Source organism: Clostridium lapidicellarium (genome assembly GCF_041224415.1).
Classification (GTDB): Bacteria; Bacillota; Clostridia; order Clostridiales; family Clostridiaceae; genus Clostridium_B; species Clostridium_B lapidicellarium.
In genome coordinates this window covers 346,029-387,294 of the sequence record NZ_JBGFFE010000001.1, presented here as the reverse complement: position 1 = coordinate 387,294, position 41,266 = coordinate 346,029, and the positions used below count along the sequence as shown (strand labels likewise).

The following is a 41,266-nucleotide window of genomic DNA, read 5'->3' as shown; positions in this document are numbered from 1 at the left end:
AGATAAAAGATGAAAATATTTTGGGATCTGTTTTTGAGGATGCCGCCAGGAGCAGCTCCATTGGAGAGTTCAAAGAAAAACTGGAGCAGAGAAAATTGAATTGATATACAGGGTTGATTTCCGGACGAAATCCGGAAATCTTCATTTTTTATTTTTCGGACTGCCAGGTGGACATGCAGCCGTTGGGATTTTGCCAGGATTTTGCCGGGATTTGACATGCAACCCCCGGGGGTCATGAATAAACTGTGAACAAATCTCCCAAACATTCATCTGCTTTTCGAGCCAAGCCATAGACTCATATGACCTTGGTATCACAGCAGTTATCGGGGATCAATCTGGACTGAAAATAGCCAGACTGCCACAAATATTGTGAATAAAGTGTAAATGATTGGACAAGCAATCAGCCCCAGGAACACAAGCAGGACAAGCAACCAGTCCCGGCAAGTTCAGTGAGCTCAGCAAGTAGACAAGCGACTGTTTCTAAACCAGCTGTTTCAACCGAGATAATTGCTTACGTAGCTGTTTTCACATCTCTTACAATTTTTTCAGACGGATAAATATTTGCAGAGTGGGCAAAAATGATAAATTTTTGGGGATTGATGTTCAGATTGCTTGATTTTCAGCTGAAATTGAAAATTATCTTCTTTCTTTGAACTTTTCTACAGTGATATGTTATAATGAAAAAAGTGAGGCTTTTAGCGTGGTGAAGAAGTTTGAACTTGATAAAAAGCTTAAAGAAAAAGGCAGGGAAAAAGGTATAGAGTAAGTTTATATTAAAACAGTATGCAAAGGGTCTTTCAGTAGAGTATATAACAGATATAAATGATATTGACGTTGAAGATATAAAAAAATTATATTCAAATAATTTTAACGCAGGCATATAATGTTAATTTGGTGAGTTAAATGATGTTATAGGGAACGTATCTGGATTTGTGTAAATCAAATCCAGGTACGTTGTTTTTATATATGTATAACTATCAATAGTGGTAATAGAGTGGAAGAACATCTTAAGACAATGTCAGATTTTTGGACTCATGTGTGTTAATCTGACACTTTGTTTTTATTTCGCTGAAAGCAGCAGCAGCAATGTGTTTAAAAAGATAATTGGAGTATGTTAGAAAAATATTGTGTGGATTTGGACAAATTTTTAACAAGTAAGAGTTTTTTCTATATATATAAAATATATTGAAAAAATGAAAGATTGTTGATTTTGCAATGGATTACATATGGGAATATTTTTTTAAATGGGTTTTTATGTGGTTTGGCACATAAGTTGCTGTTAACATAGCAATGTAAAGGGCGAGTATAAGATGTTACTAAAACAAAAAATAGTGTAATGCTAGTGTAAAAAATAAAAAAAACAGAGAAATGTATGATAATTTATACAATTATCTGTTTTTTCAGAAAGCAGGTGGATAGTTGTGGATTTTGTTTTTCTACTCAAACAGCATGTTGGAGCTCCATCCGAGGCGTTGGTTCAGGAAAATGATTTTGTAAAAAGAGGTCAGATTATAGCAGAAAAGCCGCAAGGGGCATTGGGAGCCAATATTTTTTCTAGTGTAGATGGAAAAGTGAAAACTGTTGATACAGATCGGATTGTAGTTGAAGAATCACAGACAGATTTTACAAAATACATACCTTTGCAAGGTGCAACACCAAAAGAGCTGATTGAAGAATCCGGAATCGTAGGATTAGGGGGTGCTGGATTTCCGACTTCTGTAAAACTGAATCTCCATTTTGAAGGAAAAGGAACTGTCATCATCAATGCAGCTGAATGTGAACCAATTCTGTCGCATAATATAGCACGAATCGAGAAAGAACCGGAAAAACTTTTGGATGGACTGGCTATTATCATGAAGCTTGTCAATGCCCAAAAAGGGATTGTGGCTGTGAAAGGAATCCATAAAGAAGTGATTGAAAAACTGGAGAAGGCAAATACAGACAGCCGGGTTTCCATTCATGAACTGGATAATATTTATCCCATGGGTGAGGAACGTGCAATTGTAAGGGAGACACTTGGAATCCTTCTGGAGCCAGAGCAGCTTCCGATGGCAGCAGATGCAGTGGTTGTTAATTCAGAAACCACATTTCGTATCCGGGAAGCGGTAGAAGACAAAAAGCCACTTATCGACAAGGATATGACAGTAGCTGGGAAGCTAAAGGAAAATGCATCTATTCATGTATTACTGGATGTTCCCCTTGGGATGAGTGTTGCAAAGGTATTGGAAAAGGCAGGAGGACTTGGCGGCGAATACGGTGAGCTTATTATGGGAGGACCGTTTACCGGTAAGAGGACTTCTTTGGAGGCACCTATTATCAAGACAACTGGAGGAATTATTGCAGCTGAGAATTTTATGCCGGGACCGACAAAGATCGGACTTTTGGTCTGTGCCTGCGGGGCAAACAGAGAACGTCTGGAAGAACAGGCATCGAGTATGGGCTCCAAGGTAGTGGGAGTTGAGTATTGTAAACAGGCAAAGCAGGTTAAAAATACCCGTAAATGTGAGAATCCGGGAAAATGTCCTGGACAGGTGCAAAAGGTGATGGCATTGAAAAAAACAGGAGCGCAGGCTCTGCTGATCAGTAACTGTACAGACTGCACCAATACCGTAATGTCCTGTGCACCACAGCTGAAATTGCCGGTTTATCATTGTACTGACGGTGCGCTGCGTGCTGTCAATTATAAGCTGATAAGAAGATTCAGGAGAGAAGGAGAATAAGGATAAGGAGGAATAGAAAATGCCCATAGTTGAGATCATTGACTTATCATTGTACTGACGTGTAATTTATGCTGTTGATTACAAAATGATAAGAAGATTTAGAAAAGAAGAGCAGGGAGGAATCAAAAAATGTCTATTACAAAAGAAACATTGCAGAAGCACTTAAAAGATCCCGCAATTTTTTGCTGCAGAAGAGAAAAGGGATTGGTTATAAGTGCAGCAGATCTGGAAGATCCGGAATTATTTGAAGACATGCAGGATGCGGGTCTCTTGAAATTGAGTCCGGATGGTCTGCGTATTGAACAGGTAATCGGGAGTAAGCTGACAAAAGATGTTGAGGCCCTTACGCCGATTACAAAAAACGTAGTTGATAAGGTCAACGAAGTGAAAGAAGAAGTAGATGAATCTGAAACACCACAGGAAATCAAAGAGGCTTCAAAAGTCCAGTCGGTAGGAGGTAACGGAATGATTCACATTGAAATTGGAAAAGCAGAAAAATTTGAAGGCCTAAAGCTGGATGTACCAGTGCTTGCCGGGGCAGCACCTTCAGTACCTGCTGGAGCAGCAGAGAAAAGTGGAGAGAAAAAGGTCATTCATAAACTTGTGAAAAAGCACATTAAAATTTCAGATGCAAAGATTGGTAATAAAACTTCCATTGAAAATGGCGTTATCACCATTGATAAAAACATTGTTAAGACTGCAGTAAAACAGGATGCGCTGTGTAAGAGCCTTAAGTTAGATGTTATTCATCCAAATGAAAGACATATCTATACAGATACAATTATGGATGTTTGCCCAATTGCTACAAAAGTTGAAGGCGAGCTTGGCGAAGGTATCACGAAAGTTGCTGATGGTGTTGTATTCATGCTTACCGGTGTAGATGAAGATGGCGTGCAAATTCATGAATTTGGTTCTTCCGAAGGATATCTGGATAAGAAGATGTATTTCGGACATCCGGGTTGTGCAGATGAAAATGATATTATTATACGCTGCCATGCAGTTGTTCAAAGACTGTCAGGTATGACAAGACCAGGCCCATTTGCTGCACATAAATGCCAGGACTACATTATTCAGGCAGTTCGTGACAAACTGAAAAAATATGAAGGCGAAGTTGTTGATGAAGAAATCTGTGAAGATGTGCGTAGAGAAGGAAATCCCCGTGTAGTATTGGTAAAGGAAATTATGGGACAGGGAGCTATGCATGACAATATTATATGCCCGAGAGAGCCCTGCGGAGTTCTTGGCGGACAGAAGAATGTAGACTGCTGCAATGTTCCAATTATATTGACACCAAATCAGGTAAGAGACGGATCAATACATGCATTGACTTGCATTGGACCTGCAACAAAAGAAATGACGCGCCATTACATCAGAGAGCCTCTTGTAGAAGGTCTGGCAAAAGATGATGAGCTGGATCTGGTAGGTGTTATCTTTGTTGGCTCACCACAGGTTAACGATGAAAAACTCTGGGTATCTGAAAGACTTGGTTCTATGCTTGAAGCACTGAATCTTGATGGTGTCATCGTTACAACGGAAGGTTTTGGAAATAATCATATTGACTTCATTCAGCACATTGGTCAGGCTGGAAAGAGAGGTATTCCAGTAGTTGGTGTATCCTTCTGTGCATATCAGGGTCAATTGGTAGTTGGTAATAAATATGCTACAGCAATGGTTGAAAACAACATGGACAAGGGCGGATTTGAAAATGACATTGCAGGCTGCTCGGGTATAACTCCAGAAGTAGCTGTACGTGCAATCCAGATGCTGAAGAATAAAATGGAAGGCGTGGAGATCAAACCTGCTGAAAGAAAATGGAACAACGATGTTATTAATGCAAACAACAAGATTTTAGGGCTCCCTGAGACAAAGCTTGTTGAAAGCGGGACATTGCATTAATGGATTGTGATTATATAATTAATCCCGTGAAAATGGGAGGACTCGTGAAAGATGTGTCTGAGGACCAGGTGAAAGTTCATCTTTATGGCCGTTTGGGAGTTATTACGGTTCCAAAATGTCTGATTATGAGCGATGAGACTCTGGATATCGGCCATGAGCTGGAATTTTATTTCAGTTATATTCAGGTTGTAGAACAGCCATATGATTATGACTGCTCGGATATGAAAACGGATCATGAGATAGTTCCATGCTTGCTGGGAGGAAAGATAACACAAGTAAATGATACTGCCATAGAGGTAGCAATAATGAATAATTTGGGAACCATAGGAGTGCCGCGGCGTTGGGTATTTACACCAGTTACAATGGAAAAAGGACAGAATGTGGAGTTTTATTTCAGCTGCTTAAAAGTAATTGGCAAACGGGATATCCCGGCAAAATCAATTTAAGGAGGAAAAACAATGAGTTTAACAACAAAAAAAGGACTGCAGTCCGAAATCTTTGTACCGGTTACACCAAAACCGGTATTCACAGAATTAAAAAAGCCGCTTAACAAGTGCAAGGTTGCTTTTATTACAGCAGGTGGAATTCATAAGAAAGACCAGACACCTTATAATACATCCGGTGATTTCTCTTATCGTGTAATTCCATTTGATACACCATCTGATAGGCTGATGGTAACACACGGAGGATTTGATAATTCAGATATTAATAAAGATGTTAATTGTATGTTTCCCATCGACCGTATGCATGAACTGGTAGATGCAGGATTTATTGGCTCTCTGCCTAAAGAGACTTACACGTTCATGGGCGGCGGTGGAAATGTTGAGAAATTCAGGAATGTGACAGGTCCGGAAATTGCCCGCAGATTAAAGGAGCAGGGTGTAGATGTAGTTCTTTGCACAGGTGGATGCGGAACCTGCCATCGTTCAGCAACAATTGTCACCAGATGTTGTGAAGCAGCAGGAATGAGCTGCTGTGTAATTGCTGCACTGCCTCCCATTGCAAGACAGCAGGGAGCACCTAGAATTACAGCTCCTCATGTTCCAATCGGATCAAATGCCGGAGAACCAAACAATGTGGAAATGCAGACGGCGATCGTAAAAGAATCCTTAGAATGGGTTCGTGATTGTCCAAGTTTTAATCAAACAAAGGTATTACCTTACGAATACCGTCATAACGTATAAATCTGTTTCAGTAAGAGACTACAAGGGGGGCTTGTCATATTATGGCGGCCTCCTTGTGTAATTTTCATTACAGATAGAAGATAAGAGATCATGTAGAATGGAGGTATATTATATGGGACTGGGGCCAAGTATTAAAATGACAACGCTGCATCATTTTAGGTGTCCGGTAACAGAGGCACTTTCAAAGGAAAAAGATATTGAATTTACAGGTATTATTGTAGATGGCGTATCCGAGGTCTGCGATGATAAAATTTATACGGCAAAACGTGTCGGCGATATAGCGCAGATTATGCGTGCAGATGCGGCAATTGTTGCAATTGATGGATGGGGGAACCATCATGTGGATTTTGTCAATGTAATTGAGCAGCTTGGTATTCGGAGAATTCCCAGTGTTGGACTCAGCTATATCGCCCAGCAGGGACGGCTTGTCTGCACCAACAGTTACGTGGACTGTGTGATAGATTTTAATAAAAGTGAAGCCGGATATGAATCCTGTGTTGTAGGAGAGAACAATCTGACGGATTATGACGCAATGAAGGCTGTCGCACTGGTGAAAAATAAACTCCGCAAAGCTGGGAAACCGGTAGATACGGGATCGGATGAACCAGCACAGAATCTACACAGGCTGACCCGAAAAGTATTTCATATCAATGAAGTCCATCTGGGTGAGAAAACAGAAATTGACCGCGGTGTGCTGACTATACGAAATGGAATTGAAAAGTGCATTGTTCAATCGGAGCCCAGGATCAAGAATATCAAGATCAGCATCATTGAGCCGGGAAATTATGATATGTTTGTCAATTCCAATTTGGACTACTCCCCCATTGCCTGTAAGGTGCGGGGAGAACTGGGTGAAGGTGTTACACATATGCTTTCCGGAATAACCGTCATGATAACTGGCGTCGAAGATAAGAGCGGATTTCAGCCCTGTAATATTGGTTCCTCAGAAGGGATTTTGAAAAATCAGGTTGTATTGGACCGTGCCGGCACGCCAAAGTCAACTGATTATATACTTCATGTTGATGTGCTGTTTGAAGAGGGTGAAGGAAGAACGGCAGAAGGTATTATGGCCGGACATCGGGCGGCGGACCGGATCGTCCAGGAAATCCGGAATGTGCTTGTGAATCTGGATAATATGCCATATACAAGAGAAGAATTTAATGATGTTATGCGTCCGGGAAAGCGTAAAGTTATCCTTGTAAAGATTGTATCCGGCCTGGGAAATATGTATGATACTGCCATGTTCCCGTGCGAGCCGGGGGGATTCCTTGGGTCTCACAATATGAGGGATTCCAAAAACCTGCCCTATGTGATTACACCAAATCAATGCAGAGATGGAGTTATTCATTCACTGGTGTGACAGGCAACCCCCGGGGGTCATGAATAAATTGCGAACAAATCTTCCAAGCATTCATCTGTTTTTCAAGCCAAACCATGATCCCATATACCCTTGATATCACAGTAGTTATCAGGGATCAATCTGAATTGAAAAAAGTCAGGCTGCCACAAATATTGTGAATAAAGTGTAAATAAAAATAGTTCTGGACAAGCATCTTCTTCAAGCCCAGTAGTGCTGGACAAGCAATTTTCAAGTCGATTTCCAGCCGGACAGGCAGCTTTCATTTCCAATTTCCAGCTGAACAATCATCGCCTTCAGAACCGAAGAGAATATTGAAGATATCATGATATGTATAATTATGAGGTACCTAAAATTGGGTGCCTTCTTTTTTGATACGGATGAAATATCACTTAATCGACAATATTGATAAATAAAATTGGAGAATTGTGAGAATATACAAAAAAATATATACAAATGTTGTTCTATTAGATACAGACAAAGTAGATTATTTTTAATATACTTTAAAGTGTCAAATAACAAACAGGGGGAAAATATATGAGTATATTGAAAAAGGAAGAAGTTATAATTACAGGTAGATACCAGAAGAAAATTTTAACTTCAACTATTGCTGGGCTGGGTATAGAGAGTCTGGATATTATGTTGCTCGGATATGTTATGAGTTCGTTGATTAAACAATTTCATATAAGTTCCGCAGTAGCTGGTTCTATATCTACGATCACCAATTTGGGTATGCTGCTTGGCGGTATCACTTTTGGTATTTTAGCAGATAGGCATGGGAAAATACGTATGTTTACTTATACAGTGATTGTATTTGCCATGTCTACATTACTTACAGGATTTGCTCAAAATACTGCTGTCATATGTATATTACGTTTTATAGCAGGAATTGGTGCAGGTGGAGAATATGGCATTGTCATGGCTTTAGTTGCAGATGTTTTTCCAAAAGAAAAACTAGGCAGAATAAATTCATATACTACGATAGGTGGACAAGTAGGTACTGTTATAGCTGCTTTGAGTGCTGCTATAATATTGCCAATGTTCGGTTGGCGTACATTGTTTATTGTAGCAGGTGTCATGGCTTTGCCATTAGCTTTTTTCTTGAGGAGTGTAGAGGAATCACCCAGATGGCTGGCAAGTAAAAGAGAGACTGAAGTGAAAGAAAAAATATCATTGCTAGAGCTGTTTAACGAACCTAAAAAGGCAATTGTAACAATTTCTCTGATGCTTATGTGTACAATTCAAATTTCCGGTTATTTTGGATTAATGAATTGGCTTCCGTCAATTTTGCAAAAACGTCTTGGATTAAGTATTTCAGGTTCTTCACTTTGGACTGTTGCTACAATTATAGGTATGTGTCTCGGTATGCTGGTGTTTGGCAGAATCATGGATAAATTTGGTGCAAAGGTATCGTATGCCATTTTCTTAATAGCTTCAGCCTGTTCGGTTTTTATTTATGTATATGTTACAAGCGCAATTGCACTTTTGATAGGCGGATCTATTGTAGGATTTTTTGTAAACGGTATGATGGCTGGATATGGAGCACTTATCAGCAGCTTTTATCCAGATAGAATAAGGACCACTGCACTTAATACAGTTTTTAATGCCGGGCGTGCATTTGGTGGATTTTCTACAATCGTAATAGGTTTGCTTTTGGAAAAGTTCAGTATAACCTATGCTATGGCATATTTATCCATATTATATTTGATTTCATTGACTATTATTTTGAATCTGAAAAAGCCTGCAGTAGATTGAAGATTATGCATAAGATAACAATATAAATCGATAGGGAAACCTAAGAAGGGGAATATTTAATATGCTAACTATTAGGGAAGCTATGGAAATAGAGGCATTTAAAAAGGTTAAATTAATAGCGGGAAAGGAAGGCATTGATAGAGTAATTGAGAGTGTCACAGTAATGGAAGTTACTGATACGGTTCAGTGGCTTGAAGGTGGAGAATTTATAATTACAAGTTTCTATTCGGTGAGGGATAAAATTGATGAACAATGTGATATTGTATATAGACTTGGCAAATTAAATGCAGCGGGAATAGCAATAAAGATAAATAAATATGTACCTAGGATACCAGATAAATTAATTAAAATTGCCAATGAGTTGAAGCTTTCGATGTTCGAAATTCCCAGTGATGTGACTTATTTAAGTATAATGACGCCATTAAATCAAAAAATATTTAGATTAAAAGAACATTTTATGATAGTAGAGGAATATGTGAAAGGAATAATATTTCATACGTACAAGACTATAGATTCTGTAATTGAAAGAGGTAAGGCATTGGGATATGACATAAAAGAAGGATATATTTGTGCAGTAACTGTAGATATTGACGGATATGATAATCCTGATCTGATGTCAATAAGAGATAGGCTCTATAAATATATAGATTCTATAACAAGAGCTCTTAAGAGAAAAAAGCAAATTATTAACTATATAATAGTAAGAAATGCTGAATATGTAACCTTATTTTTACAGTCGGATAATAAAATAAATGCTGAAAGATATGAAAAAGAAGTTCTAAATTTGATATTAAAATATAGGGATATTTATTATAAAAATACAGGAATGACTATAGGGATTGGGAATATAGGATATGGCATTAGTGGAATAGAAGATGGCTATGATCAGGCAAAATATGCAATAAAACTTGGAAGGGTCATAGGGAAAAAACAGGATTATTATTTCTATAAGGATATAGAAATATATAGTTTGGTTTATAAAAATTCTTCTGATGTTCTTCATTCTGTTGTAAGGTCGACTTTGGGCAAGATACTGGATGAAGCTGAACTTATGGAGACTATTTCGACATATTTTGAATGTAATGAAAGTATTAAACTTACAAGCGAGATGCTTTTTATACATAAAAATACACTGAAATATAGATTGGAGCGGATTAGGATGATTACTGGACTGGATGTCAAGAATATAGACGACAAAGTGAGACTTTATTTGGCAATCATTGCTAATAGTATATTGACAAAAAAATAGACAAAATATTTGTATAATTTACCGAAGAAAATAGAGCCAATAAAGCATAGAATATTTATCGTTGGGAGGTATTGGACATGAAGATAGTTCAAAAAGTAGAGAAAATTTATAATGATTATAAAATACTGGGGGAATGGTTTAACAAGTTTAGCACGGTAGGCAGACAGAAAACAGGTGGGGTTACTAGACTTGCCTATAGTTCTGAAGAGGATGAAATGCATAGAATATTTAAGGATATATCTGAAGACTTGGGGTTTGCTGTTGAGACGGATGGTGTTGGAAATACTTTTGTAGGTCTGCAGAAAAATAAAAATAAAAGATGTTATTTAATAGGTTCCCATCTTGATTCTGTACCTAATGGAGGTATTTATGATGGAGTATTAGGTGTTATTGGCGGACTTTTGATTTTAAAATGGATTAAAGACAACAATATCGATATACCTGTTAAAGTTGTTGCATTCAGATGTGAGGAATCCAGTGCTTTTGGAAAGGCAACTATTGGGAGCGGCCTTGTAACAGGAAAAGTTAAAGAAGAAGAGCTCTGTAATTTTAAGAATAAGAAAGGGGAAAGTTTAAAGGATATTTTAAAATCAAAGGGATTTCTAACAAAAAGTTATAAATTAGGAGAACTGGAAGGATACATTGAAATTCATATAGAACAGGGAAGAGTGCTTTGGGATAAGAATATAGAATTAGGTATAGTAACGTCAATAGCAGCTCCTAAAAGATTTAAACTTAGCATTTATGGAAGACAGGATCATTCGGGGGCAACTCCTATGATGATGAGAAAGGATGCTTTAAGTACAGCTTCTGAGGTAATACTTGAAATAGAGAAACTTGGAAGGGTAGAATCAATTTATTCAACTGTTGCAACAGTTGGGGAAATATATGAAACTCCTAATGCGCTAAATGTTGTTCCTGGTTTTGTAGAGTTAGGTATTGATATAAGAGGGATTGAAAGTAAAAGTATAAATCGTGTAGTTTCTGAATTGAAAAACAGTATAAAAAGAATAACTGATAAAAGGGGCTTGAATTACAAACTTACTATGACATCATCTTCTGAACCGGTTAAGTTAGATGATACTATTGTCAAAGGGCTTAAAAGATCATCAGAAAAATTAAAATTAAGTTGTATAGAAATGCCAAGCGGTGCAGGACATGATGCAATGGAATTTGCTGATATTACTAAAACCGGCATGGTATTTATACCTTGCAGGGAAGGTATAAGTCACAATCCCAAAGAAAATGCAAGTCTTAAACAATTGTACAATGCCTGTAAAATAGTTTGTGAATATTTAAAGGAGGTTTCTTTATGATACTTATAAAAAGTGGACATGTTATTGACCCTTTAAGCAGGACAGATGAAAAACTTGATATTTTAATAGATGGCGAAAATGTAATAAGAATAGATAAAAATATTTGTGAAAACGGCAATATGAAAGTAATTGATGCATCAGGGTGTATAGTAGCACCAGGGCTTATTGATATACACAGTCATTTTAGAGATCCGGGATTTACTTATAAAGAGGATATACTGACAGGCTCGAAAGCAGCTGCAAATGGAGGCTATACAACGGTGATATGCATGGCTAATACAAAGCCAGTTGTTGATAATATTGATACTTTAAAATATATACTTGATAAGGCCGGGAAAGCAAAAGTTGAAATTCTTCAGCTGGCGAGTATAACAAAGGGAATGAAAGGAACAGAGCTTACAGATATGAATAAGCTCAAAGAAGCTGGAGCATCAGGCTTTTCCGATGATGGAAAACCAATTATGAATTCAAAAATTGTTTTTGATTCCATGAAAATGGCAAAAGAACTTAACGTGCCATTGAGCTTCCACGAGGAAGACCCTAGCCTAATTAAAGAAAATGGTATAAATATGGGGCAAGTTGCCAAGAGCTTAAATTTGACCGGTTCTCCCCATGAAGCTGAAAATGTACTTGCGGCACGAGATGCAGTCCTTGCAATATCGACTGGAGCAAAGGTTAATATACAGCATATTAGCTCATCACTGTCTGTTGAAATAATAAGATGGGCTAAAAAAATGGGAGCTAATATAACAGGAGAAGCTACTCCTCATCACTTTAGTATGACAGAAAAGGCAATTTTAGAGAAAGGTCCAAATGCCAAAATGAATCCACCTTTAAGAACAGAGAGGGATAGAAAACTGATAATTGAAGGCCTTAGAGATAATACACTTGAAATAATAGCAACAGATCATGCTCCGCATTCAAAAGAAGAGAAAAATAATAATATACTTTCTAAAGCTCCAAGCGGCATAATAGGCCTTGAAACAGCACTTGCCCTTTCAATAACTAATCTTGTTAAACAGGGATATTTGACCTATATGGAGGTTATTGAAAAACTCACTGTTAATCCTGCAAAATTATACAATTTAGATAGAGGTTATATAAGGGAAAACCATAGAGCAGACATTGTAATATTTAATCCAAATGAAGATTATGTAGTTAAAAATTTTGCTTCTAAATCATGCAATTCACCATTTATAGGTGAAAGGCTATCGGGAAGAATCAAGGAAACAATATGCAGGGGAGAAATAGTATATGAGTGTAGAAATTAGTGAAAAAATGAAGGTTATAGAAAGTACAATTCTTTATAACTGTGAAATTAGACCTAATTATTTCCGTATGGGATTTGAATGCAGTTATGTAAGTAAGGCAAAGCCGGGACAATTTTTGTCAATATCAATAAATGGTGTAGAAAAGAATATGCCAATTAGAAGACCGTTTACAATATATAAAATTATGGGGGATAAAGTAGAGATAATATATAAGGTCAAGGGAAAGGGAACAAAGCTTTTTACAAAACTTAAAAAAGGAGATAAAATAAATATTTTGGGACCTTTGGGAAATACTTTTGAAATAGTGAAAAATTCAAATTCACTTGTAATAGGCAGGGGTGCAGGTCTCGCAACACTGGCCAACCTCGGGAGTTCACTTAAAGATGCGGGCTGTAAAGTTACGACAATAGCGAGCTTTAGAGATGAAAGTGTAAATTTCATAGATGATTTTATAAAAGGGTTCTCAGACAAGCTTATTGTAGTTACGGATGAAGATTCTTCAAGTGATTTGAAAAATGTTAGAAAAATTATAGATGAAGTAAAGCCTGATGTTATTTATTGCAGCGGATCAAAGAGAATTGCCAGGTTACTTCAAAAATTGGATTATAAGTCATATGTAAGCCTTGAGGAAAGGATGGGATGCGGTCTTGGAGCATGTGTTACATGTTCAGTAATGACCCGTACCGGATATAAGAGAGTTTGTAAAGACGGACCGGCATTTGACGTTAAGGAGGTAATTCTGTAATGAATACTTCAGTAAATATTGGATCGTTAAAACTTAGGAACCCCATTATGAATGCATCTGGAACTTTTGGCCTGGATGAATATGACAAGTATATAGATTTCAGTAAAATAGGAGCACTTGTGGCCAAAAGCGTTACTCGGAATCCTAAGCAAGGTAACAGACCTCCGAGGATAGTTGAAGTTGACAGCGGAGTATTAAATTGTGTCGGACTTCAGAATACCGGCGTTCTTGACTTTGTTGAAAATAAAATTCCAAAATTGAGAAAGATTGATACAAATATTATTGTAAGCATATCCAATCATTCAGTTGAAGACTTTAAGGCTTCAGCGCAAATGCTTGATAAAGTTGACGGGGCTGCAGGTTATGAAATTAATGTGTCCTGTCCTAATGTTGAGGAAGGTGGAAAAACATTTGGGCAGTCTTCTGAACAGACATATAATGTTGTCAGAACTGTGAGGGATATTATAAAAGCACCGATAATTGTTAAACTGACTCCAAATGTTACAGATATAGTACCGATTGCAAAAGCAGCAGTTGAGGCTGGAGCGGATGGATTAACAGTAGCAAATACTTATATAGGTATGGCTGTGGATTTAGATACGAAGAAGCCTGTGCTTGGAAATATAATAGGTGGTTTGTCTGGAGCTGCAGTAAAACCGTTGACATTAAGGCTCGTATATAATATACATAAGGCTCTTGATATTCCCATTGTTGCATCAGGGGGGGTGTATACTGCCGGAGATGCACTTGAATATTTGCTTGTTGGTGCAACTGCGGTTCAGGTTGGAACAGCTAATTTTATAAAGCCAGATATAATGACAGATATAGTTGAAGGTATTAAAAAATTCATGATAGAAAAGAATATTGAAGATATTAATGATTTCATAGGTAGTTTAATTAAATAGGATTTATATAAAGCATATGGATATATTAAAAAATTCTGGAGGTAATTAGAATGGATTTCAGGTTGGAAAGTGATTCGATTGGATCAAAACGGATACCTGTAGATGCTTATTATGGAGTACAATCTTTAAGAGGTGCCGAGAATTTTAGAATCACAGGTCTTAAAATGCATGAAGAATTTATAAATAGTCTTGTACAAATAAAAAAGGCGGCGGCTATAACTAATAATGAAGTTGGGCTTTTGGATAAAAAGAAAGAAGGAGCTATTATAAAAGCCTGCGATGAGATAATAGACGGTAAATTACATGATCAATTTATAGTGGATCCTATCCAGGGTTCAGCAGGTACATCCATGAACATGAACGCCAATGAAGTAATTGCAAACAGAGCTATAGAAATTTTAGGCAAGAAAAAAGGTGATTACGGCATGGTTCATCCAAATGACAATGTAAATTATGGACAATCTACAAATGATGTTGTACCTACGGCAGGAAAAATGACTGTGCTAAAACTTCTCCCGAAGGTTATAAGAGAACTAACTGGACTTTATGGAGCTTTTCAAAAAAAGTCAAGGGAGTTTGATGATGTTGTAAAGATGGGAAGAACCCAGCTGCAGGATGCAGTTCCGATTAGATTGGGACAAGAATTCAAAGCTTATAGTTCAGTGGTAAAGAGAGATATTTCAAGACTTGAAAAAGTGCAGGAAGAAATGAGAGTTGTAAATATGGGTGGCACTGCAGTGGGAACGGGCATAAATGCCGATACAAAATATTTCCATAATATAGTACCTAATATTGTTAAAGTATCAGGTATAGAATTAAAGCAGGCGGTCAATTTAATCGACGAGACGCAAAATTTGGATGGCTATGTGGCGGTATCGGGAGTTCTTAAAACATGTGCTGTCAATTTATCAAAGATATCAAATGATTTAAGACTTATGTCATCAGGTCCAAGGACAGGTTTGGGAGAAATTAAACTTCCGGCAAAGCAGAATGGCTCCTCAATAATGCCGGGAAAAGTTAATCCTGTGATACCAGAAGTGGTAAACCAAATAGCTTTCAATATTATAGGAAATGACATAACGATAACTATGGCTGCAGAGGCTGGACAATTAGAACTAAATGCGTTTGAACCAATTATATTTTATAATTTGTTTGAGTCTATAGATACATTGACGAATGGAGTAGATACTTTAGTAAATAACTGTGTTCTGGGAATAACTGCAAACAAGGAAAGATGTAAACAGCTGGTAGACAATAGTGTAGGAATTATTACAGCACTTTGTCCACATGTAGGGTATAAAAAATCTGCTGAGATTGCAAAGACAGCCTTGAAGACAGGACGGCCAATAAGAAAATTGATATTGGAAGAAGGCCTTTTAAGTGAAGATGAACTTAATCAAGTGCTGGATGTAGTATCTATGACAGAGCCGGGTATATCGGCGGAACAGCTGCTTATGGTTTAAATAGATAAATTAATAGGAGGAATAAAAATATATGGTTGGACTAAGGGAAAGAGCATTAAAATTTCATAGAGATAATGAAGGAAAAATTTCAATCAATTGCAAAGTACCTTTGCAAACTAAGGACGATCTAACATTAGCATATACTCCAGGTGTTGCAGAACCATGCATGGAAATCAATAAAAATTATGAAACAATTTATGACTATACTTCAAAGGGAAATATGGTGGCTGTTGTAACAAATGGCACAGCGGTACTGGGGCTTGGAGACATAGGTGCAGGGGCAGGGCTTCCAGTAATGGAAGGTAAAGCAGTATTATTTAAAACTTTTGGCGGAGTGGATGCTTTTCCGGTTTGTTTAGATACAAAGGATGTGGATAAAATAGTTGAAACTGTAAAACTTATGGAGCCTGTTTTTGCCGGAATAAACTTAGAAGACATAAAAGCACCGCAGTGTTTTGAAATAGAATCTAAATTGAAAGAAATATGCAATGTCCCAGTATTCCATGATGATCAGCATGGTACGGCCGTTGTGTCAGCTGCATGTATAATAAATGCCTTAAAAATAGTTGACAAAAAGTTTGAAGATTTAAAGGTTGTTGTAAATGGGGCAGGAGCGGCAGGAATTGCTATAACGAAACTAATAATGTCGATGGGGACAAAGAATATAATACTTTGCGATACTAAAGGAGCTATATATAAGGGAAGGACAATTGGAATGAATAGATACAAGAATAAAATGGCTGAAATAACAAATCCTGACCTTGAACAAAGAAGCCTTACCGATGTTTTAAAAGGAGCAGATTTATTTATAGGGGTGTCAGCAGCTAATTGTGTAACGCAGGAAATGGTAAAATCCATGAATAAAGATGCAGTAATTATGGCTATGGCAAATCCAAATCCAGAAATACTCCCTGAGTTAGCTGTAGAAGCTGGAGCTAAAGTAGTATGTACGGGAAGATCAGATTTTCCCAATCAAGTTAATAATGTATTGGCGTTTCCGGGGATATTCAGAGGAGCTCTTGATGTTAGAGCCACTGAAATAAATGATGAGATGAAAATGGCCGCAGCATATGCCATAGCAGATTGTGTAAGTGAAAAACAATTAAAACCGGAATACGTAATACCCGATGCTTTTGATCCTCAGGTAGCACAAAAAGTAGCTTATTATGTAGCAAAGTCAGCGATAGATACCGGGGTTGCTAAAAGGGAGGATGTCACTCCTGAAATGGTTGAGGAGCATATGAAATCTTTATTGAAATAGTATGACGGCTGCTGAAGGGAGGCAATTAGTAAAATTTCAATATCAAGGTTTTACTAATAAATTGTATGAGAGAAATAAATGTTTCAGAGATTACGGCTGTGGTTAAAACTATGAGTATTAATGCTAATTATTATCTTGGAAGTGATATAAAAAATCAGATAGTGAGAAGCTATTGTAGAGAGCCGTGGCCTATAGCAAAAGATATATTGAGTAAGATTTTAAATAATATAGATATATCTCAGAATGAAAATAGGCCTATATGTCAAGATACAGGTATGACTTGTGTATTTATAGAAGTGGGACAGGATGTACATATTGTAGGTGGAAATATTGAAGATGCAATCAATGAGGGTGTAAGACAGGGATATCTGGAGGGATATCTAAGGAAATCCGTAGTAAGGGATCCTCTAGACAGGGTCAATACGAGAGATAATACTCCAGCTGTAATAAACTATACCATAGTTCCGGGAGATAAACTGAAAATAACTGTGGCGCCAAAGGGGTTTGGATCGGAAAATATGAGTCAGATTAAGATGTTAAAACCTGCAGATGGCATTGATGGGGTAAAAAAGTTTGTAATAAAGGTAGTTGAGGAAGCTGGACCGAATCCATGTCCTCCAATAGTTGTGGGAGTCGGAATTGGAGGAACCTTTGATAGAGCTGCATTAATTGCAAAAAAGGCGTTGATAAGGCCGCTGACACAAAGAAATGAGAATAAACTTTATAGGAATTTGGAGCAGGAGTTATTGGAAAAAATCAATACGTTAGGTATAGGGCCGCAGGGATTTGGAGGCAGGGCAACAGCTCTTGCAGTAAATATTGAAACTTATCCAACACATATAGCTGGTTTACCGGTAGCTGTAAATATTAGCTGCCATGTTACAAGACATGAAGAGGTAGAACTTTGATCAGGCAATTCTTAAAATGTTTATTTTGTTAAAATTGGAGGTATAGGATATGTACAAGAGGATAACAACTCCTTTGATTGAAGAGAAAGTTAAAAGTCTAAATGTTGGTGACAGTGTGTTGATATCAGGAATTATATACACAGCGAGAGATGCTGCTCATAAGAGGCTTGTAGAATTACTAAATAAAGGCAGGGATCTTCCCATAGATGTCAGAAATGCAATTATATATTATGTTGGACCGACTCCTGCAAAACCAGGTCAGCCTATAGGATCGGCAGGACCAACAACAAGTTACAGAATGGATCCATATGCTCCAAGCCTTCTAGATATAGGTTTAAAAGGTATGATAGGCAAAGGCAGCAGATCTCAAAAAGTAATCGAATCTATCAAAAAGAATAGAGCAGTATATTTTGGAGCAATAGGCGGTGCAGCAGCATTAATGGGAAAGTGTATAAAAAAAGCTGAAATAATAGCATATAAAGATTTGGGATCTGAAGCTATTAGAAAATTAAAAGTTGAAGAGCTTCCTGCTTTGGTGGTCATTGATTCAAAAGGTAACAACTTATATGAAATTGGACAAAATGAATACTTGAAGAGAAACTGAGAGACTGTAAAAGCCAGTGACAAATATCAAATCATAATATTCATTAATTTATCTAATTATGAGGTACCTAAAGTTAGGTATCCTCTTTTTTTGATAATGAATATATCTAAAGCGTTTCAGAAATATTTCGATAATGCTAACAAAAGATTAAGAGAGGAATCCATTATGAATCTTTTAAGTAAGATTTTATTTGGAATATTGATTATGGCGGCTGTTTTTTTTGCATCTATGTTTGGAATGTATAAGTACAGCCAATTTGAAAATTTTAAAAACTTGGTGGGACAGGGAAGACAGTGTATGCTGCAGAAAGATTACAATAAATCCATTAAACTTTTTGAAAAAGCTTTAACTTATAAAAATGATTCTTCTGTTCAAAAAGAGCTTTTACTTGCCCAGGATATGAAAAATCAAAGTGGTAAACAGGCACATCCGAATGAAAAGTTGTCAGATTATATAAAACTTGCAAATACTGCAGTAAAAAATCACGATTATGAAAGTGCAAACAAATACTTAGACAAGGCACTTGAACTTAGCCCCGATGACCAGGAACTTCAGAGCATGAAGAACATGGTCGAGAGTGCCATTTACAGTAAAAACAATAAAACTGAAAATAAAATTGTAGTTGATTATAAGAATGTCGGCAATTATCAAAATAACAGTGTCAGGGAAAATACGGATAATAAAGATAAAGAAATAACCTATGACAAAGCTCTAAAAATTGTGTCTGATAAATTTCCCGGGGCTTCCTTTAAACCTGCGCAGGAAGTTCTTTCTCTCAGCATTTTGAGGAAGTTTTTAACCGACGGACAAATTGAAAAATATTACATATTTTATGGAAGCGAAGTGGAAACTGATTTCCAAGATCTCGTTCTTGTTGATAAGTAAACCGGTCGTATGTCATTTTTAGGCCCCGATGGTATCATGCATTGAGGAAAGGAAATTGTCCGTTTTGACACAAACTATAAATTAAAAATTGATGCCGGGACTAATAGGAATCTGCTATAATAAAATAAGTAGATAACCGAGTGTTCAGACTTTAAGGAAAAAGCCGGTTCATCATAAATTTAAAAATATTGGGGGAAGTAAAATGATACTTAAAGAAATTTCAAAAAAAATTACGGGGTTGGATGCAGAAGCGGCTGAGCATGCACGCAATCTGCAGGATGATCTTGTAAAACCGGCAGGTAGTTTAGGTGTGCTTGAAAGCATTAGCATTCAGATGGCAGGTATTACAGGCAGGGTAAAAAGCAGTGTGGAGAAAAGAGTACATTTTGTATTTGGAGCGGATAATGGCATCTGTGCGGAAGGTGTTACTGCTGCTCCACAATATTTTACAAACTTTTTAATGCGTGGTTATGCTTCAGGGAAAAAATGCGGTATAAATGTTCTTTGCGAGTACAACAATGTGGACCTCCGGCTTGTTGACATGGGCATTATCGGTGGAATTGAAGATCCTCATATTTACGACAGGAGGCTTATGCCAAATGGAACTAACAATTTTTACAAAGAGAAGGCTATGAGCCGTGAAATCGCTTTAAAAGCAATAGAAGTGGGTTTTGAATTTGCAAAATCTGCATCCAGTGAAGGCTGCGATATCATCGGAGCTGGCGAGGTCGGAATGGGCAACACCTCCACTGCAGCAGCCTGTATAATGGCGGCACTTGGAATAAACAATACCGAAAAAGCCGTGGGAAGAGGCGGCGGCCTGAGCGACAAAGCTTTTGAAAATAAAAAGCGAGTGATTACCGGAGCACTTGCTATGCATAAACCCGATGCGGATGACATTGTCGACATCCTTTCCAAGGTGGGAGGCCTTGATATTGCGGCAATGACGGGATTATACATAGGAGCGGCCTATTACCGAAAACCGGTGATTATCGATGGCGTGATTTCAATCGCTGCAGCACTGCTGGCATATAAATTCAATCCCCTTACAAGGGAATTTATGATTCCATCCCATATTTCGGAAGAACCTGCGTACAAGCTTGCGGCAGAGGCGATGAAATTAAAACCGATGCTGAATCTCGGCATGCGCCTTGGAGAGGGCACTGGCTGCCCAATTGCCATGGGAATCGTTGGCAATGCCATGGCCATCATCAATAACATGAGCACCTTTGAAGAAGTGAATATGGACAATAAATACCGCAAAGGCAAAGGTATCAAGGCGTAATTGATCATCATAAGCAATATTTACTTGTATAATGGAGCTAAAAGTATCTAAGGCGTACAAATGGGGTGATTCTTTGAAACTTGAAGATAAATTGGGGATAAAATTAGATATGGGAAATATATCAAAAAGAGATATGAAGGTATAGAAGGTGCCGCAAGTCCAAGAAACACTATAAGATTGGCATTTAAACAGGGCCTTATTGCAGATGGGGATGAATAGATATCCATGATGATTGACAGAAATAGAACTTTCCATGTGCATGATGAAAAACTTGCCCTGGAAATATTCAATAATATAAAAACACATCATATAAAATTGTTTGATATGCTTGTCGTAAAATTTGAAGCAAAAAATTTGCAGAGCATATACTTGAATTTTATAATGCATAATATGAATTTAATGAAAAACTGAATTTTACAAGAGCTTAGCAAAAAGCCCACATCTTTGTTTACACTACTTAAAATGAATAATAAATTATGTTGAAGAAGTTATTATATAAAAATTAGAGATAATGTATTGAAACTAGAGGACGATAATAAAGTAAATTGTTAAAAGGGGAAAGCTTAAGATGATTAATATTATTTCAAGGGTTATAAACAGAAATAAGATGATGAATACCCGTATAAAGAATAAAAATGCACTGTGCAATTTAAATGAGAAAATGAGAGAGCAAAAACCTTTTGAGGCTGATGATTTCAAAGTGGATCAGCTAAAAACTCAGCTTAGAAAAGGGCAGCTGGCTGAAAATCATATACAAGACGGGATGTCACTTCTTCAACAGAAAAGGAAGGCTGTAGATGAGCTGAAAAGCATGTCCCAAGATTTGAAAAAGTTGTCCGAAAAATATAATGACGTCAATTGTACGGAAGATGAAAAGGGGAAAATAGAAAAGAGTGCAAAAGAGATTATAAATAACATGGATAATATAATGAATGACACCTTTGGTTATAAAAGTGCATTTGCAGGTAGACAGGTCAGCATGGAGACCAGCCATGGCTCAAATATTGTAGTAAAGGGAAACCTGGATATAAGTATGGATTTTTATGGAAATAACAGTCATAAAAGTGAAAATGACAATAGCATACATATAGAAGCAGATTTAAGTATTGCATCAATACTTGAAAACACGGCTGAAATAGAAAAGAAGCTTATAAAACCTCTGAATGATGCTTTTGATGAAATAAAAAGTCAGATGGTTTCCGTAGTAAATAATGCCATGTACCAGGATATGATGGTGGAAATGGCGGCCAAGGGTCTGGCAGATTTGAAAAAAATTGATGTATATACTGAAAATGAAATTATAAACAGTTCTAAAAATATTCTTAAAAATGCATCAGAATCTCTTTACTGCCAAAGTTCCAACTTGGATGAAAAAAGGACTTCAGCACTTTTGGCATAGATTGGATAAATTGGACGTGTCATGTCTGCAATTTTGCTGTGATTTTTGCCCGGCTTACTCGGGTGGACATGCAACCCCCGGGGGTCATGAACAAATTGTGAATAAATCCTCCAAACGTTCAGCTGCTTTTTAAGCCAAACCATAAGTCCTGATATCCCTGGTGCCAAGGCAATTGCCTAGAATCCACCTGAACTGAAAGAGACAAGCTGCTCTTAGACATTGTGAATAAAGTGTAAACAAGAACAGCGTGGGACAAGCATCTTCTTCAATCCCGGCAGTTCTAAACAAGAACAGCGTCGGACAAGCATCTTCTTCAGCCTCAGCAGTGCTGGACAAGCAATTTTCAAGTCAATTTCCGTCTGAACAGCCCCTTCTTTGAGCTCAGCGGCATTAACAAGCAATCTTCCTTAAATTCAGCGACAGTGGACAGGCAGTTTTCATTTCTCATTTTCAGCTGGACAAGCATGTCATTTAAAATCAACGGTATTGGACAAGCGGCCCTCCTTGAGTTCAGCAATATTTGAGAATCATCCTTTCAAGCCCAGCAGCATTGGATAAATATTTTTCATCTCTTATTTCCGATTGGACAAGCAACCTGCTAATTTTCACATCATTTTCTTCATTTTCAAACAGTTTTTTAAATTCAAATGAGCAGACTTCAGGTAATTTTTCCTTCAAGAAGTTTCCAGACAATCGCAGTTGAGGCTATGGATTTTCTTCCAGATTTGATAATGTTTTTAGGATTTATAAAAAGATTTTACCAGTTGCCGGAAAAACATTTACATATTTGAAAAATATACTTATTTTTTGACATGGATAAATTATGCTATTTGTGCTGAAAATAGCTGTCAATTAAACTGAAAATCTATATTTTTTAGACTTTGACTTTCTTTGACCTTTATTGTATTATAATACTGTACTAAGGATAACCGATAGAAAGCAGTCGGTGGAAAATCATGTATAGTGTAAAAGGAGGTATGTACCATGTTTGATATGGTTCCATTTGAAAGAGATAATTTCTTAAGTCCAGGTGATGCGTTCAGGAATTTTGTAGATTCATTTTTCAACAACGATTTCTTTACACCAACGGTAGATAGATTCGGCAAGGGTTTTAAGGTTGACCTTAAAGATAATGATGATTCCTATGTAGTTGAAGCAGATCTTCCAGGAGTGAAAAAAGATGCTATAGATTTGAGCTTTGATGACAATTACCTTACAATATCTGCAAAAAAAGAGGACAACAGGGAAGACAAAGGCAAAGGGTATGTAAGGCGTGAGAGAAATTATGGAGAACTCAGGAGAAGTTTCTATATAGACAATGTAAAAGACAGTGATATAACAGCTTCCTTCAAAGATGGAGTTTTGAAGATTGTACTTCCAAAAGTCGGAAAAGGTCAGAATAGGACAGAAAAGATTGAAATTCAGTAATTGACAGATCATTTCTAATTGTTATATTTTGGAGCCCGGACAACTGCCGCAAGTGTCCAGGCAACTTCAGCATATGAATTAACTTCTGATTAAACAAGAATATATACAAATAAAAAGGACAGTCCTTTATAGAGATATGGAAGAATCGCCAAGATTTTGGCGATTCTTTTTTGCTCGGGTGTGCTCGGGTGGATATGCAACCCCTGCGATTTTTGCCCGGCTTACTCGAGTGGACATGCAACCCCCGGGGGTCATGAATAAATTGTGAATAAACCTTCCAAACGTTCAGCTGCTTTTTAAGCCAAACCATAAGTCCTGATATCCCTGGTGCCAAGGCAATTGCCTAGAATCCACCTGAACTGAAAGAGACAAGCTGCTCTTAGACATTGTGAATAAAGTGTAAACAAGAACAGCGTGGGACAAGCATCTTCTTCAATCCCGGCAGTTCTAAACAAGAACAGCGTCGGACAAGCATCTTCTTCAGCCTCAGCAGTTCTGGACAAGCAACCATGCTATCCCTTTGGCATGCAGCTGTGTGGAGATTTATATCCGCCTATTTTACGGTCAGTCGTTTTTGTTTAACCAGTTGGTCAGTATTTTTATATATTTTTTGTTTTCTTCTACAAAAGCCATGTGGCGGCTGAATTCAAATAACTCCCATTCTGAATTGGGAATTTTGTCATACATTGTTTTTGCAATAAGCGGTGAGCAGAGATCAGTAAGGCCGCTGGTTATTAAACACGGTTCCTGGATATTTTGAATTTCTTCCAGAAAATCAAAATCTTTTAATGTACCTGTCGGAGTAAACTCATTTTGACCCCATGCGGTTAAATAGGATTCTGATCCGGCAGTTTTCGGACGTCTTAAACATTCGGGGGAATCTGGACTCACCGGGCTTGCACAGTAGCGGAGCATGAATTCCGATTCGGCTTCTCTGTATTTTTCTGAAGAATAGTCCCCGGTTTTTTCTGCTTCTGCGATGGCATTCTGCATTTTTTGTGGAAGGTATTTGATTCTCCGGCGCTGTTCTTTTTTCCATAGTGTGGAGGAAGGCAGAGTGCTGGCCAGTATATAGCTCTTTATTCCCTTTGGTTTGTATTGGCAGGCATATTGAATTGCCATCATTCCGCCCCAGGACTGACCAAGCAGGTGAACTTCATCCAGGTTGAGATATTTGCGAAGCTGGATTAATTCCTCAATCCATGTTTCTGCGTTCCATAGATTGGGGCGGGAAGGTATTGAAGACAATCCGCATCCCAATTGATCGTACATTATAAGTGCACGTCCATCTTCTGCAGCTTTGTCGAGCACTTCAAAATAATTGTGTGTGGAGCCGGGACCGCCGTGCAATAGCAGAAGTGGTTTTTTGTTTCCTGTGCATTTTCCCACTATGCGGTAATAAGTTTTGTATTTCAGATATGGCATGTAGCCTTCAGTGATTTTCATGAATAAATCCTCCTTTGGCGATAAAAATTTATCCGAACGCTGCCATTGCTAATACCCCCAGCTTCTCAAAGTGGGAGATAAGCACTGCTGTGCGTCTGGATAAGGTGATTCTTAGGTTCGGCAGGCGAACCCACCTGGACCTGAGAATCACTTGATAGTATATTTCCATTATATATTAAATTCAGATTTTTTAATACGGGTTTGCAGCAAATTTGTGGATGGAGAGCAAAAAGTGAAAGTAGCGGCACTTTTTGGTATAATTGGGTTGATTCTAGATTTTGTGAGAAATGGAGGGATATCGGGTGATACTGAGTGTAAGCAGAAGAACAGACATACCGGCTTTTTACAGCAAATGGTTTTTCAACAGAATAAAAGAGGGATTTGTACTGGTAAGGAATCCATTTAATACAAAACAGGTCGGCAAAATAAATTTAAATCCGGAAATTGTGGATTGTATAGCATTTTGGACCAAAGATCCCGGGAAGATGCTTGACAGGCTTGATGAAATCAGAGAGTACAACTATTATTTTCAATTTACTTTGAACCCCTATGACAGAACGTTGGAGAAAAATGTACCCGGAAAAGAATATCTCATAGACACTTTCATTAAACTATCCTTGAAAATCGGCAGGGACAGGGTGATATGGAGATATGATCCAATAGTGCTGACTGATAGATTTACTAAAGAGTACCACTGTAAATGTTTTGAATATCTTGCTGAAAAATTGGGTCCCTATACTGATAAATGTGTTATTAGCTTTTTGGATTTATATAGGAAGACCGAGCGTAATTTACGCAGTATAAATGTTTTACCCATAGGGAAAAATGACATGTTTCAGCTGGCTGAAAAGTTTTCGAAAATAGCATTTAGGTATGATCTGACCGTTGAAACTTGCTCGGAGGATATAGATTTGTCCAGGTTTAATATTTCCCATGGCAGATGCATAGATGATAAGCTGATTTCCCATATTGTGGGACAAAAGCTGTCTGTAGAAAAGGATCCCAATCAGAGAAAGGCATGCGGGTGTGTGAAAAGCATCGATATAGGAGCTTACAACAGCTGTGGTCATAACTGTCTGTACTGTTATGCAAATTCCAGCGGTGATATTGTTGAGAGAAGTTTATCGATGCATGACGAAAACTCTCCACTGCTGGTGGGAAGATTGTGTGGGGATGAAAAGATTATAGACAGAGATGTAAAATCTTATAAAACCGGCTTTTATTTTTGAAGTATTTGCATAATTTATCTAAAACAATCTAAAACTAACATGGGTGATATTTATGGATGATTTCAACATGAATGACAATATACAAAAGATTGTTGACGGACTCGGAAACACGGATACTGTTATAAAAAGATATTTTGAGATAGGAAGTAAGCTGCCAGTACAGGCCGTGCTCCTCTACGTGGATTCTCTTGCCGACAGGGAATCTATAAATTTAAATATATTGAAACCTCTTATGCTGCAGGTGAAGGGTGATTTGTGCCTGTCGGCGGATATATGCGATATAATATGCAAGAAGTATATAACTTCAAGCAGCACATCCGTAGAAAATGACGCTAACAAGGCCATATTTGCGATGAAGCGCGGAAACACCGTGCTTATTATAGAGCAGGTAGACGAGTTTATAGTAATAGATACAAAAGATGGAAAATACAGGCAGATATCGGAACCTTTAAATGAGTATTCAGTCAGAGGTTCAAGAGAGGGTTTTGTGGAAAACCTGGAGACAAATGTGAGCATGATCAGAAGGATGGTAAAACACCAGGATCTGACCATTGAAAATTTTACTTTGGGGAAATACACGCAGACGGATATAAAACTGATGTATGTAGACAGCATTGCAGACGAGAGCGTTATGGAGAAGATACGTGACAGATTGTCTTCTATAGATGTGGATTCAATAACGGGGGCAGGTATAATAGAACAGTATATAGAAGGCCACCCATATAGTTTGTTTCCGCAGTGTTTTGCAACGGAGAGACCTGATATAGTCATAAATGATTTATTGGAAGGAAGGGCCGCAATATTATGTCAGGGTACACCGTATGCCCTTGTGGTACCGGCATTGTTCATAGAATTTTTTCAGGCAGTGGAAGATTATTACGAGAGAAGCATACTGTCCTCCATGATCAGAATACTGAGACTTCTCGCTGTTATTTTGGTCATAACTCTCCCTGCCGCCTACCTGTCATTTATAAAGTTTAATTCGGAACTTATACCGGTGAAATTTCTCCTCCCGCTGGTATCCACGAGACAGGGACTTTTGCTGACTCCATTGATTGAAATATTGTGTATGGAAATGATAGTGGAATTTCTGAGGGAAGGAGGGCTGAGGCTGCCCGGAAAAATAGGTCAGACTCTCAGCCTTGTCGGTGGGTTTATAATCGGAGATGCTGCATTGAGGGCAAAGCTTGTGAGTCCTGCCACCCTCGTGGTCGTGGGGACTGCCGTAATTGGAACATTTGTCATTCCAAACTATGACATGTCACTTTCCATACGTATAGCGAGGTTTCCAATGATAATACTTGCAGACATATTTGGAATTGTGGGTATAGCTGCAGGCTGGTATTTGATCTTGCTGCATTTGTTTTCAATGGATACTTTTGGAGTACAGTACCTCTCCTTAAAAAAGAACGATTTGAAGGACATATTCATCAGGGGCCAATTGTGGAATATGGACAAAAGACCTGAATCCATGCCGAATAAGAACAAGATCAGGATGGGAAATTCCATGAAAAAATTTAGGGGGAGACATTAAATGCAAAACAGTTCTGAAAGTAAGATAACTTCATATCAGCTGCTTTGTATTTTGACAGGTACTGCAATAGGTATAGGATTGATGGATCTGCCAAACCAAGTAACTGAAATTGCAAAGCAAAATGGCTGGGTTTCGGTTATTATAGGAGGTATTTATCCTCTGTACATAGTGTATATTGCAGATATACTGCAGAACAAATTTCCGGATGAAAACATATTGCAATTGAGCAGAAAATTTTTGGGAAAGGTTTTTGGAAATTTACTCAATTTGCTTTTTATGTTTAATTTTATACTCTATACTACAACCGTTGCATCGGGTTTGACCATCCTTTTGAGTACTTTTATAATGTATTTTATGTCTCCTATAAAATTGCTCGTATTCATAGTTTCTCTGGGGGCAATATCCAGTTACAGCGGTTTAAGACCCCTGGCAAATATAAACGAGTTGATCTTTGTGTTTACCATAGTTGTCGCCCTTATTCCTCTTGTTGCACTGGGCAGAGGAAAACTTTTAAATGTGCTCCCGCTGTTTGACAGCAGTGTTGAATCCCTATTTAAGGCGAGCGTTGAGTCATGTTTTTCCTACGGTGGTATAGAAATAATATTTTTGTTTTATCCTCTGGTTAGTGATAGGGAAAAATTTAAAAGTTATATGTTAAAAGGGGTGCTGTTTCTGATAATTTTGTATTCGTCCCTGACTTTCCTGACCATATACTACTGCGGAATAGATTTGATAAAAAAGTCATTTTGGTCGATACTCATAGCTACTAAATCAATTGAAATACCTATAATAAACAATTTTAGATTTATATTCATGTTTTTATGGAGCATAGTAAACTTTAAAACCATCTCCAACAGTTATTTTGCATCCGTATTCATATTGAAGGATATGTTTAAAAAACTTTCAATAAAGAAGCTGTCCGTAATTTTATTTCCCTTTATAGTGTTGATGTCTTCTAATTATATAAACGAAGAAGCCCGTAGAACTTTTCTGAAATTTATAGTTCCAAAATACACTTTATTCAACATAGTGTTTTTGACTGTGATCTGTCTTATAGGACTTTTGAAAAAGGATGGTTTAAATGAAGAAAAATAAATTTCTGATCATAATACCCCTTTTAGTTATAATATTTTCATTTTTCATAACGGGTATAAAAAATTCGGATATAGTTGAAAATATGGAAATAGTGGCTGGGCTCGGTTCGGATGTCGAATACAAGACTCCTGGGTCGGTATCGTACAGCATACCGTTGTCCACGTATATATTTAGGGGCATTAGCGGCGATGACGAGAATGTCAAGGTAAGCAGCACAGTGAGAAAGGGAGTTGGAAAAACTTTAGGTCAAACCAGGGAAAACAGACAGTCGAAAGCGGATAAGAAAACAATATTGGGTTTTGAAAAGGTGTATATAGTAAGTGAAAGCAGTGCTGCCTACGGACTTGAACCCATAGTTGACATATTGTTTAAAAACCCCCAGCTTAATGATACGGGTTATTTTGCAATATGCAGGGGAAAGGCTGAAGATATGCTTTCCCATAAGGTTGAAGGCTATCCAAGTTCCTCCGATTTTATAGAAGGCCTTTTGAAAAACGAGTTTAATTATTCCTTTTTTCCTAAGAATATAAAAATAACAGATCTGTATACTTCACTTTATGTCGAGGGTACTAATCCCGTGGTGCCCTATATTGAAACAAATGGAGACAATATAGAGGTATCGGGAATGGCCCTGTTTAAAAATGGAAAGATGGTCGCAAAATCGAATTTTGATGACAGTAAATGGCTTAATTTGATGAGAGATAACAAAGTATGTGGAATTGTGAGCTTGCAAAAAGATTCCAGGAATTATGCGGATCTTTATGCGAATTCATTTAGAAAAGTCAATGTGGATAAAATTCATGGGAAGCTTCATTTTACGATAAATTTGAAATTAAAGGGTAGTGTGATTACAAATACTTATTTTAAGGATATTTCAAAGAACGAGAGTGCCAAAAGAGCTTTTGAAGAGAAAATCGGAGAAAAGGTACATAGAAATTGCTGCTCGGTTATAAATAAAATGAAGACGGAATATAAAACTGACTGCCTGGGTCTTGGTAAATATGCTGCAGCCAAATATGGAAGGTGGAGCAATGTGGACTGGGACAAAGAAGTGCTTGATTCCAGTATAGATGTAAATGTAAAAGTGTCTATAGAGAACTGGGGACGAGGTTCCTTTGAAAAAAATTCCCGGGAGCAATAGGGCAAATTTTATGTTATTATATAAGTGATATAAAATAGATTCAAAAGAGGGTGGGACAGCTGGTAAGAAATTATATGGAAGATGTAGTTGACGAGCTTTTGCCAAGAGTTTTGGAAAATTACGATAATATATGTAAATGTCCTCGGTGTATTGATGATATAAAGGCCATAGTTTTAAACAATCTCAAGCCTAAATACATATCTACGGAAAAAGGTCTCTTGTATACTAAAACCAATGAACTTTCTAGAGAATTTACTACTAACGTGATAAAGGAAATAGCACTTGCTATAAACATAGTGTCCAAAAACCCACACGATCATTGAAATATAAACCAGCACCCCTGCATTTTAGGTGCTGGTTTTTGTAATATCTTTAAAATTTATTTCGCAAGTTCATATATTGCATGGGCGTATATCTTGGCATTCATTATTAGATCTTCAATTTCAATATATTCGTTGGCTTGGTGGTCAAGGTCCGGCTTCCCGGGGAATATTGGCCCGAATCCAATTATATTTGAAAGTTCCTTGGCATAAGTTCCGCCACCTATCCCATAGGCTTTTCCCTCTTTTCCCGTTTGTTCTTTGTAGACTTCGAGAAGGATTTTGACCAATTTACTGTCTTCAGGGAAATAAAGGGGTTTATCGGCTTTTACGTCTTCTATTTTTGCACCGCATTTTGCAAATTCCATGGAAACAGTGTCCATTATTTTTTCACCGTCTGCAGTAACAGGATATCTCATGTCTATCCACAGATCTGCCTTTTTATCGTTGATTTCGGCAACTCCGACATTCCATGACAATTTTCCTGATGGTTTGTCTTCACATGCTATTTTAAGTGAAGTGCCTTCTGTCTCAAATCCAACATATTTGTTAAAGAAGTTTATATATTCTGCAAGAGGAGAAGGTCCTCCAATGATAGTCCCTAAAAATTCAAAAGTCTGCATTACGGCATTCTTGCCCATTTCGGGCATACTTCCATGGGCTCCTACCCCGAAAGTGTGGAGGACTACGTCTCCGTCTGCGGTTTCAGTTTTCATATTGTAACCTTTTTTGCCGGCAAAGTCCTTTACTGCTTTTACAATACCGTCTGGATCTTTTGTACCTATCACGGTACTACACTTGTCGGGGACCATATTTGGTCTTATTCCACCTTTTAACGATTTGATTTTAATTTTACCTTCTGAAGGGTTTAGATCTTTGACGATGTGAAATCTTCTTATTCCTTTTTCGGCATTTATAAGTGGATACATTGCATCTGGTGTGAATCCGGATACTGGAACTTTTTCCTTCTTATTATATACCTTCATTTCGGAGCTTCCCGTTTCTTCATTTGTCCCGAAAATAACTCTTACTTTTTTTGAAAGCGGTATTTTAAGTTCTTTTATAGCTTTTAACCCGAAAAGGGCAGCCATTGTAGGTCCCTTGTCATCCAGTGAACCCCTGCCATAAATTTTACCTTCATGGATTTCTGCTGCATAAGGCGGGTGAATCCAATTGTCTCCTTCTGGTACTACATCCATATGCCCCAGAACAGCTACATAATCGTCTCCCTTGCCATATTCCGCATATCCATAATATCCCTCTTCTTCTTTATATGTGTTGAATCCAAGGTCCGCTGCAATTTCAAGAGCTTTATCAAGTGTTTTTCCTACGCCTTCGCCAAAAGGCATGCCTGGTTTTTCTCCATCGAGAGTGCTTTTGATTTTGATTACTTCCTGGGCTGATTTGATCAGTTCTTCTTTCATTTCATCAATTTTTTTATTAAGTTCCATGCGTAATCCTCCTCCTATTGACATACTTGATATGTAAATGTTTATAATGCCGATTTTACACAGTTTATCTGACACAATTATTGTATACCCTTTTTTATATTTTTTCAATATACTTGAATTTTTTATTGAATTATACTATTTTTTGTACTTGATTTTATTCAATTTTCAAATAAAATAGGCAGTATATGCAATTTTAACAAATTTAAAATGTAAAATTCTCGAAAATTTAGACATATGGATTAATTGGAAGTTTAAGGTTAAAAGTCAGCTTTAAATTGAGAAATTCAGTAAATATGGTTTCATATACATATTTGTATTTGGAAAAGAATTATCATATAATATAAATTAGCGTATGTGATGATTCAAAATATTTTTAAAATAACGGGAGGTAGATCATCATGCCAAATTTTGCAAATCCTTTTCAGGGAAATGTAGACAGGAAAATGACCAAGGAAGAACTGATTCAGGCTGTAAGACTTGATATTGCAGGAGAACTTGAAGCTATATATTTATATGAATCCCATGTACTGGCGACGGATGATGCTGCAGCTAAAAAGGTGATAGCAGATATAAGAGACGAGGAGAAAGCACATGTAGGGGAACTTATGTCACTGCTCAAAATACTTGACCCCGATGAAGCGGTACATTTTGCATCTGGCGAAACGGAAGTTGCGGAAATGATGGAAGAATTGAATATTCAAATTCCTGAAGTAAAGAAGACAGCGGTTAAAGATGAATCCACCCAAAAAACTGTTGGAAGTTTAATAAAGGACTAAGGAGGGAATTGTCATGGATTATTTATCAAGGGAAAGTGCACCTTTTTCGGCCGATTTGTGGAAAAAAATAGATGATACAGTTGTGGACACTGCAAGCAGGGTACTAGTTGGAAGGCGCTTTTTGAATATATTCGGACCTCTTGGCGTAGGCATGCAGAGCATAAATTTGGACAGCACCGATATTGGAAAATCAGTGCAAGAAGAAACCGCAGGCGGAATATCGAGGATCGGGAGAAGGAAGTACGAAGAAATCCCTCTGTTGTATAATGACTTTACTCTTCTCTGGAGAGACATTGAAAATAGTGAAAAATTTGATTATCCTCTGGATCTGTCTCCGGTTATAGCTGCTGCCGAAACATGTGCACGAAAAGAGGACAAGCTAATTTTTCTGGGAGATGAAAGTTTCGGATATGAGGGAATCTTTAATGCCGTGGGTATCAACAAAATGGAGAAAAGTGACTGGAAGTCTGGAGAAAACCCATTTTCAGATGTCGCTTCAGCAGTGAAGATTTTAACTGAGCAGGGTATTTACGGAAAATATGTACTTGTTGTAAGTCCTGATTTATACCTTCAAATGCAGCGTATACAACCGGGAACAGGAGTGCTTGAAGTTGACAGGATTTCTAAACTGCTGGACGGAAACATATTTACAAGTCCGGTTCTCGGCACAGATAAAGGAGCTCTTTTATGCAGTGAACCAAATTATATGGACATTGCAATAGGTCAGGACATGGCAACGGCATATCTTGAACTTAAGGATTTGAACCATGTTTTGAGGGTGCTGGAAACAGCGCTTTTAAGAATAAAGAATAAAAAGTCCATAGTTGTTTTTGAATAGTCAGATCAAACAGCGGGAGAAGTGAATTTATTGAAGAATTCACTTCTTTTTTATATTTTGAAAAATTATAGAAGAAATACCTATAAAAAAAACCTGAAAGTAGACGATAAACTGGGAAACATATATGACAAAAGTAATATAGGGGGTAATTGATATGGAAATTAAAAAGAAGATGCCGTTGTTTGTATTGTTTATAGTAGCTGTACCAATAATTGTTATAAGTTTAACAGTTTATTTTGTAAACTCGAGGGCAATGCTAAAAAGCAGTAAAAATAATATGAGTCTGAGTACCAGCTTAGTTTCAAACCATGTAAACGATATTGTGGAAAATGAAAAAAATGAAGCATACATGCTTTCACAGCAGAAGGAGATTGTAGATGCAGCTAAGACAAGGCAGCAGGAAGGCAGGGACGAATTTTTCAAGAACTATGGTACTGGTGAAAGTCCGGCCGATCTGGTACTGAAGAAAAAATTCCAAAGACTTAAAGATCATCAACATCTCTCTCTGGTAGATTCCAGTGCCATGATAATCTGTGATAGTGATCCGGATAATGTAAAAGTTGATTTGAGCAGCAGGAAATATTTCAAGGAGGCAATTTCAGGAAGAGAATGCGTAGGCGATGTTATGAAGTCAAAGATAAAGGGAAAATCGGTGATTGTCTTCGCGGCACCGGTAAAAGATGAAAACGGGAAGGTTATAGGTGTTATTGCCAATACCGTATATACTGATTTTTTCACTAAAAGCCTATCCAAAATAAAATTTGGCTCTACGGGTTATGCATATATGGTAGACAGCCGCGGCATGATGTTGTCCCATCCCGACAAGGATAAGATATTGAAACCTGTGCAAAATAATGTAATAAAAAGTGTTGCCGACAGGGTTAAAGACGGGCAGAATGTTGAAAGCAGTGTGGGAACCTATAAGTATAATGGAAGTAAAAAATTATCTGGATATATTGTGATACCCGGCGTCAAGTGGATTTTGGCAGCATCCCAGAATATGAGCGAAGTAAATAAAGATACAAGAAATATACTTTTTATAAACTCTGCGATTGGTTTGGTTATAGCACTTCTTGCAATCTTTATAGGACTTAAGTTTTCTTCTAATATCACTGCCCCTCTTGGAAAATTACTGGTTTCTATGGATACTGCGGCTGAGGGCGATGTTACTGTGAGGTCTGACATATCCGGAGATGATGAGATAGGAAAATTGAGTTCCGGGTTTAACAAGATGATTGAAAATCTATCCGGTATTATTGACAATGTTAAAAGCAATTCCGGCAGTGTAGAGGAACAATCCGTTAACCTGTCCTCGGTTTCAAATGAAATTGCATCTTCGTCGCAGAACGTGGCGGATACCATACAGGAAGTTGCCAAAGGCTCGGAGTCACAGGCGGAAGATCTGGATAAAATCAACTCCATAGTAAATAATTTTGCACTGGAAATTGAAAACATTGTAAAGTCTATACAGGAGATGTATAAGAGTATCGGGAATATAAATGAAATGTCAATGGACAGCAATGACAAGATGAAAATTTTAAAGGATTCCATAAATGGTGTAAGTACTTCTTTCAAGGATTTTATGAATAAAATCAACAATTTGAATGAAGGCATAAAACAGATAGATAGTATTGTAGATGTTATAGACAATATAACTGACCAGACTAATCTCCTTGCCTTGAATGCCTCTATAGAAGCCGCCAGAGTTGGAGAAAAAGGTAAGGGCTTCGTAGTAGTTGCGAGTGAAATAGGAGAACTGGCGGAAAAATCCAAGGAATCTGCCGGCAATATAGCTCATTTGATAGAAAAAATATATGATGACACGAAATTGATGGTAAAGTCTGCAGGAGATGTCAATATTGAATTGAAACAGCAGATAGATGCGGTCGGGGATTCTATTGAAGCTTTTATGGGCATCTCAAAGGCTGTGGGTACTGTGGATTCAGAAGCCAGGCTGATAAGCAGTTCGGCTTCAAAAATAGATGATAAAAAAAATCAGATAGTCGGAAGGATTGAAAGCGCATCTTCTACGGCACAGCAGGTATCTGCCTCGGCAGAAGAGGTGTCGGCTACTTCTGAAGAGGTAAGTGCATCTACGGAAGAAATATCGTCTTCTGTGGATAAGCTGAGCAGTACCGCCAAAGTTATGACAGATTCCGTTAAAAAATTCACCGTAAAGTGATTTTTAGGTTCAGGTGCGCAGCAGTACTTATCTCCCACTTTGAGAAGCTGGGAGTATGGCAATGGCAGCGTTAGGATAAAAAATGTAAATGCCGGGTCCTGCTAGAAACACAGCTTTATTATCAAAGGTATGGTTATTATGGAGAGCAGTGAGGAAAAAGAAACTATGAAAGCTGAATATTCCTTGTCCTTATTGAAATTTTCTGCAAAAATTGTGGTAAAGGCACCGGCAGGCATGGCCTGCATCAGAATGAGGGTTTTTATGACGGTGGAATTGTCGCCGGACAGAATTGAAATAAAATAGAGTACTTCAGGTAAAAGTATAAGTTTTATAAATGATCCGTAATACAGACTCCTGTCCTTTATGATTTTTTTGAGCTCGCTCCTTGACAGAAGACTCCCTATTATGAGCATGGATATCGGCGTGGTGAGTCCTCCCACCATATCTATAGTATTCATGAATACTGCAGGTATCTTTATTGAAAATATCATTATTATAAGTCCTATGAAGGAAGAAATTATTCCAGGATTTTTTAGGCATTTTTTAAGTCCCCCGAGACTCTTGGTATTGGTAAAGAGCATTACACCGTAAGTCCACACGAAAATGCTGAAGAGCATGTTGAAAACGGCAGCGTATATCACGCCTTCCTTTCCAAAAACACTTTGTGCCACGGGAAATCCCATAAAGCCGCAGTTTGAAAACATCATTGCAAACTCGAGGGTGTTTCTCTTTCCCTTATCAATTACGAGAAGGAGGGGCTTTACTAAAAGAGGGGTCAGTGCGAATATTATAAAACTATATATGAAGGATTTTATTACGTTGTTTTTCATATTGGGACCATAGGAAAAACTAAAGGAAGAGATAACTAGAAAAGGAGTTGTTATTTCTACCAACAGCTTGGACAATCCATTTGAAAAGTTTTCGTCTATTATGTTCTTTTTTCCCCCATAGAATCCTACAAGGGCAACTAAAAATAACGATATTATCTGTGTTATTACCGTATTGACTCCCATATTGAACCTTCCTGAAAATTGTATTTCTGTTGATTAGCATAGCAAGTATTGCTGTAAAAGTCAAACAATCAATGGAATCTGTGGAAAATTAATTTAGGAAGTTACAGCTTTTTCTGATATAATGGGAATGTGTTTTAAATTGAAACAGGAGGAAAAGATATGAAGGTTTTTGCAATTGCTCCCTATAATGGATTAAAAGAATTAATTCTTCAGCTGGCTGAAAATGAAAAAGATATTGATCTGCAGGCAGAAGTTGGTGATCTGGATTTGGGGGTGGAAATAGCAAAAAAAGCACAGAGAATGAGTGCCGATATTATTATAAGCAGGGGTGGAACTGCAGAACTCATACAAAGGGAGGTAGATATTCCTGTAGTGGATATAGAAGTCTCCGGCTATGACATACTGCGGGTGGTAACTCTTGCAAGCGGCCTGAAGGGAAGGGCAATTATCGTTGGGTTTCCAAAGATATCCGAGGAAGCAGCTACCATCTGTTCATTACTTAATGTGGATATTCCCAATTATGTTATTCATAGTGAAGATGAAGTAGTGCCTAAGCTGCAGGAAATCAGCAAGAGGGATTACCAGGTAATCATCGGGGATGTGGTTACTACCCGGAAAGCAAAAAAACTGGGATTTAATACGGTATTGTTTACGTCCGGCAGGGAAAGTGTTTTGAAATCCTTCAATGATGCCAGAAAAATTTATAAAGTTTTAAAAAAAGCTAGAATGGAGCAGATGATACCGGCAGCTGTCGTTGAACAGGCAGAGAGAGGAATTGTGGTTTTTGATGGGGCTTTCAAGTGTGTCTACTCCAATGCCTATTTTAACAGTATATTCGGGGGCGGCCTGGATTTTATAAAAAAAGAGTGGATGGATTCAATACTAAACGGGGATAAATTTAATACTGTAATTGAACTTGATAACTTTGCGTGGAAGGTTTATGGAAACCAGATAAAAAAAGAAAATAAAGTCTATATTGTATTTCTTCTGGATAGGATATCAGGTTATTCAAGGGATAAGATCCCCGGAGTTGCTATAAAGAACAGCAGTACAGGTGAAACTTTGTCTTTACTTCTGGAAAGCGGATATATGAAAAATATATTGGAAAAAGTGGATAGGTGCAAGGGCACAAACGTACCAATATGGATTTTAGGTGAAAGGGGAACTGAAAAAGACGACTTGGCGGAATTTTTACATTTTGGATATGAAGCTGAATCCGGAAGCTTTGTCACCCTGGATTGTAATTTGATTTCAGAAGGGGACTTAGGTAGAATTATTTCCAACAGTGATATTTTAAATATAGATACAGGCACTGTTTATTTTAAGGATATACAGGAATTGTCCCCAAGTAGCCAGAATCTGCTGAATGAATTCCTGGATTGCAATGGGAATATTGCTTCTAAATTTATAATATCATCCCTGGATAATTTAGATGATATAGTGGAAAAAGATAAATTCAGCTTGAGTTTGTATTATAAGATCTCGCCCGTTACTTTAAAAATTCCTCCTCTTAGGGATAGAATTGATGAAATGGGCAGTTTAGCCAGGTTGTTTATAAATGAATATAATACTTTTTACGGGAAACAAATTGTGGGGATCAGAAATGATGCGCTTTTAGAATTAAAAAAACATAAATGGAAGGGAAATATGCTTCAATTTAGAAAGACAATAAAGCAAATAGTTATGTTTTGTAAAAATGATTATATAGAATTGAATGATGTAAGGGAGGCACTTGACAATATGCCATGCGGCTCTGACATGGAGAATGATAGCGTGGAGCTTAATGGAACCCTCGAGGAAATTGAAAAAAATATTATTCAGAAAATATTGAAGAAAAATCAAATGAATCAATCCAAAGCGGCAAAGAAACTTGGCATAAGTCGTTCCACTTTATGGCGCAAATTGCAATAGCGCCTTTTTTTTATACAAAAAAATATAAATAACTATTGCAATTTAAAACATATACATATATAATAAAAGCTGTAATCGATTTTATTATGTTTTAATTTAAAACATAATAGCTAAATAGATAAGAAACATGTTTCATAGAAAAGGAGGAAATTTAAGTGGAATTAAAAGGAATTATAGCTATAATGATTAAATTTTATAAAAAGCGAATATAAATATCATTGAAAGCGAGGGAGTATTGTATGCAGAAAATATATGGATTTAAGACGGCGGATAATATTGTTGCAGGTGAAAATTCCATTGAAACCCTGAAAGAAAATATAGGCGTTGTAGGAAATAAAGTCAAAAGAGCACTGATTGTTACTCAAAAACCCATGCAAAACTTAGGTTTTGTAGATATCATAACTAAGCAGCTGGATGAAATTGGAATCAAGGCTGATGTCAATACGGATATTATTCCGGAGCCCACTGTAAAAAGCATAGAGGATATATCAGGCAATATCAGAAAAAAACATTACGACCTGTTAATTGGTGTAGGAGGTGGAAGTGTCCTGGATACTACAAAAATCCTGGCAGTACTTGAGACAAATAATAATTCCATAAAAGAAATTTTAGGTACGGATTTGGTCAAATATCCGGGAATTCCTACAGTTCTAATTCCTACCACTGCAGGGACAGGCTCTGAAGTGACACCAAATGCCATTGTCACTCTTCCGGAAGAACAGCTGAAAATAGGTATGGTAAGCAGATATTTACTTCCCAAACTTGTGATAGTAGATCCCAGCTTGACAATTGGGCTTCCTAAATCTGTTACTGCCTCTACTGGCATGGATGCTTTTATTCATTCTCTTGAATCCTATATTTCAAATAAGGCCAATCCGATAAGCGATATGTTTGCACTCAGGTCAATAAAATTGATATCATCCAGTATAGTGGAGGCCTATCAGAACGGCGGATCTATTAGAGCAAGAGAAAATATGATTTTGGGATCACTTTACGGCGGCATGGCGTTAACGGCTGCGGGGACAGCTGCAGTTCACGCACTTGCATATCCCCTTGGAGGAAAATTCAAAATAGCACACGGTGTAGCAAATTCAATGCTTTTGCCCCATGTAATGGAATTTAATATGGACTGTATTGCTGATAGGCTCTGTGACGTGGCTAGATCTATGGGAATAAAAGAGAATCTTCCTGCGGATAAAACTGCGGAAAAGGTAATAGAGCGCCTGAGAGAATGGATTGAGATTTTGAATATTCCACAGGATTTAAGTGTATATGGAGTTAAAAAAGAAGATATTCATGGACTAGCTATATCTGCTTCTAAAGTTACCCGGCTTTTGGATAATAATCCTAAAAAATTAAGTGTAAAAGATATAGAGAATATCTACAGTAAACTATTAAGATAGGCAGACGGAGAAAATTGATGAAAATAGCAGTTATTTCAGATGATTTAACGGGTGCCAGTGATTGTGGAGGACAATTGATTCAATATGGATTGAATGTTTCCGTAATTTTAGATTGGAACGAATTGTCTTTAAAACAAAATGATGCAGTTATATATAATACAAATAGCCGTGATGTATCTGAACATGAAGCTTATAAACGGGTGAGATATGTTTCCGAATATTTAAAGGACAAGCCTTTTGACATAATTTATAAAAAAATAGATTCTACAATGAGAGGAAATATTGGACAGGAAATCAATGCCATGCAGGATGTGTTTCAGAGAGATTTTGTTATTATTGTGCCGGCCTATCCCAAAAATAAAAGGCAGGTGATAAACGGGACTTATTATCTAAATAATAAAAAATTAGTTGAAACGGAGGTAGCACAGGATCCCAAGACACCGGTGGAGGATTCTGTTATATACCGGTTGATTGGAAGACAATCCGATAGGAAGGTAGGTCACATTTCCCATAATGATTTGATTAAGGGATATGAGCATGTTTTTAAATGCTTGGTTGATTTCAAGAATAACAGTATATCTTATATCACAGTAGATACAGTTGATGAGAATGATCTAAAAAATGTAATTTCTTTTATAAAAATGACTAAATTTTCTGTCATATGGTGCGGTTCTGCAGGACTTATGGAATTTTTACCATCTGCCTACGGACTTGAGCAAGAAACTGGCAGGGCAGCTGAAGTTCCTGAAAATACCAACAGGGTTTTATTTGTAATTGGGAGCGTAAGTAAATCCAGCAGAGAACAGCTGGATGAATTGCTGTACTGTACAGACACGGTGGGAATAGAGGTTAAATCTACAGAAATTATTTTAAATGACAAGGATAGAAAAGATGAATGGAATAGAATAATGAAAAAGACAGCTGATTCTGTAAACTTGAATAAGAATATTGCCGTATTTTCCTCCAGTGAGGTGAAAAAAACCCAGAAAGCAGGAATGGAAAATGGGTATAGCTCAATTCAAATCAGCAATGTGATTTCAAGATTTTTGGGAAAAATATCAGCATGTATAATTGACAAATTCAAAGTAAAGAGTCTGTTTGTTACGGGAGGTGATATAGCTTATCAGGTTTTTGACAACTTGGATGCCAGCGAATTCAAGCTGCTGGGGGAAGTGGAACCCGGAATACCGTTTGGAATGTTGAAGAATAAAGATAAAATTTTTGCCGTAACGAAAGCGGGAAGTTTTGGCTCTAAAATGGCTATGGTTAAAGCTATTTTAGTTTTACGGGGAGACA

Annotated in this window: 39 protein-coding genes (1 of these 39 running past the window's edge); 32 read left to right on the top strand and 7 right to left on the bottom strand. The window is 37.3% G+C overall.

What is annotated here, in order from left to right; genetic code table 11:
• Window positions 1-1,421 precede the first annotated feature (1,421 nt).
• From prdC to AB8S09_RS01910, 19 genes are all read left to right on the top strand, one after another.
• On the top strand, window positions 1,422-2,720 hold the full coding sequence (gene prdC / locus AB8S09_RS02000) for a proline reductase-associated electron transfer protein PrdC (protein WP_294181583.1): 1,299 nt from the start codon (window positions 1,422-1,424) through the stop codon (window positions 2,718-2,720).
• 129 nt (window positions 2,721-2,849) lie between these two features.
• The gene (gene prdA / locus AB8S09_RS01995; protein WP_294181580.1) at window positions 2,850-4,616 is read left to right on the top strand and encodes a D-proline reductase (dithiol) proprotein PrdA; all 1,767 of its coding nucleotides are present in this window, start codon (window positions 2,850-2,852) and stop codon (window positions 4,614-4,616) included.
• On the top strand, window positions 4,616-5,062 hold the full coding sequence (locus AB8S09_RS01990) for a CBO2463/CBO2479 domain-containing protein (RefSeq protein ID WP_294181579.1): 447 nt from the start codon (window positions 4,616-4,618) through the stop codon (window positions 5,060-5,062). The genes prdA and AB8S09_RS01990 overlap by 1 nt, the downstream gene beginning before the upstream one ends.
• A gap of 12 nt (window positions 5,063-5,074) precedes the next feature.
• On the top strand, window positions 5,075-5,800 hold the full coding sequence (gene prdB, locus AB8S09_RS01985; RefSeq protein ID WP_294181577.1) for a D-proline reductase (dithiol) protein PrdB: 726 nt from the start codon (window positions 5,075-5,077) through the stop codon (window positions 5,798-5,800).
• 112 nt (window positions 5,801-5,912) lie between these two features.
• Window positions 5,913-7,160: a glycine/sarcosine/betaine reductase component B subunit gene (locus tag AB8S09_RS01980; protein WP_369868374.1), complete on the top strand. Its 1,248-nt coding sequence runs from the start codon at window positions 5,913-5,915 to the stop codon at window positions 7,158-7,160.
• Window positions 7,161-7,694: 534 nt separating this feature from the next.
• The gene (locus AB8S09_RS01975; RefSeq protein WP_294181573.1) at window positions 7,695-8,912 is read left to right on the top strand and encodes an MFS transporter; all 1,218 of its coding nucleotides are present in this window, start codon (window positions 7,695-7,697) and stop codon (window positions 8,910-8,912) included.
• A gap of 61 nt (window positions 8,913-8,973) precedes the next feature.
• Complete coding sequence (locus tag AB8S09_RS01970; RefSeq protein WP_294181571.1) at window positions 8,974-10,161, top strand: PucR family transcriptional regulator; 1,188 nt, start codon at window positions 8,974-8,976, stop codon at window positions 10,159-10,161.
• Between the two features lie 77 nt (window positions 10,162-10,238).
• Complete coding sequence (locus AB8S09_RS01965; protein WP_369868373.1) at window positions 10,239-11,477, top strand: M20 family metallo-hydrolase; 1,239 nt, start codon at window positions 10,239-10,241, stop codon at window positions 11,475-11,477.
• Window positions 11,474-12,748: a dihydroorotase gene (locus AB8S09_RS01960; RefSeq protein WP_294181567.1), complete on the top strand. Its 1,275-nt coding sequence runs from the start codon at window positions 11,474-11,476 to the stop codon at window positions 12,746-12,748. The genes AB8S09_RS01965 and AB8S09_RS01960 overlap by 4 nt, the downstream gene beginning before the upstream one ends.
• Window positions 12,732-13,493: an iron-sulfur cluster-binding protein gene (locus AB8S09_RS01955; RefSeq protein ID WP_294181565.1), complete on the top strand. Its 762-nt coding sequence runs from the start codon at window positions 12,732-12,734 to the stop codon at window positions 13,491-13,493. Before AB8S09_RS01960 ends, AB8S09_RS01955 begins: the two co-directional genes overlap by 17 nt.
• Entirely contained in the window at window positions 13,493-14,398 is a 906-nt protein-coding gene (locus AB8S09_RS01950; protein ID WP_294181560.1) for a dihydroorotate dehydrogenase, read from the top strand. Before AB8S09_RS01955 ends, AB8S09_RS01950 begins: the two co-directional genes overlap by 1 nt.
• Before the next feature lie 50 nt (window positions 14,399-14,448).
• A complete protein-coding gene (locus tag AB8S09_RS01945; RefSeq protein WP_369868372.1) occupies window positions 14,449-15,861 on the top strand; it encodes an aspartate ammonia-lyase in 1,413 nt (470 codons plus the stop codon).
• Between the two features lie 31 nt (window positions 15,862-15,892).
• On the top strand, window positions 15,893-17,122 hold the full coding sequence (locus AB8S09_RS01940; protein ID WP_369868371.1) for an NAD(P)-dependent malic enzyme: 1,230 nt from the start codon (window positions 15,893-15,895) through the stop codon (window positions 17,120-17,122).
• A gap of 65 nt (window positions 17,123-17,187) precedes the next feature.
• Window positions 17,188-18,030 carry a fumarate hydratase gene (locus tag AB8S09_RS01935; RefSeq protein ID WP_294181553.1) on the top strand — a complete coding sequence of 281 codons (843 nt, stop codon included), beginning with the start codon at window positions 17,188-17,190 and terminating at the stop codon, window positions 18,028-18,030.
• A gap of 49 nt (window positions 18,031-18,079) precedes the next feature.
• Entirely contained in the window at window positions 18,080-18,634 is a 555-nt protein-coding gene (locus AB8S09_RS01930; RefSeq protein WP_294181551.1) for a Fe-S-containing hydro-lyase, read from the top strand.
• A 165-nt stretch (window positions 18,635-18,799) separates the two neighbouring features.
• Window positions 18,800-19,519 (top strand): tetratricopeptide repeat protein, encoded by a 720-nt coding sequence (locus tag AB8S09_RS01925; RefSeq protein ID WP_294181550.1) that lies wholly within the window; start codon window positions 18,800-18,802, stop codon window positions 19,517-19,519.
• 202 nt (window positions 19,520-19,721) lie between these two features.
• The gene (gene cobT, locus AB8S09_RS01920) at window positions 19,722-20,804 is read left to right on the top strand and encodes a nicotinate-nucleotide--dimethylbenzimidazole phosphoribosyltransferase (protein WP_294181548.1); all 1,083 of its coding nucleotides are present in this window, start codon (window positions 19,722-19,724) and stop codon (window positions 20,802-20,804) included.
• 225 nt (window positions 20,805-21,029) lie between these two features.
• On the top strand, window positions 21,030-21,215 hold the full coding sequence (locus AB8S09_RS01915) for a hypothetical protein (protein ID WP_294181547.1): 186 nt from the start codon (window positions 21,030-21,032) through the stop codon (window positions 21,213-21,215).
• 157 nt (window positions 21,216-21,372) lie between these two features.
• A complete protein-coding gene (locus AB8S09_RS01910; RefSeq protein ID WP_294181543.1) occupies window positions 21,373-22,203 on the top strand; it encodes a hypothetical protein in 831 nt (276 codons plus the stop codon).
• Between the two features lie 129 nt (window positions 22,204-22,332).
• Here the strand turns inward: AB8S09_RS01910 and AB8S09_RS01905 are convergent, their stop codons facing one another.
• The 3 genes from AB8S09_RS01905 to AB8S09_RS01895 are packed head-to-tail and all read right to left on the bottom strand — an operon-like array spanning window position 22,333 to window position 22,881.
• Window positions 22,333-22,539 (bottom strand): hypothetical protein, encoded by a 207-nt coding sequence (locus AB8S09_RS01905; RefSeq protein ID WP_369868370.1) that lies wholly within the window; start codon window positions 22,537-22,539, stop codon window positions 22,333-22,335.
• Between the two features lie 7 nt (window positions 22,540-22,546).
• On the bottom strand, window positions 22,547-22,720 hold the full coding sequence (locus tag AB8S09_RS01900; protein WP_369868369.1) for a hypothetical protein: 174 nt from the start codon (window positions 22,718-22,720) through the stop codon (window positions 22,547-22,549).
• Window positions 22,714-22,881, bottom strand: a complete 168-nt coding sequence (locus tag AB8S09_RS01895) for a hypothetical protein (protein WP_369868368.1) — start codon at window positions 22,879-22,881, stop codon at window positions 22,714-22,716. Before AB8S09_RS01895 ends, AB8S09_RS01900 begins: the two co-directional genes overlap by 7 nt.
• Window positions 22,882-23,187: 306 nt before the next feature.
• On the opposite strand from AB8S09_RS01895, the gene hsp18 reads away from it, so the two are divergent.
• Window positions 23,188-23,631: a heat shock protein Hsp18 gene (gene hsp18, locus AB8S09_RS01890; protein WP_369868367.1), complete on the top strand. Its 444-nt coding sequence runs from the start codon at window positions 23,188-23,190 to the stop codon at window positions 23,629-23,631.
• Between the two features lie 296 nt (window positions 23,632-23,927).
• On the opposite strand, the gene AB8S09_RS01885 is transcribed toward hsp18, so the two are convergent.
• The gene (locus tag AB8S09_RS01885; RefSeq protein WP_369868366.1) at window positions 23,928-24,134 is read right to left on the bottom strand and encodes a hypothetical protein; all 207 of its coding nucleotides are present in this window, start codon (window positions 24,132-24,134) and stop codon (window positions 23,928-23,930) included.
• A 61-nt stretch (window positions 24,135-24,195) separates the two neighbouring features.
• Window positions 24,196-25,077: a proline iminopeptidase gene (gene pepI / locus AB8S09_RS01880; RefSeq protein ID WP_294181538.1), complete on the bottom strand. Its 882-nt coding sequence runs from the start codon at window positions 25,075-25,077 to the stop codon at window positions 24,196-24,198.
• A gap of 302 nt (window positions 25,078-25,379) precedes the next feature.
• On the opposite strand from pepI, the gene AB8S09_RS01875 reads away from it, so the two are divergent.
• The 5 genes from AB8S09_RS01875 to AB8S09_RS01855 all read left to right on the top strand — a co-directional run bounded on the left by AB8S09_RS01875 (window position 25,380) and on the right by AB8S09_RS01855 (window position 30,399).
• Entirely contained in the window at window positions 25,380-26,306 is a 927-nt protein-coding gene (locus tag AB8S09_RS01875) for a DUF1848 domain-containing protein (RefSeq protein WP_294181536.1), read from the top strand.
• 52 nt (window positions 26,307-26,358) lie between these two features.
• Complete coding sequence (locus tag AB8S09_RS01870; protein WP_294181534.1) at window positions 26,359-27,840, top strand: spore germination protein; 1,482 nt, start codon at window positions 26,359-26,361, stop codon at window positions 27,838-27,840.
• Window positions 27,841-28,935 (top strand): GerAB/ArcD/ProY family transporter, encoded by a 1,095-nt coding sequence (locus AB8S09_RS01865; RefSeq protein WP_294181532.1) that lies wholly within the window; start codon window positions 27,841-27,843, stop codon window positions 28,933-28,935. It begins immediately after the preceding gene.
• Window positions 28,922-30,076 carry a Ger(x)C family spore germination protein gene (locus AB8S09_RS01860; protein WP_294181530.1) on the top strand — a complete coding sequence of 385 codons (1,155 nt, stop codon included), beginning with the start codon at window positions 28,922-28,924 and terminating at the stop codon, window positions 30,074-30,076. The genes AB8S09_RS01865 and AB8S09_RS01860 overlap by 14 nt, the downstream gene beginning before the upstream one ends.
• Before the next feature lie 74 nt (window positions 30,077-30,150).
• Entirely contained in the window at window positions 30,151-30,399 is a 249-nt protein-coding gene (locus AB8S09_RS01855) for a late competence development ComFB family protein (RefSeq protein WP_367112678.1), read from the top strand.
• 56 nt (window positions 30,400-30,455) lie between these two features.
• On the opposite strand, the gene pepV is transcribed toward AB8S09_RS01855, so the two are convergent.
• The gene (gene pepV / locus AB8S09_RS01850; protein WP_294181529.1) at window positions 30,456-31,847 is read right to left on the bottom strand and encodes a dipeptidase PepV; all 1,392 of its coding nucleotides are present in this window, start codon (window positions 31,845-31,847) and stop codon (window positions 30,456-30,458) included.
• A 398-nt stretch (window positions 31,848-32,245) separates the two neighbouring features.
• On the opposite strand from pepV, the gene AB8S09_RS01845 reads away from it, so the two are divergent.
• From AB8S09_RS01845 to AB8S09_RS01830, 4 genes are read left to right on the top strand one after another with little or no spacing between them, the layout of a single operon-like run.
• Entirely contained in the window at window positions 32,246-32,623 is a 378-nt protein-coding gene (locus AB8S09_RS01845; protein ID WP_294181527.1) for a demethoxyubiquinone hydroxylase family protein, read from the top strand.
• Between the two features lie 13 nt (window positions 32,624-32,636).
• The gene (locus AB8S09_RS01840) at window positions 32,637-33,461 is read left to right on the top strand and encodes a family 1 encapsulin nanocompartment shell protein (RefSeq protein WP_294181525.1); all 825 of its coding nucleotides are present in this window, start codon (window positions 32,637-32,639) and stop codon (window positions 33,459-33,461) included.
• 30 nt (window positions 33,462-33,491) lie between these two features.
• Entirely contained in the window at window positions 33,492-33,614 is a 123-nt protein-coding gene (locus AB8S09_RS01835; RefSeq protein WP_294181524.1) for a hypothetical protein, read from the top strand.
• Between the two features lies 1 nt (window position 33,615).
• Window positions 33,616-35,643, top strand: a complete 2,028-nt coding sequence (locus tag AB8S09_RS01830) for a methyl-accepting chemotaxis protein (protein ID WP_369868365.1) — start codon at window positions 33,616-33,618, stop codon at window positions 35,641-35,643.
• A 101-nt stretch (window positions 35,644-35,744) separates the two neighbouring features.
• Here AB8S09_RS01830 and AB8S09_RS01825 read toward each other — a convergent pair whose 3' ends face one another.
• Window positions 35,745-36,656, bottom strand: coding sequence for an AEC family transporter (locus AB8S09_RS01825; RefSeq protein ID WP_294181520.1), 912 nt, complete (start codon window positions 36,654-36,656; stop codon window positions 35,745-35,747).
• Window positions 36,657-36,815: 159 nt separating this feature from the next.
• Here AB8S09_RS01825 and AB8S09_RS01820 point away from each other — a divergent pair, with 159 nt between their 5' ends.
• From AB8S09_RS01820 to AB8S09_RS01810, 3 genes are all read left to right on the top strand, one after another.
• Complete coding sequence (locus AB8S09_RS01820) at window positions 36,816-38,567, top strand: sigma-54-dependent Fis family transcriptional regulator (protein ID WP_294181518.1); 1,752 nt, start codon at window positions 36,816-36,818, stop codon at window positions 38,565-38,567.
• A 239-nt stretch (window positions 38,568-38,806) separates the two neighbouring features.
• Complete coding sequence (locus AB8S09_RS01815; RefSeq protein WP_369868364.1) at window positions 38,807-39,970, top strand: iron-containing alcohol dehydrogenase; 1,164 nt, start codon at window positions 38,807-38,809, stop codon at window positions 39,968-39,970.
• Window positions 39,971-39,987: 17 nt separating this feature from the next.
• Window positions 39,988-41,266: the 5' portion of a four-carbon acid sugar kinase family protein gene (locus AB8S09_RS01810; RefSeq protein WP_369868363.1), read on the top strand. It continues 26 nt past the right edge of the window; the window shows 1,279 of its 1,305 coding nt (coding positions 1-1,279); it begins with the start codon at window positions 39,988-39,990; its stop codon lies off the right edge, out of view.

What these genes read in the sequence shown, in the direction of transcription:
- AB8S09_RS01820 (WP_294181518.1), top strand. Translation starts at nt 36,816, where the DNA reads ATGAAGGTTTTTGCAATTGCTCCCTATAATGGATTAAAAGAATTAATT.
- AB8S09_RS01935 (WP_294181553.1), top strand. Translation starts at nt 17,188, where the DNA reads ATGAGAGAAATAAATGTTTCAGAGATTACGGCTGTGGTTAAAACTATG.
- AB8S09_RS01930 (WP_294181551.1), top strand. Translation starts at nt 18,080, where the DNA reads ATGTACAAGAGGATAACAACTCCTTTGATTGAAGAGAAAGTTAAAAGT.
- AB8S09_RS01830 (WP_369868365.1), top strand. Translation starts at nt 33,616, where the DNA reads ATGGAAATTAAAAAGAAGATGCCGTTGTTTGTATTGTTTATAGTAGCT.
- pepV (WP_294181529.1), bottom strand. Translation starts at nt 31,847, where the DNA reads ATGGAACTTAATAAAAAAATTGATGAAATGAAAGAAGAACTGATCAAA.
- cobT (WP_294181548.1), top strand. Translation starts at nt 19,722, where the DNA reads ATGATACTTAAAGAAATTTCAAAAAAAATTACGGGGTTGGATGCAGAA.
- AB8S09_RS01815 (WP_369868364.1), top strand. Translation starts at nt 38,807, where the DNA reads ATGCAGAAAATATATGGATTTAAGACGGCGGATAATATTGTTGCAGGT.
- AB8S09_RS01925 (WP_294181550.1), top strand. Translation starts at nt 18,800, where the DNA reads ATGAATCTTTTAAGTAAGATTTTATTTGGAATATTGATTATGGCGGCT.
- AB8S09_RS01955 (WP_294181565.1), top strand. Translation starts at nt 12,732, where the DNA reads ATGAGTGTAGAAATTAGTGAAAAAATGAAGGTTATAGAAAGTACAATT.
- AB8S09_RS01915 (WP_294181547.1), top strand. Translation starts at nt 21,030, where the DNA reads ATGATGATTGACAGAAATAGAACTTTCCATGTGCATGATGAAAAACTT.
- AB8S09_RS01965 (WP_369868373.1), top strand. Translation starts at nt 10,239, where the DNA reads ATGAAGATAGTTCAAAAAGTAGAGAAAATTTATAATGATTATAAAATA.
- AB8S09_RS01990 (WP_294181579.1), top strand. Translation starts at nt 4,616, where the DNA reads ATGGATTGTGATTATATAATTAATCCCGTGAAAATGGGAGGACTCGTG.
- AB8S09_RS01860 (WP_294181530.1), top strand. Translation starts at nt 28,922, where the DNA reads ATGAAGAAAAATAAATTTCTGATCATAATACCCCTTTTAGTTATAATA.
- AB8S09_RS01825 (WP_294181520.1), bottom strand. Translation starts at nt 36,656, where the DNA reads ATGGGAGTCAATACGGTAATAACACAGATAATATCGTTATTTTTAGTT.
- AB8S09_RS01940 (WP_369868371.1), top strand. Translation starts at nt 15,893, where the DNA reads ATGGTTGGACTAAGGGAAAGAGCATTAAAATTTCATAGAGATAATGAA.
- hsp18 (WP_369868367.1), top strand. Translation starts at nt 23,188, where the DNA reads ATGTTTGATATGGTTCCATTTGAAAGAGATAATTTCTTAAGTCCAGGT.
- pepI (WP_294181538.1), bottom strand. Translation starts at nt 25,077, where the DNA reads ATGAAAATCACTGAAGGCTACATGCCATATCTGAAATACAAAACTTAT.
- prdA (WP_294181580.1), top strand. Translation starts at nt 2,850, where the DNA reads ATGTCTATTACAAAAGAAACATTGCAGAAGCACTTAAAAGATCCCGCA.
- AB8S09_RS01865 (WP_294181532.1), top strand. Translation starts at nt 27,841, where the DNA reads ATGCAAAACAGTTCTGAAAGTAAGATAACTTCATATCAGCTGCTTTGT.
- prdB (WP_294181577.1), top strand. Translation starts at nt 5,075, where the DNA reads ATGAGTTTAACAACAAAAAAAGGACTGCAGTCCGAAATCTTTGTACCG.
- AB8S09_RS01840 (WP_294181525.1), top strand. Translation starts at nt 32,637, where the DNA reads ATGGATTATTTATCAAGGGAAAGTGCACCTTTTTCGGCCGATTTGTGG.
- AB8S09_RS01845 (WP_294181527.1), top strand. Translation starts at nt 32,246, where the DNA reads ATGCCAAATTTTGCAAATCCTTTTCAGGGAAATGTAGACAGGAAAATG.
- AB8S09_RS01870 (WP_294181534.1), top strand. Translation starts at nt 26,359, where the DNA reads ATGGATGATTTCAACATGAATGACAATATACAAAAGATTGTTGACGGA.
- AB8S09_RS01980 (WP_369868374.1), top strand. Translation starts at nt 5,913, where the DNA reads ATGGGACTGGGGCCAAGTATTAAAATGACAACGCTGCATCATTTTAGG.
- AB8S09_RS01910 (WP_294181543.1), top strand. Translation starts at nt 21,373, where the DNA reads ATGATTAATATTATTTCAAGGGTTATAAACAGAAATAAGATGATGAAT.
- AB8S09_RS01855 (WP_367112678.1), top strand. Translation starts at nt 30,151, where the DNA reads ATGGAAGATGTAGTTGACGAGCTTTTGCCAAGAGTTTTGGAAAATTAC.
- AB8S09_RS01960 (WP_294181567.1), top strand. Translation starts at nt 11,474, where the DNA reads ATGATACTTATAAAAAGTGGACATGTTATTGACCCTTTAAGCAGGACA.
- AB8S09_RS01945 (WP_369868372.1), top strand. Translation starts at nt 14,449, where the DNA reads ATGGATTTCAGGTTGGAAAGTGATTCGATTGGATCAAAACGGATACCT.
- AB8S09_RS01970 (WP_294181571.1), top strand. Translation starts at nt 8,974, where the DNA reads ATGCTAACTATTAGGGAAGCTATGGAAATAGAGGCATTTAAAAAGGTT.
- AB8S09_RS01975 (WP_294181573.1), top strand. Translation starts at nt 7,695, where the DNA reads ATGAGTATATTGAAAAAGGAAGAAGTTATAATTACAGGTAGATACCAG.
- AB8S09_RS01950 (WP_294181560.1), top strand. Translation starts at nt 13,493, where the DNA reads ATGAATACTTCAGTAAATATTGGATCGTTAAAACTTAGGAACCCCATT.